This window comes from Mycolicibacterium sp. XJ662 (genome assembly GCF_053484035.1).
On record NZ_JBEFTL010000015.1, the window covers coordinates 1 to 56,824 of the forward strand.

The 56,824-nt window shown below is 66.8% G+C and carries 54 protein-coding genes and 1 pseudogene (1 of these 55 cut by a window edge); 32 read left to right on the forward strand and 23 right to left on the reverse strand.

The features are described 5' to 3' along the window. Nucleotides 1–377: 377 nt before the first annotated feature. From ABQE93_RS25585 to ABQE93_RS25600, 4 genes and pseudogenes are all read left to right on the forward strand, one after another. Complete coding sequence (locus ABQE93_RS25585) at nt 378–1,556, forward strand: AlbA family DNA-binding domain-containing protein (protein ID WP_448411791.1); 1,179 nt, start codon at nt 378–380, stop codon at nt 1,554–1,556. Nucleotides 1,557–1,611: 55 nt separating this feature from the next. Further along, nucleotides 1,612–1,770: pseudogene (locus ABQE93_RS25590) on the forward strand (cytochrome P450); the annotation flags it as partial. Between the two features lie 204 nt (nt 1,771–1,974). After that, nucleotides 1,975–3,795: a M4 family metallopeptidase gene (locus ABQE93_RS25595; protein WP_448411790.1), complete on the forward strand. Its 1,821-nt coding sequence runs from the start codon at nt 1,975–1,977 to the stop codon at nt 3,793–3,795. Nucleotides 3,796–3,860: 65 nt separating this feature from the next. After that, nucleotides 3,861–4,712 (forward strand): peptidoglycan recognition protein family protein, encoded by an 852-nt coding sequence (locus tag ABQE93_RS25600; RefSeq protein WP_448411788.1) that lies wholly within the window; start codon nt 3,861–3,863, stop codon nt 4,710–4,712. Here the strand turns inward: ABQE93_RS25600 and ABQE93_RS25605 are convergent. After that, entirely contained in the window at nt 4,707–6,050 is a 1,344-nt protein-coding gene (locus ABQE93_RS25605) for an alpha/beta hydrolase-fold protein (protein WP_448411786.1), read from the reverse strand. The genes ABQE93_RS25600 and ABQE93_RS25605 overlap by 6 nt on opposite strands. Nucleotides 6,051–6,151: 101 nt before the next feature. Beyond that, complete coding sequence (locus ABQE93_RS25610) at nt 6,152–7,543, reverse strand: HNH endonuclease signature motif containing protein (RefSeq protein ID WP_448411784.1); 1,392 nt, start codon at nt 7,541–7,543, stop codon at nt 6,152–6,154. Between the two features lie 308 nt (nt 7,544–7,851). Here ABQE93_RS25610 and ABQE93_RS25615 point away from each other — a divergent pair, with 308 nt between their 5' ends. Then, complete coding sequence (locus ABQE93_RS25615; RefSeq protein ID WP_448411799.1) at nt 7,852–9,612, forward strand: molybdopterin-dependent oxidoreductase; 1,761 nt, start codon at nt 7,852–7,854, stop codon at nt 9,610–9,612. A gap of 57 nt (nt 9,613–9,669) precedes the next feature. After that, on the forward strand, nt 9,670–9,888 hold the full coding sequence (locus ABQE93_RS25620; protein WP_448411782.1) for a hypothetical protein: 219 nt from the start codon (nt 9,670–9,672) through the stop codon (nt 9,886–9,888). Nucleotides 9,889–9,898: 10 nt separating this feature from the next. Here the strand turns inward: ABQE93_RS25620 and ABQE93_RS25625 are convergent, their stop codons facing one another. Together ABQE93_RS25625 and ABQE93_RS25630 are read right to left on the reverse strand one after the other, a co-directional pair. Continuing rightward, complete coding sequence (locus tag ABQE93_RS25625) at nt 9,899–11,974, reverse strand: PE family protein (RefSeq protein WP_448411781.1); 2,076 nt, start codon at nt 11,972–11,974, stop codon at nt 9,899–9,901. Between the two features lie 159 nt (nt 11,975–12,133). Beyond that, a complete protein-coding gene (locus ABQE93_RS25630; RefSeq protein ID WP_448411779.1) occupies nt 12,134–12,541 on the reverse strand; it encodes a hypothetical protein in 408 nt (135 codons plus the stop codon). 288 nt (nt 12,542–12,829) lie between these two features. Here ABQE93_RS25630 and ABQE93_RS25635 point away from each other — a divergent pair, with 288 nt between their 5' ends. The 4 genes from ABQE93_RS25635 (at nt 12,830) to ABQE93_RS25650 (ending at nt 15,477) form a co-directional block, all read left to right on the forward strand. Further along, nucleotides 12,830–13,138 (forward strand): STAS domain-containing protein, encoded by a 309-nt coding sequence (locus tag ABQE93_RS25635; protein ID WP_448411777.1) that lies wholly within the window; start codon nt 12,830–12,832, stop codon nt 13,136–13,138. A 32-nt stretch (nt 13,139–13,170) separates the two neighbouring features. Continuing rightward, a complete protein-coding gene (locus ABQE93_RS25640) occupies nt 13,171–13,632 on the forward strand; it encodes an ATP-binding protein (protein WP_448411775.1) in 462 nt (153 codons plus the stop codon). Between the two features lie 418 nt (nt 13,633–14,050). Further along, on the forward strand, nt 14,051–15,085 hold the full coding sequence (locus ABQE93_RS25645) for an MmpL3/TtfA transport complex stabilizer (protein ID WP_448411774.1): 1,035 nt from the start codon (nt 14,051–14,053) through the stop codon (nt 15,083–15,085). A 101-nt stretch (nt 15,086–15,186) separates the two neighbouring features. Continuing rightward, nucleotides 15,187–15,477, forward strand: coding sequence for a hypothetical protein (locus ABQE93_RS25650; RefSeq protein WP_448411772.1), 291 nt, complete (start codon nt 15,187–15,189; stop codon nt 15,475–15,477). A gap of 22 nt (nt 15,478–15,499) precedes the next feature. Here the strand turns inward: ABQE93_RS25650 and ABQE93_RS25655 are convergent, their stop codons facing one another. Both ABQE93_RS25655 and ABQE93_RS25660 read right to left on the reverse strand, forming a co-directional pair. Next, nucleotides 15,500–15,814, reverse strand: a complete 315-nt coding sequence (locus ABQE93_RS25655) for a hypothetical protein (protein WP_448411770.1) — start codon at nt 15,812–15,814, stop codon at nt 15,500–15,502. Nucleotides 15,815–15,832: 18 nt separating this feature from the next. Further along, nucleotides 15,833–17,023, reverse strand: a complete 1,191-nt coding sequence (locus ABQE93_RS25660; protein ID WP_448411768.1) for a lipid-transfer protein — start codon at nt 17,021–17,023, stop codon at nt 15,833–15,835. Between the two features lie 159 nt (nt 17,024–17,182). On the opposite strand from ABQE93_RS25660, the gene ABQE93_RS25665 reads away from it, so the two are divergent. Continuing rightward, entirely contained in the window at nt 17,183–18,232 is a 1,050-nt protein-coding gene (locus ABQE93_RS25665) for an NAD(P)H-dependent amine dehydrogenase family protein (RefSeq protein ID WP_448411766.1), read from the forward strand. 5 nt (nt 18,233–18,237) lie between these two features. Here the strand turns inward: ABQE93_RS25665 and ABQE93_RS25670 are convergent, their stop codons facing one another. Continuing rightward, nucleotides 18,238–19,476: an MFS transporter gene (locus ABQE93_RS25670; RefSeq protein ID WP_448411764.1), complete on the reverse strand. Its 1,239-nt coding sequence runs from the start codon at nt 19,474–19,476 to the stop codon at nt 18,238–18,240. Nucleotides 19,477–19,633: 157 nt separating this feature from the next. Here ABQE93_RS25670 and ABQE93_RS25675 point away from each other — a divergent pair, with 157 nt between their 5' ends. Further along, the gene (locus tag ABQE93_RS25675; RefSeq protein WP_448411763.1) at nt 19,634–20,485 is read left to right on the forward strand and encodes a patatin-like phospholipase family protein; all 852 of its coding nucleotides are present in this window, start codon (nt 19,634–19,636) and stop codon (nt 20,483–20,485) included. Between the two features lies 1 nt (nt 20,486). Here the strand turns inward: ABQE93_RS25675 and ABQE93_RS25680 are convergent, their stop codons facing one another. The 3 genes from ABQE93_RS25680 to ABQE93_RS25690 are packed head-to-tail and all read right to left on the reverse strand — an operon-like array spanning nt 20,487 to nt 23,606. Beyond that, on the reverse strand, nt 20,487–21,446 hold the full coding sequence (locus tag ABQE93_RS25680; protein ID WP_448411761.1) for a patatin-like phospholipase family protein: 960 nt from the start codon (nt 21,444–21,446) through the stop codon (nt 20,487–20,489). Nucleotides 21,447–21,473: 27 nt separating this feature from the next. Then, on the reverse strand, nt 21,474–21,899 hold the full coding sequence (gene lpqV, locus ABQE93_RS25685) for a lipoprotein LpqV (RefSeq protein ID WP_448411759.1): 426 nt from the start codon (nt 21,897–21,899) through the stop codon (nt 21,474–21,476). A 21-nt stretch (nt 21,900–21,920) separates the two neighbouring features. Beyond that, complete coding sequence (locus ABQE93_RS25690; RefSeq protein ID WP_448411757.1) at nt 21,921–23,606, reverse strand: PGRS repeat-containing protein; 1,686 nt, start codon at nt 23,604–23,606, stop codon at nt 21,921–21,923. Between the two features lie 624 nt (nt 23,607–24,230). On the opposite strand from ABQE93_RS25690, the gene ABQE93_RS25695 reads away from it, so the two are divergent. Further along, nucleotides 24,231–24,767 carry a cysteine dioxygenase gene (locus ABQE93_RS25695; protein ID WP_448411755.1) on the forward strand — a complete coding sequence of 179 codons (537 nt, stop codon included), beginning with the start codon at nt 24,231–24,233 and terminating at the stop codon, nt 24,765–24,767. Nucleotides 24,768–24,769: 2 nt separating this feature from the next. Next, nucleotides 24,770–25,147 (forward strand): rhodanese-like domain-containing protein, encoded by a 378-nt coding sequence (locus ABQE93_RS25700; protein ID WP_448411753.1) that lies wholly within the window; start codon nt 24,770–24,772, stop codon nt 25,145–25,147. Here ABQE93_RS25700 and ABQE93_RS25705 read toward each other — a convergent pair. From ABQE93_RS25705 to ABQE93_RS25715, 3 genes are read right to left on the reverse strand one after another with little or no spacing between them, the layout of a single operon-like run. Continuing rightward, nucleotides 25,144–26,850 (reverse strand): alpha/beta hydrolase, encoded by a 1,707-nt coding sequence (locus ABQE93_RS25705; RefSeq protein ID WP_448411751.1) that lies wholly within the window; start codon nt 26,848–26,850, stop codon nt 25,144–25,146. The two genes, ABQE93_RS25700 and ABQE93_RS25705, sit on opposite strands and share 4 nt — an antisense overlap. Nucleotides 26,851–26,859: 9 nt before the next feature. Then, nucleotides 26,860–27,636, reverse strand: coding sequence for an enoyl-CoA hydratase (locus ABQE93_RS25710; protein WP_448411749.1), 777 nt, complete (start codon nt 27,634–27,636; stop codon nt 26,860–26,862). After that, nucleotides 27,633–28,682, reverse strand: coding sequence for an enoyl-CoA hydratase/isomerase family protein (locus ABQE93_RS25715; protein WP_448411747.1), 1,050 nt, complete (start codon nt 28,680–28,682; stop codon nt 27,633–27,635). The genes ABQE93_RS25710 and ABQE93_RS25715 overlap by 4 nt, the downstream gene beginning before the upstream one ends. A gap of 153 nt (nt 28,683–28,835) precedes the next feature. Between ABQE93_RS25715 and ABQE93_RS25720 the strand changes: the two genes are divergently transcribed. Then, nucleotides 28,836–29,684 (forward strand): Bax inhibitor-1/YccA family protein, encoded by an 849-nt coding sequence (locus ABQE93_RS25720; protein ID WP_448411745.1) that lies wholly within the window; start codon nt 28,836–28,838, stop codon nt 29,682–29,684. 154 nt (nt 29,685–29,838) lie between these two features. Beyond that, a complete protein-coding gene (locus tag ABQE93_RS25725) occupies nt 29,839–30,708 on the forward strand; it encodes a putative endonuclease domain-containing protein (RefSeq protein ID WP_448411797.1) in 870 nt (289 codons plus the stop codon). A 36-nt stretch (nt 30,709–30,744) separates the two neighbouring features. On the opposite strand, the gene ABQE93_RS25730 is transcribed toward ABQE93_RS25725, so the two are convergent. Together ABQE93_RS25730 and ABQE93_RS25735 are read right to left on the reverse strand one after the other, a co-directional pair. Continuing rightward, complete coding sequence (locus tag ABQE93_RS25730) at nt 30,745–31,962, reverse strand: acetyl-CoA C-acetyltransferase (protein WP_448411743.1); 1,218 nt, start codon at nt 31,960–31,962, stop codon at nt 30,745–30,747. Nucleotides 31,963–31,996: 34 nt separating this feature from the next. Then, nucleotides 31,997–32,965: an SGNH/GDSL hydrolase family protein gene (locus tag ABQE93_RS25735; protein WP_448411741.1), complete on the reverse strand. Its 969-nt coding sequence runs from the start codon at nt 32,963–32,965 to the stop codon at nt 31,997–31,999. A 196-nt stretch (nt 32,966–33,161) separates the two neighbouring features. Between ABQE93_RS25735 and ABQE93_RS25740 the strand changes: the two genes are divergently transcribed. The 4 genes from ABQE93_RS25740 (at nt 33,162) to ABQE93_RS25755 (ending at nt 37,445) form a co-directional block, all read left to right on the forward strand. Continuing rightward, the gene (locus ABQE93_RS25740) at nt 33,162–34,223 is read left to right on the forward strand and encodes an alpha/beta hydrolase (RefSeq protein ID WP_448411739.1); all 1,062 of its coding nucleotides are present in this window, start codon (nt 33,162–33,164) and stop codon (nt 34,221–34,223) included. A 41-nt stretch (nt 34,224–34,264) separates the two neighbouring features. Then, nucleotides 34,265–35,662, forward strand: a complete 1,398-nt coding sequence (locus tag ABQE93_RS25745) for a cystathionine beta-synthase (RefSeq protein WP_448411737.1) — start codon at nt 34,265–34,267, stop codon at nt 35,660–35,662. 265 nt (nt 35,663–35,927) lie between these two features. Beyond that, complete coding sequence (locus tag ABQE93_RS25750; protein ID WP_448411735.1) at nt 35,928–36,416, forward strand: Rv1078 family RDD domain-containing protein; 489 nt, start codon at nt 35,928–35,930, stop codon at nt 36,414–36,416. A 30-nt stretch (nt 36,417–36,446) separates the two neighbouring features. Next, nucleotides 36,447–37,445 carry a DUF2189 domain-containing protein gene (locus tag ABQE93_RS25755; RefSeq protein WP_448411734.1) on the forward strand — a complete coding sequence of 333 codons (999 nt, stop codon included), beginning with the start codon at nt 36,447–36,449 and terminating at the stop codon, nt 37,443–37,445. A gap of 6 nt (nt 37,446–37,451) precedes the next feature. Here ABQE93_RS25755 and ABQE93_RS25760 read toward each other — a convergent pair whose 3' ends face one another. Continuing rightward, entirely contained in the window at nt 37,452–38,609 is a 1,158-nt protein-coding gene (locus tag ABQE93_RS25760) for an acyl-CoA dehydrogenase family protein (RefSeq protein ID WP_448411732.1), read from the reverse strand. Between the two features lie 56 nt (nt 38,610–38,665). Between ABQE93_RS25760 and ABQE93_RS25765 the strand changes: the two genes are divergently transcribed. Then, entirely contained in the window at nt 38,666–39,820 is a 1,155-nt protein-coding gene (locus ABQE93_RS25765) for a cystathionine gamma-synthase (protein ID WP_448411730.1), read from the forward strand. A 16-nt stretch (nt 39,821–39,836) separates the two neighbouring features. Here ABQE93_RS25765 and ABQE93_RS25770 read toward each other — a convergent pair whose 3' ends face one another. From ABQE93_RS25770 to ABQE93_RS25780, 3 genes are all read right to left on the reverse strand, one after another. Then, a complete protein-coding gene (locus tag ABQE93_RS25770; RefSeq protein ID WP_448411728.1) occupies nt 39,837–40,490 on the reverse strand; it encodes a GOLPH3/VPS74 family protein in 654 nt (217 codons plus the stop codon). Between the two features lie 37 nt (nt 40,491–40,527). After that, nucleotides 40,528–41,022: a transcription elongation factor GreA gene (gene greA, locus ABQE93_RS25775; RefSeq protein ID WP_448411726.1), complete on the reverse strand. Its 495-nt coding sequence runs from the start codon at nt 41,020–41,022 to the stop codon at nt 40,528–40,530. A gap of 232 nt (nt 41,023–41,254) precedes the next feature. Next, on the reverse strand, nt 41,255–41,677 hold the full coding sequence (locus ABQE93_RS25780; RefSeq protein WP_448411724.1) for a DUF4307 domain-containing protein: 423 nt from the start codon (nt 41,675–41,677) through the stop codon (nt 41,255–41,257). 130 nt (nt 41,678–41,807) lie between these two features. On the opposite strand from ABQE93_RS25780, the gene mca reads away from it, so the two are divergent. Genes mca through ABQE93_RS25800 form a run of 4 tightly spaced genes read left to right on the forward strand, consistent with a single transcriptional unit; the run spans nt 41,808 to nt 45,367 of the window. Continuing rightward, nucleotides 41,808–42,677, forward strand: a complete 870-nt coding sequence (gene mca / locus ABQE93_RS25785; RefSeq protein ID WP_448411722.1) for a mycothiol conjugate amidase Mca — start codon at nt 41,808–41,810, stop codon at nt 42,675–42,677. Continuing rightward, nucleotides 42,674–42,937, forward strand: a complete 264-nt coding sequence (locus ABQE93_RS25790; protein WP_448411720.1) for a hypothetical protein — start codon at nt 42,674–42,676, stop codon at nt 42,935–42,937. Before mca ends, ABQE93_RS25790 begins: the two co-directional genes overlap by 4 nt. A gap of 44 nt (nt 42,938–42,981) precedes the next feature. After that, on the forward strand, nt 42,982–44,985 hold the full coding sequence (locus tag ABQE93_RS25795; RefSeq protein ID WP_448411718.1) for a thioredoxin domain-containing protein: 2,004 nt from the start codon (nt 42,982–42,984) through the stop codon (nt 44,983–44,985). A 10-nt stretch (nt 44,986–44,995) separates the two neighbouring features. After that, a complete protein-coding gene (locus tag ABQE93_RS25800) occupies nt 44,996–45,367 on the forward strand; it encodes a nuclear transport factor 2 family protein (RefSeq protein WP_448411716.1) in 372 nt (123 codons plus the stop codon). A gap of 55 nt (nt 45,368–45,422) precedes the next feature. Here ABQE93_RS25800 and trhA read toward each other — a convergent pair whose 3' ends face one another. Continuing rightward, nucleotides 45,423–46,172, reverse strand: a complete 750-nt coding sequence (gene trhA, locus ABQE93_RS25805; RefSeq protein WP_448411714.1) for a PAQR family membrane homeostasis protein TrhA — start codon at nt 46,170–46,172, stop codon at nt 45,423–45,425. Between the two features lie 57 nt (nt 46,173–46,229). Here trhA and ABQE93_RS25810 point away from each other — a divergent pair, with 57 nt between their 5' ends. The 3 genes from ABQE93_RS25810 to ABQE93_RS25820 all read left to right on the forward strand — a co-directional run bounded on the left by ABQE93_RS25810 (nt 46,230) and on the right by ABQE93_RS25820 (nt 48,967). Then, on the forward strand, nt 46,230–47,027 hold the full coding sequence (locus ABQE93_RS25810; RefSeq protein ID WP_448411712.1) for a (2Z,6E)-farnesyl diphosphate synthase: 798 nt from the start codon (nt 46,230–46,232) through the stop codon (nt 47,025–47,027). Between the two features lie 14 nt (nt 47,028–47,041). Next, on the forward strand, nt 47,042–48,394 hold the full coding sequence (locus ABQE93_RS25815) for a hypothetical protein (protein ID WP_448411710.1): 1,353 nt from the start codon (nt 47,042–47,044) through the stop codon (nt 48,392–48,394). Nucleotides 48,395–48,556: 162 nt separating this feature from the next. After that, nucleotides 48,557–48,967 carry a hypothetical protein gene (locus ABQE93_RS25820; protein ID WP_448411708.1) on the forward strand — a complete coding sequence of 137 codons (411 nt, stop codon included), beginning with the start codon at nt 48,557–48,559 and terminating at the stop codon, nt 48,965–48,967. A 25-nt stretch (nt 48,968–48,992) separates the two neighbouring features. On the opposite strand, the gene coaA is transcribed toward ABQE93_RS25820, so the two are convergent. Continuing rightward, the gene (coaA, locus tag ABQE93_RS25825; protein ID WP_448411706.1) at nt 48,993–49,931 is read right to left on the reverse strand and encodes a type I pantothenate kinase; all 939 of its coding nucleotides are present in this window, start codon (nt 49,929–49,931) and stop codon (nt 48,993–48,995) included. Nucleotides 49,932–49,961: 30 nt separating this feature from the next. Between coaA and ABQE93_RS25830 the strand changes: the two genes are divergently transcribed. The 4 genes from ABQE93_RS25830 to ABQE93_RS25845 all read left to right on the forward strand — a co-directional run bounded on the left by ABQE93_RS25830 (nt 49,962) and on the right by ABQE93_RS25845 (nt 55,138). Further along, a complete protein-coding gene (locus ABQE93_RS25830; RefSeq protein WP_448411704.1) occupies nt 49,962–51,158 on the forward strand; it encodes a DUF885 domain-containing protein in 1,197 nt (398 codons plus the stop codon). A gap of 104 nt (nt 51,159–51,262) precedes the next feature. Then, nucleotides 51,263–52,738, forward strand: coding sequence for a glycine hydroxymethyltransferase (locus ABQE93_RS25835; RefSeq protein ID WP_448411703.1), 1,476 nt, complete (start codon nt 51,263–51,265; stop codon nt 52,736–52,738). Between the two features lie 67 nt (nt 52,739–52,805). Then, on the forward strand, nt 52,806–53,633 hold the full coding sequence (locus ABQE93_RS25840; RefSeq protein ID WP_448411701.1) for an acyl-ACP desaturase: 828 nt from the start codon (nt 52,806–52,808) through the stop codon (nt 53,631–53,633). A gap of 191 nt (nt 53,634–53,824) precedes the next feature. Then, nucleotides 53,825–55,138 (forward strand): RNA 5'-3' helicase PhoH2, encoded by a 1,314-nt coding sequence (locus ABQE93_RS25845; RefSeq protein WP_448411699.1) that lies wholly within the window; start codon nt 53,825–53,827, stop codon nt 55,136–55,138. Here ABQE93_RS25845 and ABQE93_RS25850 read toward each other — a convergent pair. Both ABQE93_RS25850 and ABQE93_RS25855 read right to left on the reverse strand, forming a co-directional pair. Continuing rightward, nucleotides 55,116–55,307 carry a hypothetical protein gene (locus tag ABQE93_RS25850; protein WP_448411697.1) on the reverse strand — a complete coding sequence of 64 codons (192 nt, stop codon included), beginning with the start codon at nt 55,305–55,307 and terminating at the stop codon, nt 55,116–55,118. The two genes, ABQE93_RS25845 and ABQE93_RS25850, sit on opposite strands and share 23 nt — an antisense overlap. Nucleotides 55,308–55,438: 131 nt before the next feature. Continuing rightward, a protein-coding gene (locus ABQE93_RS25855) for an ATP-binding protein (RefSeq protein WP_448411695.1) crosses the window boundary here: on the reverse strand, nt 55,439–56,824 show its 3' portion. Its footprint extends 1,377 nt past the window's final position; 1,386 of the gene's 2,763 nt are visible here — the last part of the coding sequence; the start codon falls outside the window, past its right edge; it ends in the stop codon at nt 55,439–55,441.

The following is a 56,824-nucleotide window of genomic DNA, read 5'->3' on the forward strand; positions in this document are numbered from 1 at the left end:
GCGGCGATCCACGCGGCGAGCTGCAAACCCTTTGCAGAGGATGCAATGCGCGCAAGCACGCCGTCACCCGCGCCAGGACAGCCCGATGATGACCGGACAACACGAGCCACGCCGCGCCCCACGGGGTGGAGGGTGTCCCCCAGATAGCCGCCCTCCCGGTGACCCTGGCCTAGCGAAATTCTCACCGCCGCGAGTTTGGCGGTTCTTGTGGAGCCGCGAGCGGACGGGCAAGCCAGACGGCCCGCCTCGAGCCCTGGGGGGTGACCCCGCCGGGCGGCCTCAGCCTTGACCCTGGCCAAGAGCCCTCGCAGTCCAGAGACCTAAAATTTATCCAGGAGGGGTTCTTCGCAGTCTGCGCTTCGGCATACTCGGCGACTGTGATCTGGTCACCATCTACAGAGCAAGAGATTCGCGACGCTGCCGCCAACGGAATGTTGGAGGAGACCCATTACCTCGATTTGAAGCGAGAATTGCCGGCGGGGGACGCCGGAAATAGGGGACTTGCGAAAGACATCGCTGCATTCTCTTTGGACGGCGGAACCATCCTGATCGGCGTGGACGAGGAGACCTCTCCGCCAACGATCGCACCTATGGCTCTGGATGGGCTTTCCGAGCGCGTGGAACAAATCGGGGCGATGCGAGTTCAAGAAGGCGTTGCGGTTTCGACGACCCCCATTGAGATCCCGTCCGGAAGCGGCCTTGGGGTGCTAGTGGTCCGCATCCCGGCGTCGCCGCGAGCACCCCATATGGCTGACGGGAAGTATTACGGACGAGGCGATAAGCGGAACAACGTGTTGTCCCACGCCGAAGTCCTGCGCCTACATCAGCAGCAAAGTATGCAACAGCAGGATGTCATCGAAGTCGCCCGAAATGAACATGACAAGTTCCTCACCCGTGCGGCAAGCGACGAGCCGATGCTTGTCGCCGTGGCGGTGCCGCTCAGTCCCAAGCCCGGCATGCTGACGGCATTCTCGGCCATGGTTGGTGATTGGCAGGGGTTGGCCGTGGAGATGCTGGAACAGGCGGGCGTCAGCGAACTGCACCATTACGTTCCAACCTTCAATCAGGCATTCGGATTTAGAAGACGAGCTGGTGGGGTAGCGATCACGACCGGGATGGAGAACGACCGCTTCGACAGCGATCGTGCAGCCGAGCTTCAGATCCGAGAGTCGGGAGTTCTCGTCGTGGGATCTCGCCGAGCGACCATAGCTGCTAGCCGCCGGGATATAGAGCTGCAGTACGTGTTCGAGGAACTGATCGTTGGCCATACCAAACTACTTGTGCGTCTAAGCGGTGTCGTCTCGACGAAGTTCGACTACGCCGGATCTTGGGAGTTCGGGCTCATCGCCGCTGGGATTGGCGGGAAGACTTCTTACGCGGTGCATAGCCACGTTTTCGGGCACTCGGAGCCCTACAGTGACGATGAGTACACGGCAGGGACCTCCGCGTCGCTGGAGGAAATTGAGACCGCCCCACAACGAGTCGTCGACCGACTACTGGGATCTCTCCTGCGTAGCCTCAACAGTCGAGAGAGATTCCCTGAATTGAACGGATAAGTTCACACCGGCCGAGGTTAATCGGATTCCGGGCGCCTTGGCCGTCGAGACATCGATGGATCCCAGTAGCGCCGCTCCCAACGTCCTCGACGCCGGCCTCCCCACATTCGACTACCGGTTCACGGCCACTCCGAACGACATTTTCGACGATGTCCGAACGGCCCAATCACGCGCGCCCATCGCCATCGGGCCCCTCGGCCCGGAAATCCACTCGGGCCGGCGATCCGCTATCCGCGTATGGCGTCCCTGCCGATCCGCGAAGGACATGCATCGCGCTGAAGGTCGGTCAGCGGGTCCGCCATCTGGGAGGCGAAACGCCGCGCAGCGCGCCGCCGCGGTGCTACCGTGTTTGCTGGCAATTGACTGAGGCGGCAATAACGTGGCCGGTCTGCCGGGGAGTGCGGGGCGAGAAGGAACGATGACCACAGGCAACAGCACGAATTGCCTGCGTTATGCCGCGGTCGCAGTCGGGTTCAGCGCAGCGCTGGCCTTCGGTCCAGGCGTTGCCTGGGCAGCGCCGCAGGAGTCGTCCGACACGGTCAGCTCTACGTCGGCCCCCGACGCCCCGACAGTTGATTCAAACTCTTCGGAGGCGTCGGCCGAGAACGCGGCGTCATCCGAACTCGACGTCGAGCTGACCGACCTCGACGCGGAATCTGATGTGCTCGAGGAAGCGGCTGAGGTCGACGCGGAACCTGAACTGCTCGAAGCGGAAGCGGGCCTAGATCCGTCGCTGCTCGAAGCCGACCCCGTCGTCGATCCGGAGGCCGATCCGGTCACCGAAGAGGCTTACGAGGACGTCGCCGCCAAAGCCACCACCGACGGAGATGACGCGGGCGCCACGCGGGGTTCGGAAACCGCAGGAGTACAAGCTGATTCGTTGCTATCGACAGTCGCAGCAGCGGTCGACATCGACGCGTCGCCGACACCGATGGTCGACGAATTGGCCGAATCGATTGCGCTCGACGACACCGCGACGCCGCTCGCAACGGTCGTCGAGAACGCCGTCCCGGCCGACGAGACCCATGTGTTGTTAGTCGATGTCATCACGGTGCGCGAGGTCAAACCCAACCCTGTGCGCAGCGTGGTGCTAGGCGTGTTGGGGCTGCTCGGATTCGACCCGCAAGCCACCGGCCCCGCGCCGAACCCGATCGTGCCGGTACTGGACGCAATCTGGGGGCTGTACCGCCGCATCGAGACCGGTGTCGCCAATGTGCTTGACAGGGTGGGCTTTCCGGCCATAACCGTCACCACGACACATGTGACCACGCTGATCACCATGGAAACCGAACAGGCCGACGATCTGCTGGGCGCCGCGCGGGAGATCGTGGTGGGCTACAGCGAGGAGTTCGACACCTGGTACCTCGTCGACCCGAATCGCGACATATCGATCTACACCGCCGTGACCGCTGCCGGATCCGACGGCCTGCAGTATCCGGTTGATCCACCAGGTGATTACGTGATCCGGGTGGCCGGCGGGCAATGGGATCCGTCGGCGGTGTCGGCGCAAGCCAACATGTTGGTCACCTACACCTACTACGACTCGACGCTCAAGCACACGTCGTACGATGCCGCCGCCGCACCGATCAGGGTCACCGTCGTGTCGCATATCCTGAACAATGCCTACTGGGATCGCAGCGACGACATCTTTGTATTCGGCCATGATTTCGAGGCGGCTCTGGACATCGTCGCTCACGAATACACCCACGCGGTGATCGACACGGTGGTCGTCGGCCAGCACGGCAGGCTGCTGGGGCAGGACATCGAATCCCAGGCGCTCGAGGAGGCGTACGCCGACATTCTGGGCAGCCTGATCGAGGGCAAACAAGATGAGCAACGCTGGCTGATCGCCGAGGACTACGGCTGTTCATCGCCGAAGCCGGGCACCGGATGCGCGATCCGAAACATAGCCGACCCGGCATCGCTGGGCGGGTTCGCGCACTACAGCCAATTCAATTCGACGCTGCGACAACACCGCAACAGCACAATCTTCAGTCACGCCGCCTATCGCATGATGACCGACGGGCGCACCGCCGACGTGTCCGACGAGTTGTGGGCGCAGGTGTTCTACCAGTCGCTGTACGGGTTGTCGCCCGGTGCGTCGTTCCGGCAGGCCCGCTCGGCGGTGCTGAGCGCGGCCCAGGATCTGGGCCTCACCGATCTCGAGCGCCAGGCGATCGTCGACGCCTTCGACAGTGTCGGCATCATCGGGGTGGACAGCGCCGCAATCGCGGTGTAGCGCTGGGCTTTGCCGACCGTCCCCAGTCGCACGCGTAACGTCGATTACGCGGCGAAAGGAGATTTGTGCCCCAGACAAGACCATGGGTCGGCGACCCGGTGTGGCTTGCGGATGCGCTTCGCGCCGAGGGTGTTCGGCTTGTCGAGTTTCCTGGCTGGCGCGACCGCGGCCACGGCGATTTCCGCGATATCCGCGGCGTGATGGTCCACCACACCGGCGCCGACAACGCCAGCGCAGCCTCCATCGCCTACGGAAGACTTGATCTTCCAGGCCCGCTGTCACAACTGCACATCGCCCGCGACGGCACGGTCACCGTCGTCGCGGTGGGTGTCGCATGGCACGCCGGTGTCGGCATGTACCCCTGGCTGCCGACCAACATGGCCAACTGGCACATGATCGGCATCGAGTGCGCGAACTCCGGCACCAGTCCCACCGCACCACACCGCGCCAACTGGCCCGACGCGCAGTACCACGCGCTGGTGCGTAGCTGCGCCGCGATCAACCGCCGCCTGGCACAGAATTCCAGCCGCACGATCGGACACAAGGAGTATGCCGGTCGCGCACAAGGCAAATGGGATCCGGGCGCGATCGACATGGATCTGTTGCGATGGGATATCCAAGCCGTCATCGGCACCGTTCCCGATCCGGCGTCGACGCCGCGGCCGCCGGTGCCCGAGGGCCAGTACGCCGACGTCCTGCTCTTCCGCGGCTCGCAGGGACCGCTGGTCGCCCAGCTTCAGCGCCAACTCAGGGATGAATACCCGGCATACGCAGGCGGTCTGGAGATCGACGGAGTTTTCGGCCCGCTGACCGAGGCGGCAGTCCGGGAGTTTCAGCGACGCACCCGCGGTCTGAAAGTCGACGGCATCGTCGGCCCAGCCACCGCCGCGGCCTTGAACCTGCGGCGGGTGTTATAGCGGCGACGCTGGGCGTAACCGTGCGACGATGCCGTCGAGGTCGACGACGAACATGTCGGGCCGGAAGAAGTGGCCGCCGGGCACCTCATGGGCTTCGTATGGAATGCCTTCTGCGCCAAGGCGGTCACGAAGCTCCCGCTGGCCGGCAAGCACCTGTGTTTCGTTCACGCTGTCGAACCAGTTGAGCGGATCAGGACTGGTGCCTGCGACCAGGAAGATCCGCTTGTTGCGATAGCTGGGGATGCGCTCGACCGGGTTGTCGGCGCTGACCCTGGCCTGATCCCACAAGGGCGCGCCGTAGACGGTGCCGCCGGCCAGGTCCAGCACCGCCGAGGTGATGTTCGCCCAGTGCACGACGAGCCCGTAGTCGCGGCGCAGACTCGCCGGGCCGGAATGGCTGCTCACCGAGGCGAAGTGCCCGTAGTACTTGGCCGCGTACTTCAACGCGCCGAAGCCGCCCATCGAGAACCCGGCGACCGCGCGGCCGTCGTACTCAGCGAACGTCCGGAAGTTCGCCTCGATCCAGGGCAGCAACTGCGCGATGTGGAATGTCTCCCAGTTCCGCGGGCCGACGAACGAGCTGACGGGGTTGCAGTACCAGCCTGCGTGCCCGCCGTCGGGCATCACGATGATGATCGGCTTTCCCGCAGTCAGCTCGCGGATGCCCGCGAAGTCGAAAAAGCGGAAGTCCTGTATGCCGCCGTGGAACAGGTAGAGGACGGGGTAGCTGAGTCCGCTGGTGCGGTAGTCATCGGGGAGCAGGACGTTGACGCCGGGGTTCCAGCCGATCGCGTCGGTCTGAAATCGGTAGTACCACAGACGCGAGTCGTTCTCGTTGCGGTCCACGATCCTCAACCCGAACCCGTCGCCGCGTCCGACGAAGATGATCAGCTCCGCGCCAACGCGGATGACGGCCGGGTCCGCGATGCGGTTGACGTCAGCGATCAACGGATAGAACGACGCGTCGCCATAGAACCGAGATGCCAGCGACGCCAACGTGTCTCCCGGAGTGACGCGGTATCTCGTGATGTCCGGCACGATCAGCTCTTGACCCGGGCTCACGGCGTCGGACTCGGTGACCCCGCTGGAGCCGGCGATCAAGCGGGACAGGTCCGGATCCCCATAGAACCTTTGCGCCAACGCGGGCAGCGTGTCTCCGGCGACCACGCGGTAGCGGGTGAAGTCGGGGAAGATGAGTTGCTGTCCCACGGCGATTACGTCGGGGTCGGCGACCCCGCTGGCGGTGGCGACCAGCCGATACAGCTTCGCGTCGCCATAGAAGCGCAACGCCAACGCCGCCAACGTTTCCCCGGCCACCACGGTATGCGCTCTGATCATGACTACCCTCCTACGGCGGTGACTGCTCTGGCTCCGATTATCCGCCTCTCGGCGCCCGGTTTGCGGGGCTAAAAGGCTATGGACATGCGTGAGCCCCACCGCTACGGGACGTCCTCGTCATCGTCGTCGGGCAACAGGTATCGCTCCGGAAAGTGATAGTTGTTGACGCGGGTTTGGCCTGTGTCGAGATGCGGTGGCGGGAGCCACTCGGTGCGACCGTCTGCGCGTTTGCGGGTGGTCCAGCCGCCTTTTTCGACAAGCCGGTTGTCGGGGCCGCAGGCGAACGTGAGGTTGTTGATGTCAGTGGTTCCGCCATCGGCCCAGCCGTCCACATGGTGAACTTGGCTCCAGTAACCGGGGACCGTACATCCCGGTCGCGAACATCCGCGTTCCCTGGAGTGCAACAGAATTCGCTGTCCCGGCGACGCGAAGCGTTTGGTGCGACCGAGGTAGAGCGCTTCTTCGGTGTGCTTGTCGAAAACCGCAAGGTAGTGATACGCGTGGCTGGCCAGCCGGATCAAATCCCTCATCGGCAGCAGCGATCCGCCCCCGGTGACCGCGTGGCCGGCCCCGTATTGCAGCTCTTGCAGTGTCGTGGACACGATGACGGTGGCCGGTAAGCCGTTGTGCTGCCCCAATTGCCCCGATGCCAGCATCGCGCGGCCGATCGCCTTGAGTGCATCGTGCCTGCGTTGGCTCGCCGTGCGAAAGTCGGCCGCCTTCGCGTCGGCATCGGGTTCCCCGTCCACACGCGGGTTCTCGTCATCGGGGTTGCACATACCTGGAGCGGCGAGCTTGGCGAAGCCTGCCTCGAGATACGCGCGCGCTTCGGGGTCCAAACAGCCGCTGACTCTGCTCATCCCGTCGGGGCCCGGCTCGTGAATGTCGAACCCGCGTTTGCGCGCCTGCTCGTGGTCGCTGGGCGGCGCACCGTCCTGGTCGGCCAGGTGAGCCAACTTATCGGCGGACTTGCGCAGCTGCTCCGGCCCGAGCCCGCTGGCCAGATCCGCGAGATGCGCCTCCAATGCGTCGCACAGGTCAGCCGGGACATAGGAGGGCAGGTTGTCGAAGAATTTGGTGATGATCCGCAGATGTTCCTCGCCGACGTCGCCGCGTTGCTGAGCGGCCGCGACGTTTGGGAACTTCGGCTCGAGCGGCTCTCCGGTCAAGGTATGTCGCGGACCGAGCCGGCCGGCGTCTTTGATGCGCTGGTTTGCGGCCTTCGGCGTGATGCGCAGCGCGGTCGCCAACACGTTGCCTAATGATGTGCCACCCAATGCGCGCGGATCGGCTTCGTCCGCCAGTGCGCTGACCAACCGGTGCTGGACGGCCGGCGCGCGGCGCAGGTTGCGTTCCAGCCTGACGATCAGCGCCAGTTTCTCGGAGTCCGTCATCACGTCGAACGGCAGGTCGAGCACCGCGTCGAAAGCAGAGTCGAGCTGATCGAAGGCCGCCACGATGGCCTCCCGATTCGACACCACACCCGAACTCATGAATCGAACACTAGTTCGAAGCACCGACAGAATTGCCCGGGTTGGGACTGGAGGAACCACTGTGACGCAAGGGTTTACGACGGGAGGCGGCGCGCAGCCGCCGAGACCGTATGCGGTGGCGACGACTCCCGTGTGCAACATCACATCGGCCATAGGTGCAGTTCAGGCTGCCGTTGAAGCCGTTACCAACAGAGGTACAGCCAGTACACAGCCACGGTCCAGCCCGCGGGTGTTTGACGGAAGTGTGCGGCGTACTGCCGCCAACCTGGAGGTGGAGCGTGACAAGAGTCCAACGTCCCGCATCGGCCATGCCGCCGCGGACCCTGCTGGATCACCATGAACCCGAAGGGGTTTTCCGACAGCGCGTCGACGTCACCGAGTTCGCCGGCGGTATTGGCCAGGTGCCAGCCCAGGCGCCGGCGGTGCGGATCGGGCGCAGGTGGGTCAACGTCCTGTGGCTTGTTCTTCTCGCGGTCGTCGGGCTCGTCATCGTCATCGCAATCGCGCAGCAGCTGCGAACATTCGGTTGGGTGCAGAGCTTCATCGCGCGGTACCCCGGCACCTCGCCGAGCTACGCCACACCGGTCGACACGGGGTTTCCCGCGTGGCTGCGCTGGCAGCACTTCTTCAACATCGTCTTCATGATGTTCATCATCCGGTCGGGGGTGCAGATTCTTGCCGATCATCCACGGCTGTACCTGAACTCGGGTTGTCGTCCGGGATCGGAATGGTTCCGGATGAGCCATCCGGTGCCAGCCGACCGTACGGACAAGAGCGACCCGCGGCGGGTGTGGACATCAAAGGACGACGCGGTGTCGCTGCCCAAGCAACTGGGCATCCCGGGGTTTCGCCACTCGATCGGCTTGGCTCGGTGGTGGCACTTCAGCTTCGACCTACTGTGGCTGATCAACGGCGCGATCTTCTACGTGCTGCTCTTCAGCACCGACCAGTGGCAGCGGCTGGTGCCGCAGTGGACCGTGTTTCCCAACGCCCTGTCGACAGCCATTCAATATGCGTCGCTGAACTTTCCGGCCAACGAGGGGTTCGCCGAGTACAACGGCCTGCAGGTCCTCGCGTACTTCATCACCGTGTTCATCGCCGCGCCATTGGCGCTGGCCACCGGGTTGCTCCAGGCTCCGGCCGTCGCGGCGCGATTCGGGACGGGACGTGGTCCGTTGAACCGACAAGTCGCGCGGACCATCCACTTCATCGTGCTGATCTGGATGCTGGTCTTCATCGCCAGCCACGTCGCGATGGTGTTCCTCACCGGCGCCGTCGCAAACCTCAACCACATGACGCTGGGCACGGACACGCAGTCCTATTGGGGCCTCGTTATTTTCGCGCTGGCCGCGCTGGTGGTGACCGTGCTCTGGCTGATCGCCACCCCCGTGACGCTTCGCTATCCGAGAGCCGTGCAGCTCACCGGACGATTCATCGTCGGCTGGGCCAAGGCATGGATGGAACGCACGCATCCCAAGGCCACTTATCGCGAGAAGGACATCACGCCGTACTTCTGGGCTAACGGCCGGCTACCGGACTCCGAGCACTGGCGCCAGCTACGGGCCGACGGGTGGTCGGACTTCACCCTCCGCATCACCGGCTTGGTCGAGAACCCGGTGGATTTGTCCTATCGCCAACTCCTGGCGCTGCCCAAACATGAACAGATAACCCAGCATTACTGCATCCAGGGCTGGTCGGGAGTGGCGAAATGGGCCGGGGTCCGCATGCGCGACATCATCGACATCGTCCGGCCGCTCCCGACGGCGCGTTGGGTGGTGTTCTACTCGTTCGCCAACGGAGCTGAACCGGGCACTGGCCGGTACTACGACTGCCACCGCATCGAGCACATGCGCGAACCGATGGCCCTGCTCGCCTACGAAATGAACGGTGAACCGCTAACCGATCTGCACGGCGCACCGCTGCGCCTGCGCAACGAACTCGAACTCGGCTTCAAACAGGTCAAGTGGATCGAGGCCGTCGAGTTCGTCGAGAGTTTCAAAGATGTCGGATGGGGTCACGGCGGCTACAACGAAGACCACGAGTACTTCGGATACCGGATGCCGATCTAGTTGTGCCATAACAAATCAGGAGGTATGGAGATGATACTCAAATCAATCGTAGGGCTGGTGATCGCAGCGGTAGCGATCGCTCTGGCGCCGGTCGCACAAGCCGCTGAGCCGGCGGTACAACCCGTCGCCGATCAACAGATCGAGCCGGCACCGATGAAATGCACGTCGACGCGCGCCGGTAGCGTCTGCGTTTCACCGGGCAACGCACAGATCAACGACGCCCCGCCGTTCGTCAACAACTACCCGATGTACGGGTTGTACCCCTGGATATTGTGACCTCGTCGGGTCAGCCGTCGGCGCCGTCGCTTCCGCCCGGACTTCCCCCCTCGCCGCCGGCGCCGCCGGGGGAGCCGCCGTCGCCGCCGTCGCCACCCCCGCCGATGCCGCCGTTGCCACCGTCCCCGCCGTCGCCGCCAGAGCGGGCCGGTGCGGTGCCGATCGCTGAGCCGCCATCACCGCCCGCACCTCCCGACGACAGGACGCCGCCGTTTCCGCCGTCGCCGCCGGTGCCTCCGTCGGCGGTGCTGACCGCACCGTTGGCGGTTGCGGTGCCCGCTGGGCCTCCCGCACCTCCGTTTCCGTTGAGCGCGCCGCCGTTTCCGCCGCCGCCTCCGTCGCCGCCGACGGTGTTGGCGAACCCGGCAGCGGAGCCCCCCGTGCCGCCGTCGCCGCCCGAACCGCTGACTGCGGTGCTGCCACCAGATCCGCCGTCACCGCCCTGAGTGCTGCTGCTGTGCAGGTCCAACGCCGACGCGCCGCCACCGTCGCCGCCGTCACCGGAGTCGCCGACACCGAGAACACTGCCGCCGGTGCCGCCCGCACCCCCGATCGCGTCGCTGCCGTCGCCGGTTGTCTTGGCCGCACCGCCTGCGCCGCCGTCACCCGCGTTGCCGTTGATCCCGGTGCCGCCGCCGTGCCCGCCGGCGCCACCCGTGACGGCCCGAAGGCCCTCTGCGGCACCGCCGTTGCCCCCGACCGCCCCACTGCCGAATAACAGACCGCCGTTGCCGCCGTCACCGCCGGATCCGCCTGCGGCGTCGCTGCCGGTTACTCCCAGCGCCGTACCGCCGTCACCGCCTGCGCCGCCGCTTCCGATCAGCTTGGCGCTGCCGCCGCTGCCGCCGCCGCCTGCGGTGGCTTGCTCTATGAATTGCGAATCCGCGTCCCCGCCAACGCCGCCCGCACCGGCGTCGCCCACAAGTCCGGCTTGACCGCCACCGCCGCCGTCACCACCCGTGGCGGCGCCGCGACCGCTCGACGCGTCACCGCCCGCCCCGCCGCTGCCGCCTGCACCGATGAACGCACCGCCATCGCCGCCTTGGCCGCCAGCACCGGCGACGGTGTCCGCGAACCCATCGGCGATTCCGCCCGCCCCGCCGTTTCCGCCGGGTCCCATGAACCCGACGGTGCCGCCGTCGCCCCCAGCGCCCGCGGTGGTGCCGACTGAGTGCAGGTCGAGGGAGTCCGCGTTGCCGCCGTCGCCTCCGGTGCCCGCGGCGCCGATGCCGAGCACGCTTCCGCCGTCGCCGCCCGCTCCGCCGAGCGCGATGCCGTTGTCGTCGGATGTCGTCGCGGCTCCTCCGGCGCCGCCGTTCCCGGCGCGGCCGAACAATCCGGCGTTGCCTCCGGCGCCACCCGCGCCACCGGTCGCGTTCGCGCCGCCTTCCGCGTCACCTCCACTGCCACCCGATCCGCCGTTTCCGAACAGCAGACCACCACGACCGCCGTCGCCGCCGGATCCGCCAGATGCGTTGCCTGTCAACTGGATATCGTCAACACCGTTACCGCCGTCGCCGCCGTTGCCGATGAGACCAGCGTCTCCGCCTCGGCCGCCTGGACCACCGTTTCCGCCGTTGCCGAACAGCAGGCCACCGCGCCCGCCCGCTTGGCCAGGTGCCACACCGTCGGCGCCGTTGCCGATGAGCAACCCGGCATTCTCACCCGGCTCATCACCATCGCTGATGAAGAACGCGATGAAGTCGGTCGCGAAGTTCGGTGTCGACGGGACGAGCAAGGTGGTGGCGTTAGTGCCGCCCAGCGACGAAGGCGACACACCGCCGGTCGGCCGACGAACGGGGAGCGCGAACACACTCCGACGCGGTGTATTGACCCGTGCGACGTCGTCTTCGAGATCGACGTCCGGCAAAACGGCGCTAAAGGTCCACGGCACCAGCACATTCGGAGATCGGCTGACCCGTAACGATCCACTGACGAGCGGGTGAGGTGTCGGCGGCGCGACAACTGCCGGAGGTGCGATGGCCGCAGTCGAACTGAGCGGCTTCACCGGATGCGCCGCGGCCGGGTTGCCGAGTGCGTCGCCGGATGACCCCGTGCTGGGCACGGCCAGAACTCCGGCTGCCATCACAACAGTCGCCATGGATTTGTGCGGCGCAAAGGTCATCGCCGGACCTCCCAGCGTCAGCCGCGAAACCGGCTAACGCAAAAAGTGTCCCACCGCCGCATCGGCAGCGAGGCGTGACTTGCAAAATCCCGCCGAAAAATCCGTCCCCGCGAAGCGGCGTCAGTATCCCGGTGTGACGACCTCGGCGAGTTCCTGTTCGGGTTCCTGCGGGGGAACCGGCGCGGGCAACTCCGGCTGCGGCGAACTCGCCTGGCCTCCGGTCGAGCCGCCGCACTCGGAGCCGCTGACTCCGGGCGGGCACATGCTCGGGCTCTCACCCGTCGTGGCGGCATCGGCGGGTGCTGACGCAGGGGCGGAAGCCGGAGCCGAATCCGGCGAGTTCGGTACCAGATGGGGTACGCACTGGCTGGTGAAATTGTCTGGCTCTTCTCCGGCCGGGCAGTCGGCGAGATACGAAGGCGGGTTGGCCGGTGCGGCCAGTGTCACCCCGACCACCGGCGCCGCTGCTGCGATCGCGAACCCGCCGACGATGATCACTCGTCGCGCGAGCAGAGAGATGGAACCCATTGATCACCCTTCGTTCGGGGGCTTTGCGGTACGCCGACACTAACGCGTGGGCGGTACCAACGCGCGTTTTACGACCAGGACAGAGCTGCGGACCTGCCGATATGTCAAAGAACCTGCTCCGCGACCGGCGCAATTCGGTGCTGTCGATGCACCGAGTTGACGAAGTCGATACTCTAGCGGCGGGTTCAGACTGCAGCCTCGTGATGTTGAATGAGGTTGCTTTAGGGGCCCCCAAGCAAGAGGTGAGGTTTGGACGGACAGCTTTGTACCGAGAACTGGGTCGGACGTGTGGCGGTGGTCGCCGCGTCCGGTGACCTCGACATGCTCACCGCTCCCCAGCTGAAAGGCGCCGTTGAGGCGGCTTTGGCCAAGGATCCTGCGGGCCTGATCGTCGACCTCACCCAAGTGGATTTTCTCGGGTCGGCGGGGATGCAGGTGTTGATGGAGGCCCACAATCAGGTCGAGGGCACCGAGATGCGGTTTGCTGTCGTCGCTGACGGGCCGGCGACCAGCCGGCCGCTCAAGATCACCGGTATCGCGGATTTGATCGCCATGTATTCCACGGTTGAAGCTGCTCTCGAGAACTTTGCCGCATGACTTCAGCCGCGACGGGGTAGTCAGTTTGCACGATGTCCGAATCGAATTGCTCCGCGGGCGAGATGGACGCGAGCCTCATCCGAAACGACACTGCCGACGCCCATAACGTCGCGCAGTTTCGTTCTGAGCTGTCCGGATGGCTGCGCAGGCACGTCACGCTTGACCCGGTCCGGTTCAACGACGTGGTGCTGGCCGTCAACGAGGCGCTCACCAACGCGGCGGAATTCGCTTACCGCGGGGGCACCGGCCCGATGACGATGCACGCCCGTCACCACGCGGCTGACCGTCAGCTAGAGGTTGTGGTCTCCGATCACGGCAGCTGGCGCCATGTCGACGGCGAGGGACAACCGAATACGCGGGGCCGCGGCATTCCGCTGATGCGTGCGCTGGCCGACCGCACGACGATCTCCAAGCAGTCGACCGGCACCGAGGTGCGGTTGCAGTTCGACGATTGCGAGCTGGTTACCCCGAACGCCTACAGCGCGTCGGTGTGACCCGTTGTGGTCCGCGCCGTCATCGACGGTTGAAGTGACGTCAATCACTGTCACACGGGATGCGATTGGCGTTGCACGCGAATCCAATCCGGCATGTCGCTTGTGATTTGTCGCTCACTTTTCGATCTCAAACCTGAGAGCGTCTTTTCGCCGTCGATATCGGGATCCGTTCAGCCAACGGTAAAGCCGCACGTTACCGGCACATTACAGATAGCCGCCGAAGGGTAACGAACGGATAACGAAGAGTTTCTTAAGCGGTGTCTGAGAGCTTTTGACGCACCGACGCCGTTTGACGGTTGCGACGAGCAAACGCGTCGGTGTTCGTCGCTAGACTCTTGGGTAATCAGCGCCAAAGGCGTAGGAAGACTTGGAATCTAGGGCCGGTGAACGCCATACCGGCGGAGGTACACCGATGGAAATGGCTAAGTTTGTGGCGCCCATGAGGCAGATGAAAACTTCTGATTCAGATGAGACGAAGGTCAGCTTGGCGGGCGCCGTCCAGGCACGGCGAGGGCCGATCGGCGACATCGCGGCCGCCGACGGTGTGATCGTGGCCGCCAACTACGGCGACGACAGTATTTCGGTGCTCGACCCGACCACACTGGCCGTGGAAAGCATCATCGCGGTGCCGGGCGAACCAGTCGCGGTGGCGGTCGCAGACGACCGTGCGTACGTCGGCACCTCGTCGTGGACCCATGACGAGGTCTCGGTGGTCGATCTCACCGCCAAGAGCGTCATCGCAACCTACGACCTGGCGTTGAGCGTCACGGCGCTGACCGTCAGCCCCGACGGCAAGCGGGTGTTCGCCGCGCGGACCGGCGACGGCTACGCCGACGTCGCGGTGATCGACGTGCCCGCAGAGCAGATGGGCACCATCGACATCGCCACCGGCGCCGGGATCGGCATCGACGCCGTCGCGGTCGACGCCAGCGGTAAGCGCCTTTACGTGGGCACCACCGACGCCCGCGGCAGCGCGCTCGTCACCGTCAACGTGGAGACCACGCGCGTCGAGCGCGCTGTGCAGATCGGCGCACCGATCCGCGACATCACCGTCGCCGACGGCACCGCCTACGTGCTGACGTCCGACCGCGCCCGCGGTGGCGTCGTGCACGTGATCGCGCTGGCGACCGGCCGCATCACCGGAACGGTCCAACTCGGCGGCGCGCCGACGCAGCTGGTCATGGGCGCGGACAAGAACCGCGCATACGTCGTCGACTACGACGGTGTCGCGGTGCTGTGTCCGCTGACCCGCAAGGTGGTTCACACGATCACCACCGACGCTCGGCCGTCGAGCGTCGCGGTCGACGGTGACCATCTGCACGTCGCCGACTACGCCGGGCTTGTCACCGTCTTCGACGTCGAGTCGGCCACACCGCTGACGTACTCCGATTTCGTGGCGACCGATCCCATCGCGGTGCCCGATGTTCCCGAGCTGGAGCCGGCCACCGTCTAGCGCGAAAAATCTTTTCCGCGCCGTTGAACCCCTTTCGCGGTTGTCCCGTTGAACCGCAGTGAAGGCCATAAGGGCTTTCGCAGAGGGAAAGGGGCGCGGCCATGCGCGCAACGCTGTTGGTACTGACCGGGATCGCCGCGGCAGCCTTCGGGGCGATCGCGGTACCGGCAGTCGCGTCGGCCGAGTCGGCTGACCTGACGATCGCCACGCTCGAGGCGCAGGGCTTCGAGGTGAAGGTCAACAAGATCGGAAGCGCGTCGCTCGACGAATGCGTGATCACCGATATCCGAAAGCCTAAGGAGCGAACGCAATTCGTGCGTCGCGGCGACGATCTGATCCAGGTGGTCACCGAACGTTCCATCACCGTGACGGCTGACTGCTCCCGGCGCTGAATATCCCGGCGCTGAATATCCCTTAGTGGCGGCGGCAGTCCAGCGACACCGAGATCGGTTGGCTGATCGTCACCGGAAAGAGCACGCCGTCGTTTCTGCCGCCGAGCAGAGGCATCAACTGGGTGAACTGCTGCGGGTTGCGGACGCTGGTGACCACACATTCCGACATCGGTGCCGTACCAATCTTGTCGATCGTGACGTTGTAGCCCCTGTCCTGCAGCTTGTTGATCACGTCCTGCGCTGACTCGCCGTCCTGGGCTGCCGCGATACCGGCGGGCGCGGCCATCGTTGCGTACGCGACGGCCGCGGCCCCGGCGAGGATCCATGTGGTGCGCATGCGTTCAATGATCCCCTATCAGCGCTCGGCGCGCTGATAAGCGGTGACGACAGCGGCCCCGCCGAGGCCGATATTGTGCTGCAGCGCGGCGGTGACGCCGTCGACCTGCCGTTTGTCGGCCGTTCCGCGCAGCTGCCATGTCAGCTCGGCGCATTGCGCAAGGCCCGTCGCGCCGAGCGGGTGGCCCTTGGAGATCAGCCCGCCGGACGGGTTGACGACCCAGCGTCCGCCGTAGGTGGTGTCGTTGTTGTCGATCAGCTTCGGCGCCTCGCCTTCCGCGCACAGGCCCAACGCCTCATAGAGCAGCAGCTCGTTGGCCGAGAAGCAGTCGTGCAGCTCGATCACCTGGAAATCGGAGGGGCCGAGGCCGGACTGCTCGTAAACCTGCTGGGCGGCTTGCACGTTCATGTCATAGCCGATGAGGTTCTTGGCGCTGCCGTCGAACGACGACTGGAAATCGGTGGTCATCGACTGGCCGACGATCTCCACGGCCTGCCCGGCCAGGTTGTGCTTGTCGACGAACGCCTCGCTGGCCACGATCGCCGCACCGGAACCATCGGAGGTCGGGGAGCACTGCAGTTTGGTCAGCGGATCGGAGATCATCTTCGCCGCCAGAATGTCGTCGAGGGTGTACTCGTCTTGGAACTGCGCATACTGGTTGTTCACCGAATGCTTGTGGTTCTTGAACCCGATCTTCGCGAAATGCTCAGCGGTGCTGCCATGTTGACGCATGTGTTCACGGCCTGCCGCGCCGAACATCCACGGGGCCACCGGAAACGCGAACTCGTCGATCTCGGCCATCGCCTTGACGTGTTTGCCCATCGGTGACTCGCGGTCCTCGAAGCCACCCTTCAGCGAACCCGGCTGCATCTTCTCGAAGCCGAGCGCGATCACGCAGTCGGCGAGCCCGCCGCGGATCGTCTGCGCGGCGAGGAACAGCGCGGTGGAACCCGTTGAGCAGTTGTTGTTCACGTTGGCGATCGGGATGCCGGTCATACCGAGCTCGTAGAGCGCGCGGTTGCCCGACGTCGAGTCGCCCGAGCAGTAGCCGACGAAACCCTGTTGCACTTCGGAGTAGTCGATGCCGGCGTCTTCGAGAGCCTTGGTGCCCGACTCCTTGGCCATCTGCGGATAGTCCCAGCCTTCGCGTCGGCCGGGCTTCTCGAACTTCGTCATCCCCACACCGACGACGTAAACCTTGTTGGGCATCTCGTGTTCCTTTCGCTGCTGCCAAGTCCGGCGTCAACACTAATCCCACCAGCACACGCTGGGTCATCCATCCACGGCACCAAAAGTATGAGTTTGCGCCTGCTCGGCACGGCGGCGGGGTACAAAGAGTAGAACGTGTTCTAGTTTCTTGGAGGCGATATGGGGTTGCGGGTCGTGCAGTGGGCCACCGGAGGGGTCGGCGTCGCGGCCATCAAGGGTGTTCTCGAGCACCCCGACCTCGAACTCGTCGGCTGCTGGGTGCACTCATCGGAGAAAGCGGGCAGGGACGTCGGCGAGATCATCGGCGCCGAACCGCTGGGCGTCGCCGCCACCAACAGCATCGACGACATCCTCGCGCTGGAGGCCGACGCGGTGGTCTACGCCCCGCTGCTGCCCAATCCGGACGAGGTGGCCGCGCTGTTGCGGTCGGGTAAGAACGTCGTGACCCCCGTCGGCTGGGTGTACCCGAGCGAGCGCCAGGCCACGCCGCTTCAGGCCGCCGCGCTGGAGGGTAACGCGACGCTGCATGGCACCGGTATCGCGCCCGGCGGTATCAGCGAGAAGTTTCCGTTGATGTTTTCGATCATGTCGACCGGAGTGAGTTTCGTTCGCGCCGAGGAGTTTTCGGATCTGCGTACCTACGAGGCGCCCGATGTGGTGCGGCATGTGATGGGTTTCGGCGAGGTGCCGGAGAAGGCGCTCAGCGGCCCGATGCAGAAGCTGCTCGACGGCGGCTTCATCCAGGCCGTCCGGATGTGCGTGGACAAGATCGGCTTCCGCGCCGAACCCAAAATCCGCTCGTCACAGGAGATCGCCGTTGCGACGGCACCCATTCCGTCGCCGATCGGGGAGATCGAGCCCGGGCAGGTCGCGGGGCGCAAGTTCCACTGGGAGGCGCTCGTTGACGGTGAACCGGTCGTGCGGATCACGGTGAACTGGCTGATGGGTGAGGACAACCTCGATCCCGCGTGGACGTTCGGGCCCGAGGGGCAGCGCTATGAGATCGAGGTGCGCGGAAATCCCGATATCACCGTGTCAATCAAGGGCTTTCAGTCCGCGATCGGCGGCGAAGGACCGGAGTACGGCATTGTCGGCACCGCGGCGCACTGCGTGAACTCCATCCCGGCGGTGTGTGCGGCCCCGCCCGGCATTGCGACCTATCTCGACCTGCCGTTGATCAGCGGTAAGGCCGCCCCGCACCTGGGCTGACCGAGTTACGCCCGCATCGGCGCGTGCAGCGCGGCGGGCAACGCCGCCACGTTCATCAGCAGCAGGACCACGACCGGCCAGATCGCCGACGAATTGTGGGCGATTCCGCCCAGGACGACGCCGAGGCCGGCGGTGGCGACGGCGACAAGGACCGCGGAGAACCCCAACAGGGTCGCGCGCTGGTGTTCGGTCGCGAAGATGTTGATCCACGTCGTCGCGGCGGCGACGATGGCCTGGTTGGCCACCGTCGCCATCAGGATCACGACGCCGTGTACCCACGGGTCGGACCAGGACTCGATTGCTTCGCCCACGATGCAGAGCACCGCTGCGCTCGAACTGACCAGGGCGCTGGCGACCAGCATGCCGCGCGACGCGAACCTGGTGCGGTGCACAAAGCCCCACAGGCCCGCGCCGACGATCAGGCCAGCGCTGGTGGCGATCACCAAGATGTGCAGGGTCCCACTGTCGTCGGCATGATCTTCGGCCGTATACAGGCTGTAGAACGTCGTGCTCAGGGCGATCGGCACGAACAGCAGTTGGACAACGACGTAGCGACGAAACCAATGGTGGCTACGCGCAATAGCGAGGCCTTCCTGATAAACGTCGCGTAAACGCCGCACCGCCCGCGCCGAATGCGAATGGATGGGCCCGATGAAGAACCCGGCGACCGCGGCGGCCACCAACCCTGCGGTGCCCAACCACAGCAGGTCGACATGGCCCGCGAGTGGATCCTTGCTTTCCAGAATCGGTAACACCAAAACCGCGGCCACAATGGCTACCACCGCCCCGGCGGCGCTCTGGTTCAGTATGAGATCGCCCCGACGAATTTCGTTTAATTTGCTGGACAGCACATCAGAGAATGCGATCCTCGCCAGCCCGCTGGCAACGCCGAGCGCCACCGACGTGGTCAGAAATACCGGAGCGATTCCCAACCCCGTCACGGCCGCCGACCCGTTGACCACCAACAATGCCGCCATGGCCAGGGACGTTCCCGCCAGAACGAGATGTCTCTGGTGCCGTGAGCGTTCAAGTACAAACGGCGACATTGAGTTCCCGAGAATCGCGCCGATGCAGTAGGCAGGGAACACCAACGCCGCCGCCCACAAATTTCCGTACTCGGCACAGATAAACGGCAGCACAACTGCAATATTCGCCAGCTGCATACCGGTCGTGTAAAACGTTCCCTGCGTGAGCAGAACACCGTAACGATCCGTGTGCGCGTCTAAGTCACCATCAGCAGACATCGGGAATCTGCGCAAAATGTACTATCGGTTCGTTCTCTGCGAAGCGAAATAGGAAATTGCGCTGACGCAAACGGTTCGAATTACTCCTGTTATTTGTAAGCACGCAAACTATCCATTGTTAGCTTTATCGGTGCCGAATCTGGCACACTCGCCGTCTGTGACGAAATACGCGTTGGTGCTCGCCGGCGGCGGGCTGGCCGGTATCGCTTGGGAGACCGGGGTGCTGGCGGGTATCGCCGATGAATCACCCGAGACCGCGAAGGCCCTGATGGACGCCGACGTATTGGTCGGCACCTCGGCGGGGTCGGCCGTCGCCGCGCAGCTGTCCAGCGGGCTGAGCCTGGAGGATCTGTACGAACGGCAAACCGCGCCGGCGTCGGCAGAGCTCACCCCGAGCGTCGGCATCGACGACATCACCGGGCTGTTTATGGCCGCGGTGACCCAGCCCGGCACCAAAGCCGAGAAGCTGCAACGCATCGGTGCGGTTGCGGTGTCGACGCCGACGGTCGCCGAACCCGTGCGCCGTGAGGTGATCGCGCACCGGTTGCCCCACAAGCATTGGCCGCAGCGTCAACTGCGGATCAGCGCAATCGATGTCGCCACGGGCGAGCTCGTTGCGTTCGATCTGACCTCCGGTGTCGAGCTGGTCGACGCGGTCGCCGCGAGTTGTGCTGTGCCCGGGGTGTGGCCTCCGGTGACCATCGGCGATCGGCGCTACATGGACGGCGGTGTCGGCAGCACGGTGAACATGGCCCTGGCCGCGGACTGTGATACCGCGGTCGTGCTTGTGCCGCAGGGCAAGTCGTCGCCCGCGCCGTTCGGTGTCAGTACCTCCGAGGAGATCGACGCGTTCGACGGCGCGACGTTCGCGGTGTTTGCCGACGACGACTCCTTGTCTGCCTTCGGCAAGGATCCGCTCGATCCGCAGTGCCGGATACCGTCCGCGGCGGCGGGCCGACGGCAGGGCAGGCGGGTGGCCGCCGAGCTCGCCACGTTTCTCGGGCGCTGAATCAACCCTCAGTCGAAGGAGTTTCGAGCTCGTCGAGCGCGACCGCCGCCAGCGCGCGGCCGACCTCGATGACCTCTGCGGCGCGGTGGAAATCCAGGCTGCGGCACGCGCTGCGGGGCACCTCGATCAACAGGTCGGGCGGATAGTTGGCCAGCTGGTGGCGTGCCAGCGCCGCCTGGGCGATGTCGATGGTGCGGTTCATCACCTCGAAGCTGCCGAGTTTGGGCACCGTCGCTTCGTTGGTGGCGTCGACCAGTTCGGTGTCGCTGTCGCCCTCGTCGCCGCTACCGGGTCCGGAACGGCTCCGCACCGCGCTGGAATCGAACAGCGCCGTGGTGCTGCGCCACACCCGGGTCAGCCACTCGGTCGTCCTCGGGCCGGCGTCGGAAACGGCCTCGGCGCCACCGGATTCGCTGCCGGCCAACGACACCGCGATCGTGAGATCGGCGTTGACGGCCGCGATCGGCGCCATCGGCAGCGGGTCGAGAATGCCGCCGTCGGCCAGCAGCCTGCCGTCGAGCACATGAGGGGTGATGACGCCGGGTATCGCGATCGAGGCGCGAATCGCCGCATCGACAGGGCCGCGCTGCAGCCACACCGACTTACCGGCGATCAGGTCCGTCGCCACCGCGGTGTAGGGGATCGCGAGGTCCTCGATGCGGACATCACCGAGTATGTCGCGCACGGCATCCAGAATCTTCGATGCGCGCAGCACACCCGCGGCGGTGATCGAGGGATCCAGCAGTCGCAGCACTGCGGCCTGGGTCAGCGCCCGTGCCCAGTCGGCGAACTGACCGAGTTTGTCTGCCGCCTGTAGCCCACCGACGAGCGCACCCATCGACGAACCGGCGATCCCGACGATGTCGTAGCCGCGGGCGCGCAGTTCGTCGATGACGCCGATGTGGGCGTAACCCCGTGCGCCTCCGCTGCCGAGTGTCAGCGCGACACGCTTGTCAGCCATCCCGCCATTGTCTCGCGCCGAGGGCAGTCAGCCGCAGAGTGCGTCGGCGGCGGCGCGGACCGCCACGATGACGGCGGCCTGGCGCGGCGGATCCAACTGCGACCACGGGGTGCCGTAGGTCGCCGGTCCCGCCGAATCCGTCGACTGCAGCATGCCCAGATACGGCTCGATCTGCTCGTGCGGGTCGCCGCCCTGCTGGGCCATCCACTCCCGCGCGGTGGTGCAGGCGCGGTAGTACTCGTCCTCGGTGGAGTCGGCGGGTGCGCCGACGGCGGTGGTCACACCGCCGGGGGAGACCGCGACGGACCCGGGTGCGGCCGTCGGGGTCTCGGCCCTGGTCGACGTCGGCGACGACGTCGGCTCGGTCTCGGTGCCCGACGAACACGCCGTGGCGATACCGAGGCCGGTGATCATCAACGTCGCCGCAAAGGCATACCGAAGGTGCGAGCGCATGCCCGCCAATCTATGCAATCGCTATCCGTCGGCCCCGTCGGAGCCATCGGAGCCGCCGTCAGAACCGGAACCGGTGCCGCCCGAACCGCCCGGGCCGTCCGCGGCGCCCAGGCCGTCACGCCCGCCGGTGCCGCCATCGCCGCCGTTGCCGACACCGTCGGTCGCGGTGCCGTTGCCGCCGTTGCCGCCCTTGCCGCCGCGGTAGCCGTTGGCCCAGCTGGTCCAGCCGCCGGTGCCGCCGTTTCCACCGTTGGCCGTGCCGGTGTCCGCGGTGGCGTCGCCGCCGTCGCCGCCGTCGCCGCCGTTCTGCATCAACCCGCTGCCGCCGCCGCGGCCGCCGTTGCCGCCGGTGGCTTCGCCCTCGTCGACGTCCGCGTCGCCGCCGGCGCCGCCGTTACCGCCCTGGCCGTCGAACCCGCCGGAGCCCGCGGACCCGCCGTCACCGCCGGTGGCCGTGCCGGTTCCGGCGTCCGCGGCCCCGCCGTCGCCGCCGTCGCCCGCGGTGCCGTTGAAGAACGAGCCTCCGCCGGTTCCGCCGTTGCCGCCGGTCGCATCGCCCTCGTCGGTTTGGGCCGCGCCGCCGGTTCCGCCGTCGCCGCCGTCGCCTTCGATGCCGATGTTGCCGCCGTCGCCGCCGTCACCGCCGGTGGCCGTGTTGGTGGTGCTGGTGGCCGCGCCGCCGTCGCCGCCGCCGCCCGCCCAGCCGAACAGCCATCCGGCATTGCCGCCGTCGCCGCCCGCTCCGCCGGTGGCGGTGCCGGTGTCGCTGGTGGCGCTGCCGCCCGCTCCGCCGAACCCGGCGCTGCCCAGCCACGTGTTGGCGCCGCCGTGACCGCCTTGGCCGCCCTGTGCATCGCCGGACCCGCTGACGGCGTCGCCGCCCGCGCCGCCGATGCCTGCATTGCCGTGGAACCACCCCGCGTTGCCGCCGTTGCCGCCGTCGCCGGCGACGACGTCACCGTCCTGGTCGGTGATGCTGGCGCCCGCACCGCCGGCGCCGCCGTTGCCCCACAGGCCGGCGCTGCCGCCGTTGCCGCCCTTCCCGTTGTTGACGCCTGCGACGCCTGCGCCGCCGTTTCCGCCGCTGCCGAAGAGCAATCCGCCGCGGCCGCCGTTCTGTCCGGGACCGCCGTCGGCGCCGTTGCCGATCAGCAGGCCGCCGTTCTCGCCGGGTTCGGTGCCGTTGTGAAACAGCGTCTTGAAGCCGGTCTGGAATGCCGAGTTCACCGCGAGCGCCGCGTTCTGGAACGCGGCGTTGGCGCCCAGCAGTGCTGACGTCGCGGGGTTGCCGTTACCGTTGCCGCTTGGCGCGGATATGCCCCAGCCGAGCGACGGTGGCTTGGGGATCAGCTCCGTCCAGTCGAACAGGGGAGTGTTGGCGTTGCCCGACGGCGCCACCGGTGACGGCGGCAGGTATTTGGTCCAGCCGAACATCACCCTGTTGTCCGGGTTGTCGTACAGGTCAGGCGAATACGGGGTGCCGCTTTGCGGTGTCAGCCCGAGCAGCGACGGCAGGAACGCGCCGACGCCGAAAAGCGAGTCGCTGAGCGCCGGCGCCGAGGGCGACGATGGGGTCTCCGCCATCGCAGATGCCGAGGTGGCGATCGCGCCGCCACCAGCTGCGGCCAGCACGCCGCTGGTCAATGCTGCCGCCGTGACCAGCGATTTCCTGTTATTGAACTGTCGGGCGCGGGTGTGCTTGGCCATCGGCAACGTCGATCCCTTCGGCTGGTGAGAGGGTCCTGTCCTGGCTAATCAACACCGAACAGTGAGCAACATATGATTAGCACAATTTATGCAAGAATTCCCAGGAAATCTAGCCGTTCGAAGAAATCGACGGCCGCGTCGTTTCCGGTTTATTGACCGAGCGTGCAGCGCCGCGCTGTGCCTCTTAGTCAGCAAACATCTAGGTCCAGATAGCCAAGGAGTTCAAACCAGGACGCAAACCCGGATGCCATATGCCACAGTTATCAGGCATTGTCATCGGTAGTTGCCAGCGGGCCAACGACAGGTGAACGATTTTCGCATATTATTGACGCTCGCACTGAATAAATCATGGCTGTCAGCAACGCTGATGAGCATCGTGCGCAAAGCTAGCAGCCGCTTAGTCCTACGGCGACCCGGGTTCTGCTCACCGTGAGTCTGAGTCGGCGAGTCGCCTACGAGCGCGCTGAGCAGCGTGTTTACCGTGGACGCGGCACCGCCCGGGAGGTGGGGCCGTCGCGGCGTGCCCGCCCGGCTGCCACACTGGCGGACATGACGACCGGATCGCAGTGGTGTTGTGCGGCTTAGCGCCGCCACCCCCGATCCTTCGTCATCTCTGGAGTTTTCATGTCTACCTCTGCAGTGTTGCCATGGGCAGCGCCGGCCGTCTCCGCGCCCACCCGGCTGCGGCTTCCCGATCTATTGCAGGCCACCGACCGCGTCGCCGACGAGATGCTCAGCGGCCACCACGACCGGCTGCTACCGGTGGGCGGCCCGCCGCGCGACCAACGCTGGTTCACGCGACTACACGGCGACGACGAGCTGGATATCTGGTTGATCAGCTGGGTGCCGGACCGGTCGACCGAACTGCACGACCATGGCGGGTCGCTGGGCGCGCTGACCGTGGTGTCCGGCTCGTTGCGCGAAACCCGTTGGGATGGCGCGGTGTTGCGGCACCGACGGTTATCTGCGGGCGATCAGGCCGCGTTCCCCCTCGGCTGGGTGCACGACGTGGTGTGGGCGCCCGATCGCGACGCGTCGGCCCATACGCTCAGCGTGCATGCCTATTCGCCGCCGCTGACCGCGATGTCGTACTACGACGTGACCCACCGGAACTCGTTGCGCCGCAGGCGTACCGAGCTCACCGACGCCCCGGAGGGTTGACAATGACAGCAAGCCGTATCGACCGGATGCTCGCCGACGCCCGCGCACGCCTACACCGGCTGCCCGCGGGGGAAGTGCCTGCCGCGCTCGCGCGTGGCGCGGTGCTGGTGGACATCCGCCCGCAGGCCCAGCGCGTTGTGGAGGGTGACGTCGCGGCCGCGTTGGTGATCGAACGCAACGTGCTGGAGTGGCGGTGCGATCCGACCAGCGACGCGCGGCTGCCCCAGGCCGTCGACGCCGACGTGGAGTGGGTGGTGTTGTGCTCGCAGGGCTACACCTCGAGCCTGGCCGCCGCGGCGCTACAGGATCTCGGGCTGCACTGCGCCACCGACGTGATCGGGGGATATCAGGCGCTGAAAGCCAACGAAGTCCCGGTCTAGGCGCTTTCGTCGCTGCTCAACAACGGACGCAGTTTCTCGGTCTTCTCCGCCGTCCATCCCGGCGGTTCCAAGATGGCCGCCCACGCGTTCGCGACATCCTTGACGTAGACGTGGCCGTGTCCGTCGGGCACATCGACGGCGACCGCCATATCCGCCGACACCTGAAGGAACGTCACGATCGGGATCCACTGCATGCGCCCCGATACGTCGTAGCCTTTGGGCTCGCGCAGCCAGTCCGGTTCGGCGAACAGCAGATCCGGATTCCACCACGCGATCGGGTCGGAGGCGTGCTGGAGGTACACGACCCGCGGCGGATCCCACGGGGCATCGGGCCTGCCGAGGTTTTCGGCGCGGGCGGCGAACCGCACGTTCTCGCCGTCGTCGTAGATCGGCAGCCACATCGGTGACCCGGCGTCACGCTCGCGGGTGAGCTGGGTCCAGATGGTGTTGTTGAACGTCGGACCGGAAAACAGTGCGCCGTCGGTGCGGGCGATGAGGTTGTTGAGCGCAAGGAACGGCGCCTCCCCACCGAACGAGCCGAGGCTCTCGCCGAAGACCACCAACTTGGGGCGCTGCGCTTCGGGCATCTCGCGGATCATCGCGTCGACGGCCTCGAACAGGGCCTGCCCGGCCTGGCGGGCGTTTTCCTTGTCCACCAGAAACGACAGCCAACTGGGCAGGAACGAGTACTGCATCGACACGATCGCGGTGTCGCCGTTGTACAGGTACTCCAGCGCGGAGGCTTCGGCGTCGTTGATCCAGCCGGTGCCCGTGGTGGTGGCGACGGCAACCACAGCGCGGTCCAGTCCGCCTGTGCGCCTTAACTCTTCGGCTGCCAGCGTGGCGGTGGCCTTGATGCCGTCCGCAGAGTGCAAGCCGGCGTAGGCGCGGATCGGTTCGATCGCCGGCGCGCCGTTGAACTCGGTGAGCTGCTCGACCGTCGGCCCGCTCGATACGAATATCCGGCCTTGATGGCCCAGGGACTCCCAACTCGCCAGCGACTGGGGCCCGCCGGAACGCAACGGAGATGTCGGCGCGGCGAAGTCCGGGTCGGTTTCGTCGTTGACCGAGGAGAAGGTGTTGTTGATGGTGCTCATGGCGTAGCGGACCACCACGCCGTTGAGCAGCGCGATGCTCAACGCCAGCAGCAGGATCACCACCACGACCGCCGACACCCGCGGCGGTGCGAAGCGACCGAGTTGGCGAACCAGGAAGCGCACCAATCTTCCGATGAGCTGGCCGATTTCGACGAGTACGAACAGCACGACGATCGACAGCACAGCGGTCAGCACATGGTCCCAGATCCCCATCCGCGGTACCCCGACGAGATCGCGGACCTCGTCCTGCCACACGTGGAAGTAGATGATCATCAGGACCTGGCCGACGATTCCGACGATCACCAGCCCGATCCATGCCAGCCGCGGCGCGGATGGGCTGTAGCCCTTGGACAGCATGTAGCGGGTCAGCCAGACCGCGAACACGCCGATCCCGTATCCGGTGGCTCCGGCCCCGCCGCTGACAAGCGCTTGAAACAGCGGACCCCTCGGCAACAGCGACGGCGTCAACGAGAACCAGATGAACACCAGGCCCATCGCGGTTCCGGTGAACGTGTAGTGGCGCACCCACCACGGCGTGCGGGACGGTTCCTGCTGCGGTGGCTCCTCCTGGAAGACGGCTACGGTGTCGTCGCGGGTCTCGGTCACCAGGGCAGATTAGCGATGGGTGAAGTTCGGGGGGCGCTTCTCGGTGAACGCGTTCATACCTTCGGTCTGGTCGTCGGTGGCGAACGCCGAGTGGAACAACCGGCGTTCGTAGAGCAGACCCTCGGCCAGCGTGCTCTCGAACGCGCGGTTGACCGCCTCCTTGGCCATCCGCGACGCCGACAGCGACATTCCGGCGATGGTCTTGGCCACCGCGTTCGCCTCGTCGAGCAGGTTGTCGGCGGGCACCACGCGTGACACCAGCCCGGCGCGCTCGGCCTCCTCGGCGTCCATGTTGCGGCCGGTCAGGATCAGGTCCATGGCCTTGGCCTTGCCGATCGCGCGCGTCAGTCGCTGCGAACCACCCATACCCGGCAGCACGCCGAGCTTGATCTCGGGCTGACCGAACTTCGCCGAGTCGGCGGCGATCAGCACGTCGCACATCATCGCCAGCTCACACCCGCCGCCGAGCGCGTAACCCGCCACCGCGGCGATGGTCGGGGTGCGCGTCGAGGCGAATTTGCCCCAGGCGGCGAAGAAGTCGCTGGCGAACACGTCGGCAAACGTCAGGCTCGTCATCTCCTTGATGTCGGCGCCCGCGGCGAAGGCCTTCTCGTTGCCGGTGAGAACGATCGCGCCGACGCCGGGATCGCTGTCGAATTCCGCTGCGGCAGCGGTGACTTCGTGCATCACCTGGCTGTTGAGCGCGTTGAGCGCCTTCGGCCGGTTCAGCGTGATGGTGGCGACGCGGTCATCACGAGTGACCAATATGGTTTCGTAGCTCGTCATGAGAACTCCAGTTCGCGATCGGCCGGCGCGAAGTACGCTTCGACGTCGGCGGGGGTGACGGCCGCCAGCGAGGCCGGCGACCATTTCGGGTTGCGGTCCTTGTCGATGACCTGGGCGCGGATGCCCTCGACGAGATCGTGGCTGCGCAGCGACGCGCACGAGGTCCGGTATTCCTGGCGCAGCACGGCTTCCAGTGTTTCGAGTTTGGCGGCCCTGCGCACCGCTTCCAACGCCACCGACACCGAAATCGGTGAGCGGCTTTCAATCAGGTCGGCGGCCTCGCCGGCCAGATCTGCGTCGTGGCTGCGCAACGCGGCGACGATGTCGGTGGCGGTCTGCCCGGCGTAGCATTCGTCGATCCAGTCACGTTGTGCGACAAGCTCACTCGCCGGCGGTTCGGAAGCGTGGGCGGATACGGCGGCGTCGATACCATCGCGCAGCAGGGTGTCCGTGAAGGACTGCAGTCGGTCGTGGGTGACGTAGTGGTCGGCGAAGCCCATCGCGATCGCGTCGGCGCCGTTGAACGTGACGCCGGTAAGCGCGGCGTGCAAGCCCAGTTGACCGGGGGCGCGCGACAGGATCAGGGTGCCGCCGACGTCGGGTATGAACCCGATGCCGACTTCTGGCATCGCCATCTTCGTGGTGTCGGTGGCGATCCGCACGCGCCCGTGGGCGCTGATGCCCACGCCGCCGCCCATCACGATGCCGTCCATGAGCGCGACGTATGGCTTGGGGTAGCGGCCGATGTGGGCGTTGAGTAGGTATTCGTCGTACCAGAAGTTGCGCGCTTCGGTGCCCTTCTCGGGGCCGTCGGCGATGGCGCTGTGGTAGATCGCCACGATGTCACCGCCTGCGCACAGGCCGCGCTCACCGGCACCGTCGACCAGGACGGTGCGCACGGCGTCGTCGCTTTCCCATTCGGTCAGGACCTGCGACATCGTGGTGACCATGGCGTGGTTGAGCGAGTTGATGGCCTTGGGCCGGTTCAGCGTGATCAGGCCGACGCCACGGTCAACAGTTACTAGGACATCCTCGTTTTCGCCCACAAATGCAATCTAGATCGTTACGCGGGCTGATGGGGCGCCGGGTAAGGTTTTTCTGGGAATGGCCCGGCAACTCGGGAACCGACGTCTGGCCGTGATCGTTATCTGTGTGTTCGCCAACTCTGTCGAACCCACTTCACAGGAGAGGAACCGACGGTGCGGGAATCCAGCAACCCGGTATTTCGTTCGCTGCCCAAGACGCAGGGGGGATATGCGCAATTCGGTACCGGAGCCGCCGGCTACGGTGCGGCGGCGGTACAAGCGGACCCCTATACGACCCAATACCCACCACAGCAGCAGGCCGGTGTCGCCCGCCCGCTGACCATCGACGACGTCGTCACCCGGACCGGCATCACGCTGGCCCTGCTGACCGCCGTCGGTGTCGTTTCGTACTACCTCGTGTCCCAGAACCTGGGCCTGGCCATGCCGTTCGCCCTGGTGGGCGGCCTCGGCGGGTTGGCGCTGGTGCTCGTCGCGACGTTCGGGCGCAAGCAGGACAACCCGGCGATCGTGTTGACCTACGCCGCGCTTGAGGGCGTGTTCCTCGGCGCGATCTCGTTCATCATCGCCAACGTCATCTCGTTCGGCGGTGTCGGCATGATCGCGCAGGCGATCGTCGGCACGCTCGGGGTGTTCTTCGGCATGTTGGTCGTCTACAAGACCGGCGCCATCCGCGTGACGCCGAAGTTCACCCGGATGATCGTCGCCGGCCTGTTCGGTGTGCTGGCGTTGATGCTGCTCAACCTCGTCCTCGCGGTGTTCGGCGTGGGCGGTGGCACCGGTCTGGGCCTGCGCGACGGCGGCATGCTCGCCATCGGCTTCTCGCTGCTGTGCATCGGCCTGGCGGCGTTCTCGTTCCTGATCGACTTCGACGCCGCTGACCAGATGGTGCGCGCCGGTGCGCCGGAGAAGGCCGCGTGGGGTATCGCGTTGGGCCTGACGGTGACGTTGGTCTGGCTGTACATCGAGATCCTGCGTCTGCTCAGCTACTTCAACAGCGAGTAGTCGCTCCAACGAGAAAGCCCGGCACTACGGTGTCGGGCTTTTTCGTGCGTCGGTGGCGCCGAAACTGTGCACAGATCGCGATTCATCCACAGATTCGTGGACTGGGCGCAGTTTCGAGGGGGCTGGGCCACTAACGAGCGGTAAGTGTCAGACGATGACGACATCCGACTGGCCATTCGTCGGCAGTGAGGCCATTGCCAACGGTCGACTGAAAAAGCATGAACTGCGGGCGAACTTTCGCCCGTTCTTTCCCGACGTCTACGTGCCGAAAGATGCGGTGCCGACGTTGCGTCAACGCGCGGTCGCAGGATGGCTGTGGTCCCATCGCGAGGGTGTGATCGCGGGCCTGACTGCATCAGCGTTGCACGGCGCGAAATGGGTCGACGCCTCCGACCCGGTCGAGTTGATCTGGTCAAATGCCCGCCGCCCCGCTGGGATACGGACGTTCGATATGCGGCTTTGCGCAGAGGAATTCAACTGGAACGACCGGTTCCGCCTGACGACGCCGGCGCGCACCGCCTTCGACCTCGGCCGTCGCGGAACTTTGAACCAGGCGGTTGCGCGGCTGGACGCGCTGGGCAATGCCACCGGTTTGGCTGTCGACGATGTGCTCACCGTCGCGGCCGCCCACCGGGGCGCTCGCGGTCTGCGCCAGCTCGAAAAGGCGTTGGATCTCTACGATCCCGGCGCTGCATCACCACGGGAAACCTGGTTACGACTGTTGGCCATCCGTGCCGGCTTCCCGCGACCGACCACACAGATACCGGTGTTGAGCCCCGACGGGCGTCGGCGTTATTACCTCGACATGGGTTGGGAAAACATCATGCTTGCCTTGGAGTACGACGGTGAGCAGCACCGCACAGATCCCGTCCAATACGCTTACGACATCCAGCGCTCGGAGGACATCGCCGAGCTCGGCTGGTCACGGGTGAGGGCCGTCAAGGCGAACAGCGCGGCGGATATCTTGTATCGGCTCGACCGTGCCTGGCATTCGAAACTGCGTACAGATCGCAAAATTGGGTGAAATCGCGATCTGGCAGCAGGCTCGGCGACGAGGGGGCTACGACAGCCGCTCGATCACCATCGCCATGCCCTGACCGCCGCCGACACACATCGTCTCGAGGCCGAACGTCTTGTCGTAGGTCGTCAGGTTGTTCAGCAGCGTGGCGGTGATACGCGCGCCGGTCATGCCGAACGGATGGCCCAGCGCGATCGCACCGCCGGAGACGTTGAGCTTGTCCTCGTCCATCCCGAGCTCACGCGCCGAACCCAGCACCTGCACCGCGAACGCCTCGTTGATCTCGTAGAGGTCGATATCGCCGATCGACATGCCCGCATTGGCCAGCGCCTTCTTCGTCGCCTCGATCGGGCCGAGGCCCATGATCTCCGGCGACAAGCCGCTGACACCGGTGGACACGATGCGCGCCAGCGGGGTGAGCCCCAGCTCGCGAGCCTTGGTGTCGCTCATGACCACCAACGCCGCGGCGCCGTCGTTCAACGGGCACGCATTGCCGGCCGTCACGGTGCCGTTGGGCCGGAACACCGGCTTGAGCTGGCTGATCTTCTCGTAGGTGGTGCCCGCGCGCGGACCGTCGTCCTTGCTGACCGTCGTCCCGTCGGGCAGCGTCACCGGCACGATCTCACGCTCGAAGAAGCCGCTGTTGATGGCCTCCTCGGCGCGGTTCTGGCTGCGCACACCCCAGTGGTCCTGGTCTTCGCGGCTGATGCCGGTGAACAGCGCGACGTTCTCCGCGGTCTGGCCCATCGCGATGTACACGTCGGGCAGCAGGCCGTCCTCGCGGGGGTCGCGCCACTCGTCGGCGCCGGCGGCGGCCTGCTCGGAGCGGCTCATCGCGTCGGCGAACACCGGGTTCTTGCTGTCCGGCCAACCGTCGGCAGTGCCCTTCGGGAACCGCGAAACCGTTTCCACGCCAGCGGAAATGAACGCATGGCCCTCGCCGGCCTTGATGGCATGGAATGCCATTCGGGTGGTCTGCAGCGACGACGAACAGTACCGGTTGACCGTGGTGCCGGGCAGGAAGTCGTAGCCCAGTTGGACGGCGACGGCGCGGCCGACGTTGAACCCGGCCTCGCCGGCCGGTTGTCCACAGCCCATGATCAGGTCGTCGATCTCCCGCGGATCCAGTGCAGGCACCTTGTCCAGCACGGCGCGCACCATCTGCGCGGCCAAATCGTCGGGGCGCATATCGACCAGCGAACCCTTCGCGGCGCGGCCGATCGGCGACCGCGCGGTCGCGACAATGACGGCTTCAGGCATGGTGTCTCCTCGCATTGACGGCTATCAGGAGAACCTAGCTCGCGCGCGCCACGATGGGCGCGGGCACCCCAGTCGAACGCCGCCACAGCCTGCTCAAGCTGCCGACCCGCGCCACGAGCGTCGCGCCCTCGGACGGGCGGGACTGCCACGGCAGCTCGGGCACCGCGCCACCAAGCCAGTCGCCCAACGCATTACACAAGGCCGGGAACAACTGTTTGGCCGCCAGCGCATAACCGGCCGCCGACGGATGGAACATGTCGTGGGAGAACAGCACCTCGGGCATCTTGCGGAAATCGGGCGCCAGCAGGTCGGAGAAGGGCACCGGCACACCACCCGCCGAGCGCACGGCTGCGGCCTGCACGCGTGCCAGGCGCAAGCCGCGGCTGCGGGCCACCATGCGCAGCGGCTGGGGGATGGCGCTGATCACGCCGAAATCGGGGCAGGTGCCCACGACGACGACGGCTCCGCTGGCCCGTAGCCGCTGCACCGCCCGCGCCAGACGCCGCGCCGACGCGCCGATTCCGTTCAGCGCGGTGACGTCGTTGGCCCCGATCATGATCACCGCGGCGTCCGGCGGCGGACCCGCGACGAACATGGCGTCGATCTGGCCGGCCAACCCCTTTGACGTCGCCCCGACAATGGCCTTGGTGCTCAACCGAATTCGCTTACCCGACATTTCGGCAAGCTCGCGGGCCAGCAGCACTCCCGGCACCTGGTCGGCGTCGATGCAGCCGTATCCGGTCGCGGTGGAGTCACCGAAGATCATCAGATGCAGATCGAACGGCACGTCGCGCTGCCAGCGCTCGACCGGTCCACCGCCCGGGGTGTACACGCCGTCAGCGCGTGGCGGGATGTCCCACGATTTGGGAATGACTTGGCGGGTTCGGGCGGCCTGTTCGCTGAGCAGGTTGCGCGCTCCGATATATGCCGAACCCGTCGAGGCCAGCGCCGCCGCGGCCGCCAGGGCGACGGTTTTAGTCCGGTGCGGTGCGTGAGTGCCCACACGCCGAGTTTAAGTGGGATTTTCTGGGATATCCGCGTGGCGGCAGGCAATCTCGTGTCACATTGCGGTATCAACTCCGGTATCGAATATGACTCGTCGATTGTTGTTCAACTTATAGAGTGTCAAGCTAAGGTACGGGCCACGCTCAGTAAAGAGGCGGCACCCGGAACTACAGCGGCGTAGGGAAGGGGTGGCGATGACGGCACCCAGCAAGGTTGCCAGGGCGCACAGCGCTGGTATACCGCCTGCTAAGGGGCGAAAACCCCGCAAATTTCCGGTCAGCGACGGCGCGCCCGTCGAGGTTGTCGAAGACGGTCCAAGCCTCGCGGGACGGGTCACCGCGCTGGCGGCTCTGCTAACTATTCGGCCGACTCTAGCTATCGGAAGCTACGCTCCGAAGCTGCCGTGGCCTTGGGGTTTGGTGGACTTCGTCTCGCGGGTGATGCGCCCCCAGCCCGGCACGGTCCGTGCGACGATCTCTTTGCCGAAGTGCACCGCGCAACTCGTGCGGGCGCCGGGCGTGCTGCCGGCAGACGGTAAGCGCGCCGTCATCCTCTACATGCACGGCGGGGCGTTCCTGACCTGCGGCGCCAACTCGCACGGCCGCTTGGTCAGCGGGCTGTCGCGGTTTGCTGACTGCCCGGTGCTCATCGTCAACTACCGGATGATCCCCAAGCACTCAGTGGGCATGGCGGTCGACGACTGCTACGACGCCTACAAGTGGCTGCGCCAGAAGGGCTACGAAGCCGACCAGATCGTGCTGGCCGGCGACTCCGCGGGCGGGTATCTGGCGCTCGCGCTGGCCGAGCGGCTGCAGGAGGAGGGTCCGCACGGTGAGGTGCCCGCGGCGATGGTGACGATGTCACCGCTGTTCGAAGTCGACAACGAAACCCGCGCGAACCACCCGAATATCCGCACCGACGCCATGTTCCCGCCCCGCGCGTTCTACGCACTCGTCGACCTGGTCGAAGAGGCCGCGCGGCGCCATAGCAAGGACGGCAGACCCGAAGAGGTCTACGAACCGCTGGACCACATCGAGCCGGGCCTGCCCCGCACACTGATCCACGTTTCGGGCTCCGAGGTGCTGGTCAGCGACGCCCGCAAGGCCGCGCGCAGGCTGGCAGCTGCCGGCGTGCCGGTCGAGGTGCGTATTTGGCCCGGTCAGATGCATGTTTTCCAGCTCGCCGCGCCGATGGTGCCCGAGGCGACGAGGTCGCTGCGCCAGATCGGCGACTACATTCGCGAGGCCACCTGGTAAGCCGCCTGGCGACCCGGGAAGCCGCCTGACACGATGGAGTCATGCGGATCGCCAGGCACATCAGTGAGCTCATCGGCAATACCCCTCTGGTACAGCTGAACTCCGTGGTGCCGCCCGGCGCCGGCATGGTCGCCGCCAAGGTGGAGTACCTCAGCCCGGGCGGCAGCTCCAAGGACCGCATCGCGATCAAGATGATCGACGCCGCCGAGGCCAGCGGAGAACTCAAGCCCGGCGGCACGATCGTCGAACCGACGTCGGGTAACACCGGTGTCGGGTTGGCGCTGGTCGCCCAGCGGCGCGGCTACAAATGCATTTTCGTGTGCCCTGACAAGGTCAGCGAGGACAAGCGCGATGTTCTTCGCGCATACGGCGCCGACGTCGTCGTATGTCCGACTGCGGTGCCCCCGGACCATCCCGACAGCTACTACAGCGTCTCCGACCGACTGGTCGGGGAGATCGACGGCGCCTGGAAGCCCGACCAGTACTCCAACCAGATGGGCCCGGCCAGCCATTACGAATCAACCGGACCGGAGATCTGGGCGGACACCGACGGCAAGGTCACCCATTTCGTCGCGGGCGTCGGCACCGGCGGCACCATCACCGGAGCGGGCCGCTACCTCAAGGAGGTGTCCGACGGAAAAGTGCGCGTCGTCGGCGTCGACCCTGAAGGTTCGGTCTACTCGGGCGGCACCGGCAGGCCGTATCTGGTCGAAGGCGTCGGCGAGGACTTCTGGCCCGCGGCCTACGATCCCGCCGTACCGGACGAGATCATCGCGGTCTCCGACGCCGACTCGTTCGAGATGACCCGACGGTTGGCGCGCGAGGAGGCGATGCTGGTCGGCGGGTCGTGCGGGATGGCGGTCGTCGCCGCGAACAAGGTGGCCGAGGAGGCCGGACCGGACTCGTTGGTCGTCGTTCTGCTGCCCGATGGTGGAAGAGGTTACCTCTCAAAGATTTTCAACGACGAATGGATGTCGTCCTACGGTTTTCTGCGCAGTCGGCTCGACGGCTCGGTCGAGGAACCGACGTTGGTGGGAGACGTGCTGCGGGGCAAGTCGGGTGCGCTGCCCGACCTCGTGCACACCCATCCCTCCGAGACCGTGCGCGACGCGATCAACATCCTGCGTGAGTACGGGGTGTCGCAGATGCCGGTGGTCGGCGCCGAACCACCGGTCATGGCCGGCGAAGTGGCGGGCAGTGTCTCCGAGCGTGAACTGCTCTCGGCGGTGTTCGAAGGACGTGCCAAACTGGCCGACGCCGTCGCCAAGCACATGAGCCCGCCGCTGCCGCTGGTCGGCTCCGGCGAGCTCGTCACCGACGCGGCCAAGACACTGCGCGAATGCGATGCGGTGATGGTGGTCGAGGAAGGCAAACCCGTCGGCGTGCTGACCCGACACGATCTTCTCGGGTTCCTGTCTGACGGCGACGGCCGGCGTTAGGCCTGCGCAGCAGGATTGAAAAGCCGGGCAAACTCACGGTTCGGGCACGACCCCGGGTTCCGGTCGGAAATCGCTGCTGTCGACGCCTTCTCAGGTACTGTAAGCAGGCTTGTCACCACCTAGAGCAGCCCTGGGGAGGTCATCTGTGACCGATCAACCGCCGACGCCAGGGGACTATCCACCACCTCCCCCGCCGGGGGGCGAACACCAGGCCGGTGGATATCCGCCGCCCGCGCCCGGCGCGTTTCCGCCGGCGGTCCCGGTATTGCCGAAAGAGGCCTATACCCCGTGGTTTACCCGCGTGCTCGCGTGGATCATCGACTACATCCCGTTCACGATCATCTTGGGCATCGGATTCGCGATGCTGGCGGCAACCCGCGAAACCGCGTGCATCACAGATGTTTCCGAGTACGAAGTGGTCGATTTCTGCACCACCGGAGCGTCCGCGCTGGGACAGGCATCGGTGGTGATCGCGCCGATCGCCGCGCTGGCGTATCTGGTGTGGAACCTCGGCTACCGCCAGGGTCGGACCGGGTCGAGCATCGGCAAATCGATCGTCAAATTCAAGGTGGTCTCTGAAAAGACCGGTCAGCCAATGGGTTTTGGGTTATCGGTCCTGCGCGAGTTCATCTACCTGGTCGCGTATCTGGCCTGCGGCCTGCTCTGGGTCATCGCGGTCTTGTTCCCGCTATGGGATGCGAAGAGGCAGACGTTGGTCGACAAGATCGTCAGTACTATCTGTTTACCGCTCTAATCGTTGACGAACCGACACTGGAAGGCAGCTATGAGCGATCAACCACCTCCCGGCAACTACCCGCCACCACCGCCACCAGGCGGCGGAGATTACCCACCGCCACCTCCCGGCGGGGGCGGCTACCCCCCACCCCCAGGTGGATATCCGCCGCCACCACCCCCTGGTGGTTACCCGCCGCCACCGCCCCCGGGTGGTTACCCGCCGCCCCCGCACGGCGGCGCGCCGGGCTATCCACCGCCGCCGCAGCAGGGCGGCTACCCGCCTCCCGGCTATCCGCCCCCCGGCGGACCGGGTTTCGGCGGTGCGCCGGCCTACAGCATCGGCGACGCGTTCTCGTGGGCGTGGAACCGGTTCACCAACAACGCGGTCCCGTTCCTCGTCGCGACGCTGGTGTGGGGTCTGGTCGTCGTCGTGCTGCAGTGGATCATCAACGCGCTCGGGGGAGCGTTCAACGACGGTGACACCACCAGTTACGCCACCGACGACGGCGGCTTCGCGCTCTCCTACAGCCTCAACAGTCCCGGCGCGGTCATCGTGTCGATCATCGGCTGGATCGTGCTGTTGATCGTCGGCGCGACTGTCCAGTCGGCCTACGTCGGGGGTGTGCTCGACATCGCCAACGGGCAGCCGGTTTCGATCGGATCGTTCTTTCGACCGCGAAACATCGGCAACGTTGTGATCGCGGGTCTGATCGTCGGAATCCTGACCTCGATCGGGCTGTTCCTGTGCGTCATCCCGGGCCTGATCGTGGCCATCTTCACGATGTTCACGATCGTCGCTCTGCTGGACCGCGACCTCGCGCCGATCGACGCGATCAAGACCAGCTTCAACGTCGTCAAGGAGAACTTCGGTGCGGCGCTGCTGACCTGGCTGGTGATGTTGGTCATCGCGATCGTCGGCGCATTGCTGTGCGGCGTCGGGCTTCTCGTCGCGATTCCGTTGGTGATCCTGATCGAGGTCTACGCCTTCCGCAAGCTCAGCGGCGGTCAGGTCGCCGAGCACAACCCGCAGCCGCTGGCACCGCAGTAACGAGGCTCATCGGAAGGCGCTGACCCCGGTCAGCGCCTCTCCGATGACCAACTGGTGCACCTCAGAGGTGCCTTCGTAGGTCAGCACCGACTCGAGGTTGTTGGCGTGCCGCAGCACCGGGTATTCCAGCGTGATTCCGTTGGCGCCCAGCAATGTTCGGCACTCCCGGGCGATCCGCAGCGCTTCGCGGACGTTGTTGAGCTTGCCGACGCTGATCTGCTCGGGACGGATCCGGCCCTCGTCCTTGAGCCGGCCCAGATGCAGCGCCAGCAGCTGCGCCTTGTTCAGTTCGACGGCCATGTCGGCGATCTTGGCCTGCGTCAGCTGATAGGCCGACAGCGGTTTGTCGAACACGGTGCGGGCGCCGACGTAGTCCAGTGTGGTCTGCAGGCAGTCCCGCGCGGCCCCGACGCTGCCGAACACGATGCCGAACCGGGCTTCCGACAGACAGCTCAGCGGGCCCGACAGCCCGCGGGCCTCGGGCAATTTGGCGTCGGCCGGCAGCCGCACGTCGTCCAGATGCAGTTCGGAGGTCACCGACGCCCGCAGCGACATCTTGCGCGTCATGTCGCCGGCCGAGAAACCCGGCGTTTCCGCGGGCACCACGAAGCCGACGATGCCCTCCTCGGCGCGGGCCCACACGATCGCCACGTCGGCCACCGATCCGTTGGTGATCCACATCTTCGAGCCGTTGAGGATCCAGGTCGATCCGTCCCGCTTGGCGGTGGTGCGCATACCGGCCGGGTTGGACCCGAAGTCGGGTTCGGTCAACCCGAAGCAGCCGATGGCCTCGCCGCCGGCCATCGCGGGCAGCCACTGGGTGCGCTGGTCCTCGCTGCCCCACCGGTGGATCGCGAACATCGCCAACGACCCCTGCACCGACACCAGGCTGCGCAGCCCGCTGTCGACGGCCTCGAGTTCCTGACACACCAGCCCGTAGGCGGTGGCCGACGAGCCGCCGCAGCCGTAGCCCGTCAGGTGCATGCCCAGCAGGCCGAGCTTGCCCAGGTCGACCGCCAGTTCACGGACCGGTACCTCACCGGTTTCGAACCACTCGGCGATGTGGGGGCGCACACGCTGGTCGCCGAACTTGCGCACGGTCTGGCGGAGCTCGATGTCTTCGGGGGTCAGCAGCGAGTCGAGGTCGAGGAGGTCAGCGCTCATCGTTCTTGTCTACACCGCTCTGACCGGCGTCCGCGTTCTCGCTAGGGTGAGACGTAATGACTGAACAGCACAAATATCAGGGCCTGTCGACCAAGGCCATCCACGCGGGTTTTCGGCCCGACCCGGCGACCGGAGCCGTCAACCCCCCGATCTACGCCAGTTCGACCTTCGCCCAGGACGGCGTCGGCGGATTGCGCGGCGGCTTCGAGTACGGGCGCACCGGTAACCCGACGCGCTCGGCGCTGGAGGCGGCGCTGGCGGCGGTCGAGGAAGCCGCCTACGGCCGGGCGTTCGGCTCGGGGATGGCCGCCACCGACTGTGCGCTGCGCGCGGTGCTGCGGCCGGGCGATCATGTCGTCATCCCCGACGACGCCTACGGCGGCACCTTCCGGCTGATCGACAAGGTGTTCACCCACTGGGGGATCAGCCATACCGCGGCCTCGCTGGCCGATCTCGACGCGGTCAAGGCGGCGATCACCGATAAAACCCGGATGGTCGTGGTCGAGACGCCGACCAACCCGCTGCTGACCATCGCCGACATCGGTGCGATCGCGGAGCTGACCGCCACCGCGAATGCCAAACTGCTGGTGGACAATACCTTTGCCTCGCCGGCGCTGCAGCAACCGTTGACGTTGGGCGCCGACATCGTGCTGCACTCCACCACCAAGTACATCGGCGGGCACTCCGACGTCGTGGGCGGCGCGCTGCTGACCAACGACGAGGAACTCGACACCGCGTTCGCATTCCTGCAGAACGGCGCCGGGGCGGTGCCGGGCCCGTTCGACGCGTACCTGACGCTGCGCGGGCTCAAAACCCTCGTCGTGCGCATGCAGCGGCACAGCGAAAACGCCGCCGTCATCGCCGAGTTCCTCACCGGCCATCCCGCGATCGAGACGGTGCTCTACCCCGGCCTGCCCGGCCACCCCGGCCACGACATCGCCGCCAAGCAGATGAGCGGCTTCGGCGGCATGGTGTCGGTGCGGCTGCGTGGGGGAGCGCAGGCGGCGCGCGAATTGTGTTCGCGCACCGAAATTTTCATTCTCGCCGAATCGCTCGGCGGCGTCGAGTCGCTGATCGAGCACCCGGGCGCGATGACGCACGCGTCGGCCGCGGGCTCGCAACTGGAGGTGCCCGACGACCTGGTGCGGCTGTCAGTGGGTATCGAGGACGTCGCCGACCTCCTCGCCGACCTGGAGCAGGCGCTGAGCTGAGCCTCCGCGAGCAGGCTCACTCCAGCGCGCGCCGGACCGCCGACGCGGTGACCGCCAAGTTCACTTCCGGCAGCGCCGCAGGGTACTCGTCAACCCAACCGCCGCTGGCGATTTCGGCTGCCCGGGCATGCACCCAGCGCCAGCCGCGATCGTTGAGGCTCAACAGCGCGCCGAGCCCGTCGACGGCGTGCAACAGCGAAATGATCGCCGCGGTCGTCGGCGCCGGCGGTTTGCGGTCGAACAACGCCGCCAGCAGCGCTGACCGGGCGTGACCCACCCGCTCGCGGTTCACCAGCGGCCACGCGGACTCCTTGGCCCCCAAGCGGATCCGCCGGATCTGCCCGGTGTACTCGAGGTAGCCGCTCACGTCGTCCTCGATGTGCCGCGACAAGCGCTTCAGCGCTGTCGCGGGGCGCAGCGGCCGTCGTCGCAGCAGCTCAAACACCGGCTCGGCGACGGGATCCGGCGCACCGGGCGTCGTCGCCAGCGCCATCAGCCGGCCCGGTTCGACCGGGTCGCCGAACACCGCCGGACGGATCCGGCAGGCGTAGGCCAAATCCAGCAGCACCGCCGCCGACAGCACCCGCGCGCGGCGGTGGCGTTCGAGGTTGGGCTGGGCGGATGCGTTGTCGAGCAGCAGCAGAAACAGGTCCTCGGCGATCTGCGCCATGTGCGGACTCTAACCGCGGCGCTGCGCCGAGCGCGCGTCAGGACTGGTACGGCTCGGCGCTGACCAGGGTGACCTTGACGGTGTTTCCGTTCGGCACCGTGTAGGTGCGGCTCTCGCCGACCTTCGCGTCGATGAGCGCCTCACCCAGCGGCGACTTGGGCGAATACACCTCGAGCTTGCCGTCGCTGACGCCTTCCTGGCGGGTGGCGATCAAAAACGTCTCGGTGTCGCTCTTGTCGTCGTCGTAGTAGACCGTGACCACCGAACCGGGCAGGGCGACGCCGGACTGGGTGGGCGCCTCGCCGACCTTGGCGGTGTTCAGCAGCTCCTGCAGTTGCCGGATCCGGGCTTCCTGCTGGCCCTGCTCCTCGCGGGCGGCGTGGTAGCCGCCGTTCTCGCGCAGGTCACCTTCCTCGCGGCGGTCGTTGATTTCGGCGGCGATGACGGGCCGATTGGCGATCAGCTGATCGAGTTCCACCTTCAACCGGTCGTATGCTTCCTGGGTCAGCCAGGTGACCTGCGTGTCGGTCATGTCGTCGCGCTCCTGTCGTTGTTGCTCTCGCGCTGTTTCTCGGTGAGTCGTTCGTGTCACGGCGCCGGGGATCGGTTGTATGTATTGCCGCGTTCGCCGTCGTTATGCGCGCGCTAAAAGCAGCAATACACGGTCCCAGCAGGAACCGTGTATCCGACCATGATAGCACCGCGAACCCGGCTGCCTTTTGACTTTCGTCGTTCGCTGTTCAGCTTGCGGACACCTGGTCGGGCTAGGGCGTGACCAGGTAGGACGGCACGTCGGTGCCGCACCCGTACACGTCGCCGACGACGGGTGGTTGGCTGGTCTTGACGGTTGTGGTGACCTGCACGGTGGGCTGGGTCGAGGGCGCTACCAGCACTTCTCGGCGGCCGGTCTCGCTGCCGTCGTACGAGCGGGCCCGCACGATGCACACCGCGGGTTGCGTTGGATCCTTGCGCGTGACGGAGAAGGTGACCGAGACGCTCGAGTCGTCGGTCACCTCGAAGCCGCCCATCTCGCCCTTGACGTCTTCGCTGGCAAACCGTTGATAGGCGATCACGGCGAGCACCACCCCGGCGATCAGCGTCGCCACGGTCAGGCCCACGGCGATCCACCGACGCTGGCGGCGCGAGAGCCGCTGGCGCCCGTAGCGCGCGGCGGGACGTTCGATCATCTGGATTTACATGCCCGTCGGTCGGATGGATCTACAGAACTGGAACTATAGGGCGTGTCGAATGGTTGAAATGTCTCGACAAGGGCCGACGCAGGTCGGCCGGACAGACGTTAGGTAAAGGCAGATCAGGTTGAGCGAACTGCGGTTGATGGCCGTGCACGCCCATCCGGACGATGAGTCCAGCAAGGGCGCCGCGACGATGGCCCGCTACGTCGACGAGGGCGTGCGGGTGCTCGTGGTGACCCTCACCGGCGGTGAGCGCGGCGACATCCTCAACCCGGCCATGGACCTACCCGAGGTGCACGGCCGGATGGCCGAGATCCGCCGCGACGAGATGGCCAAGGCCGCGGAGATCCTCGGCGTCGAACACCATTGGCTCGGCTTCGTCGACTCCGGGTTACCGGAGGGCGACCCACCGCCGCCGCTGCCGGACGAGTGCCTGGGCGCCATACCGCTCGAGCAGCCGACCGAGGCGTTGGTGCGCGTCGTGCGCGAGTTCCGTCCGCACGTGATGACCACCTACGACGAGAACGGCGGCTACCCACACCCCGACCACATCCGCTGCCACCAGGTGTCGGTGGCCGCCTACGAAGCCGCCGCCGACTACCGGCTCTACCCCGACGCCGGCGAACCGTGGGAGGTCAAAAAGCTGTACTACACCCACGGCTTCCTGCGGCAACGCATGCAGCTGCTGCAGGACGAGTTCGCCAAGCACGGCCAGCAGGGCCCGTTCGAGAAGTGGCTCAAACACTGGGACCCCGACCGCGACATCTTCGCCAAACGGGTGACCACCCAGGTGGAGTGCGCCAAGTACTTCGCCCAGCGTGACGACGCGTTGCGCGCCCACGCCACGCAGATCGACCCCAACGGGGACTTCTTCCGGGCGCCCATCGAATGGCAGCAGCGGCTGTGGCCGACTGAGGAGTTCGAGCTGGCCCGGTCGCGGGTGCCGGTCTCGCTTCCCGAAACCGATCTGTTCGCCGGAATAGAGGACCGATGAACGACGCCGTCACGTTCGGCATGGAGCTGATCACCGCCGTGCTGGCCCAGCAGGAGCCCAACCAGCCCGGGCCCGAATTCGGCAAGGCCAGCCCGTTCGGAATGCTGGTCATCGCGTTGCTGCTGGTCGGCACATTCCTGCTGGTCTGGTCGATGAACCGGCATCTGCGCAAGCTGCCCAAGTCGTTCGACACCGAAGAACCCGACCCGACCGGTGAGGACGGCGCCGCGGAACCTCCCTTCACCGGCGACGAGCGATAGTTCGCGGCGCTGCGTGATCACGCCCCGGGACTACCGTCGAAAGGGTGACGAACCAACTCGCTTCGGCCACCAGCCCATATCTGCGTCAGCACGCCGACAACCCGGTGCATTGGCGGCAGTGGACGCCTGAGGCGTTGGCCGAGGCCGCCGCGCGCGATGTGCCGATCCTGCTGTCGATCGGCTACGCCGCGTGCCACTGGTGTCACGTGATGGCCCACGAGTCGTTCGAGGATGAACAGGTGGCCGCCGCGATGAACGACGGCTTCGTGTGCATCAAGGTCGACCGCGAGGAACGACCCGACCTGGACGCGGTCTACATGAACGCCACCGTCGCGCTGACCGGGCAGGGCGGCTGGCCGATGACGTGCTTCCTCACCCCCGACGGCCGGCCGTTCTTCTGCGGCACCTACTACCCCAAACCCAGCTTCCTGCAACTGCTGCACGCGGTTTCGGAGACATGGCGCAGCCGGCGCGGCGAAGTCGAGCAGGCCTCCGACCGGATCACCGACGAACTGCGGTCGATGACGGCGGGTTTGCCCGACGGCGGGCCGCCGGTACAGCCCGCACTGTGCGACCACGCGGTGGCCGCCGCGCTGCGCGACGAGGACATCGAGCGCGGCGGCTTCGTTACCAATCAGGCTGCCGCGCCGAAATTTCCGCCGTCCGCACTGCTGGAGGCCCTGCTGCGCAACCACGACCGCACCGGTGACATCCTGCCGATGGAGGCCGTGGAGCGCACCTGCGCGGCGATGGCGCGCGGCGGCATCTACGACCAGCTGGCGGGCGGCTTCGCGCGTTACAGCGTCGACGCGTCCTGGGTGGTGCCGCACTTCGAGAAGATGCTCTACGACAACGCCCAGCTGCTGCGGGTTTACGCGCACTGGGCGCGTCGCACGTCGAACCCGTTGGCGCGCAGGGTAGCCCATGAAACCGCCCGGTTCATCGTCGACGACCTGGGCGTCGACGGCATGTTTGTGTCGTCGTTGGACGCCGACGCCGACGGTGTGGAGGGCTTGACCTACGTGTGGACGCCCGACCAGCTGCGCGAGATACTCGGCGACGACGACGGCCGTTGGGCGGCAGAGACTTTCGAGGTGACCGAGCCGGGCACGTTCGAGGCAGGCAGTTCGGTGTTGCAGCTGCTGCGTGATCCAGACGACGTCGACCGCTTCACGCGGGTGCGCACCGCGCTGCTCGCCGCCCGGCTCACCCGGCCGCAACCCGAACGCGACGACAAGGTTGTCACGGCGTGGAACGGGCTGGCGATCACAGCACTGGCCGAGGCGGCCGTCGCGCTTGACCGTCCCGAATTGCTGGACGCCGCAATGCGGTGCGCCCGGGCCGTCGTCGAGCTGCACCTTGTCGACGGCCGGTTGCGGCGCGCCAGCCTCGGCGGCCGGGTCGGTGAGCCCGCAGCGGTTCTGGAGGACTACGCCGCGTTGGCCACCGCGCTGTTGACGCTGTACCAGATGACCGGCGAGGCGTCCTGGCTGCAGACGGCCACCACGCTGATCGACGTCGCGCTGCAACATTTCGCCGACCCCGGACGTGCCGGCCGGTGGTTCGACACCGCCGACGACGCCGAGACGCTGATGGTTCGACCTGCCGACCCGCTCGACGGCGCGACCCCGTCGGGGGCCTCGCTGATGGCCGAAGCTCTGCTGCTGGCAACACATCTCGTCGGTGTGGACCGCGCCGAGGCCTATGCGGCGGCAGCGGATGCGACGCTGGCGTCGGGCACACCGATCCTGGCGCGCGCACCGCGCTCGGGCGGGCACTGGCTGGCCGTCGCGGAAGCCGCCGTGCGTGGACCGCTGCAGATCGCGGTGGCCTGTGACCCCGGCCGCTCCGCGTTGCTGGCCGCGGCGCGCAGGTTGGCGCCGGGCGGGGCCGTCGTCGTGGGCGGGTCGGTGAACTCCACCGAGTTGCTGGCCGAGCGTGACCGCGTCGACGGCGCCGACGCGGCCTATGTGTGCCGCGGGCGGGTGTGCGACCTGCCCGTCACCACCGCGGAGGAACTCGCTGCCGCGCTGAATGTCGCCGTGTAGCGTTCGGCGCATGTCGACCCCCGAAGACAACGCCAAGACCGTTCACCGCTATCTGGAGCTGGTCGCCCAGGGCAAGGCCGACGACATCGTCGAGCTCTACGCCGACGACGCGACCGTCGAAGATCCGGTGGGCGGGGAGGTGCACATCGGCCGCACGGCGATCCGGGGTTTCTACGAGAGCCTGAACAACATGAACGCCGAATGCGACGTGGTCACGTTGCGCGCGCTCGGCCACGAGGCGGCGTTCTACTGGTCGTTGACCATCGACCTCGGCGAGAACCGAATGCGCATCGAGATCATCAGCGTCATGACGTTCAACGAGGCGGGCCAGATCGCGTCGATGAAGGCCTACTGGACCCCCGAGAACGTCACCCAGCTTTAGTGGTGATTTCGGCGCGCTGATGCACCCCGACGGGGCATTTGCGCGCCGAAATCGCTCAGAAGACGGCGAACCACATCGCGATGTAGTGGCAGATGGCGGCCACGGCCGTGCAGGCGTGGAAGAACTCGTGATGCCCGAACGTCGTCGGCCACGGGTCGGGCCAGCGCAGCGCGTAGAGCACGCCGCCGACGCTGTACAACGCGCCGCCCACGATCAGCAGCACCACCGCCGCCACGCCGGCCCCGTGCATGATCGGGCCGATGAACCATGCCGCCACCCAGCCCAGCAGGATGTAGAGCGGCACCCCGAGCCACCGCGGCGCCGACGGCCAGAACATCTTCAGCAGCACCCCGGCGATCGCGCCGCCCCACACGATCCAGAACAAGACCATGCCGTCGGTCGACGGCAGCGCGAGCAGCGCGAACGGCGTGTAGCTACCGGCGATGAAGATGAAGATCATCGAGTGGTCCAGGCGCTTCATCCACTTGCGCGCGGTCGCGAATTTCCAGTTCACCCGGTGATAGGCGCCGCTGACCGCGAACATCGCCACGATCGTCAGCGTGTAGATCAGCGTCGCGACGCCGGCCCTGGTGGATTGCACCGACCACGACACCGCGACCAGCGTCGCACCGCAGATCGCGGCCACCACGGCTCCGTAGACATGAATCCAACCCCGGGCGCGCGGCCTGCCGATGAAATTGGCGACACCGTCGACGAAGGCCTCAGGCAGGTCTTCTGCCGGCGCCTGCTGCTCGCGTAGCGCGGCGGCGGTGTCGTCGCCTGAGCGATGCAGGGGGGCCGTCATACGTCACCTCCGCTATCGGCGTGGGCGTTTCCGAGCATCACAGTAGTCTGGATCTTCGTGGACCTCATTCCTCCGCGGCTCAAAGAACCGGCATACCGGCTCTATGAGTTGCGGCTGCGCCAGGAGCTTGCGCGGTCCAAATCCCAACTGCCCCGGCATATCGCGGTGCTGTGCGACGGTAACCGCAGATGGGCACGTGATGCTGGTCACGATGACGTCAGCTACGGCTACCGGATGGGTGCCCGCAAGATCGCCGACATGCTGCGCTGGTGCCAGGAAGCCGGGATCGAGATGACCACCGTGTACCTGCTGTCCACCGAGAACCTGCAGCGCGATCCCGGGGAGTTGTCGTCGCTGATCGAGATCATCACCGACGTGGTCGAGGAGATCTGCGCCGCGGACAACCGCTGGACCGTGCGCACCGTCGGTGATCTCGAGCTGATCGGCGAGGAGCCGGCCCGACGGCTGCGTGAGGCCGTGGAGTCCACGCAAGTGGAAGCAACTGCCGGTTCTTTTCATGTCAACCTCGCCGTCGGCTACGGCGGGCGCCAGGAGATCGTCGACGCCGTGCGTCAACTGCTCGGCAAGGCGCTGGTGAACGGCGCCACCGGTGAGCAGCTGCTCGAGTCGGTCACCATCGACGCGATCTCGGAGAACCTGTACACCTCTGGGCAACCCGATCCGGACCTCGTCATCCGCACATCTGGGGAGCAGCGGTTGTCGGGGTTCCTGCTGTGGCAGAGCGCCTACTCGGAAATGTGGTTCACCGAGGCGTATTGGCCGGCGTTTCGGCGGGTGGACTTCCTTCGGGCGCTGCGTGATTACTCCGTGCGCCACCGCCGCTACGGCATGTGATGGAAACTTGGACCATGGCTGCGCTGTCGGCGGTGGTCTTCGCGCTCAGCTGGTGGTTGGGGCTGTATCTGCTCGCGCGTGATCCGCGTAAACCCGTCCTGGTGCTGTCCGCGATCGGCCTGACCAGTTTCGGGATGGTGGTGGCGCTGGACGCGGTGCGGGTGGTCAGCGGTTCGGACGCGCTGAGCCGCGTCGAGATCTATCTCGTGGCGGTGCCGGGTATCGCCTGGTTCGCGGTGCTGCTCGAGCTGTCGCGGCCCCGCGACAGTTGGCGCAGCCGCGCAGGTGAGATCGCGCTCGTGGCCGGGGTGGCCGCGATGGCGTTCGTCGGCGCGGCGATGGCCGGCAGCGTCGACGGCCCGTTGCGCACCGGGCACTGGGTGATGTTCGGTGCCATCTCGGTGTCCTCGCTGGGCGCGATGGTCAACGCGGTGCTGCGGCGGTCTCAGCCCGGGCCGGTGGTGGGTTTCGTAGTCATCGCGACGCTGTTCTTCGCGCTGGGCAACGCGATCCTGATCATCCCGCTGGGCCTGGTGCCGAGCTGGCTGGCGTTGGCAGGCACCGGGTTTGACGTGGCGGTGCTCGGCATCGCGGTCGCGATCAGTGACGCGTTCGACGAGGGCCAGGCACTGCGGGCCGATATGTTGCGCTCGTTCGCGGCGACGACGGTGGTGGCGGTGCTGTTCGGCGGGCAGGCGCTGATCGGGTTGGCGGTCACCGGCCACGACACCGCGCTGACCGTGCTGCTGTTCACCAGCGTGGGCATCGCGATCGCGATCAACGTGCTGGCGGACCCGCTGGCCGGCCTGCTGGACCGCGTGGCGTTCTCCCGCTCACCGGCGCTGCGCGCCGACCGCGCCGCGCTGCGCGACGCCGAGGCCGCACTGCCGCGCCGGTCCACCAACCCGCTCGACGACGTCGACGACGAAACCTTCGTGCGGCTCACCCGTCGCGCGCTCGGCCACTACGGCGATTTGTCCAAGCTGGTGGCCAGCCCGCTGACCGCGCTGCCGGTCATCGACGAACGCCTCGCCGCCCGCGGCGCACCCGATCAGCCGCTGGAGCGGGCCAACGAACTCAAGGCGCTGCTGGCTGAGCGCATCGCGCGCCTCAAACCCCGCGACGGCGGCGACTTCGGCACCACCGAAGAGTGGCGCCACTACAACTCGCTGTACTTCCCGTACGTCGTGGGTGTGCGGGCCTACGCGCAGAACGCCACCGCCTCCGGGCTGGACCCGGTCGCGCGTCGGGCCTGGCAGTGGTTCGTCACCGAGGTGCCGCAGCGCTCACTGCACAACTGGCAGAACGCCGCCGCGCGGCTGATCGCCGCCGATCTGCGGGGCAGCCTGGTCGGCGTCCAAGACTGACGTTGTGCCGCTGACCTGCGGTTGGCAGTAGTTGGCAGCGTCTGGTGTCGATCTGGCAGTGGCGTCGCAGCAGCATCTCACATGACTGGTCCGGAGCCGCCGTCGTCAGAGGTTGCGGCGTCGGCTCCGGAACGGTCCCTCACCCGAGAAAGGAACCCTCCGATGGCTGCCATCACCACACCCAGGCTCAACCAATCCACCGACTCGCTGCTGCGCCTTGCCATGCGCGCCGACGGCATCCTCACCGGCCTCGCCGGCGTCGCGGCCATCCCGCTGGCCGGCTGGCTGGCCGACATCTCCGGGACCACAACCGCATTCGAGTACGCGATGGGCGCCTTCTTCATCGGCTACGGTGCCGTGGTGCTCGCGCTGGCGGCGTTGCCGTCGGTGCGTCGCGCCGGGATGGCGGTGATCGTGGCCAACGTCGTGTACACGGTCGCCGCGGTCGGGCTTGTGCTCGTCGACGTGTTCCCGTTGACGACGGTCGGGGTGGTGCTGACGCTGGCGACCGGCGCCTACACGCTGGTGTTCGCCGAACTGCAGTACCAGGGCTGGCGGCGCATCAAACCCTGATGGGTCCGCTCGCGCTTCGGGTGGCTCACAGCTTGCGCAGCCGCAGCCGGTTGATCGAGTGGTCGGCGTCCTTGCGCAATACCAGCGTGGCCCGCGGCCGCGTCGGCAGGATGTTCTCGATCAGGTTGGGCCGGTTGATGGAATGCCAGATGTCACGGGCGGCGAATACCGCCTGATCGTCGGTCAACGTCGCGTAGTGGTGGAAGTGCGAGGCCGGATCGGCGAACGCCGTCGAGCGCAAGCCGAGAAACCTTGTGATGTACCACTGTTCGATGTCCTCGATGCGGGCATCGACGTACACCGAGAAATCGAAAAGGTCCGACACCATCAACGTCGGGCCGGTCTGCAAGACGTTGAGGCCCTCGAGGATCAGGATGTCGGGATGGCGCACGATCTGCTTCTCACCCGGGACGATGTCGTAGAGCAGGTGTGAGTAGACCGGCGCACAGACTTCGTCGGCGCCCGACTTCACCGAGGTGACGAACCGCATCAACGCGCGGCGGTCATAGCTTTCCGGAAAGCCCTTGCGACCCATGAGGTTACGACGGACAAGCTCGGAGTTCGGATAGAGGAAACCGTCGGTGGTGACCAGGTCGACGCGCGGATGGTGTTCCCAGCGCGCCAGAAGTGCCTGCAGCACACGGGCGGTGGTCGACTTGCCGACGGCGACGCTGCCTGCCACGCCGATGACGAACGGCACCGGCCGGTCCGGGTTCTGCTGCGGCTCACCGAGGAACTCCGCGGTGGCCTCGAACAACCGCTGCCGCGCGGCGACCTGCAGGTGGATCAACCGCGCCAGCGGTAGGTAGACCTCTTGGACCTCGATCAGGTCGAGTTTCTCGCCGAGGCCCCGCAACCTCAGCAGTTCGTCCTCGCTGAGCTTCAGGGGCGTCGACATGCGCAGTGCCCGCCACTGACTTCTATCGAACTCCACGTAGGGGCTGGGTTCGCTCAGCCGCGCCATGCGCTCAGTGTGGCATTTAACGTTGAGGCCATGGACTCCAGCACCGTGATACGGGAGTACTTGCTGCTCGGTTTGCGCTTCGACCGGGTCGAAGCCGGGTACGTCGACGCCTTCACCGGCGACCAGGAGCTGCGCCGCGCGGTGGCCGCCGAACCCCCGCCCGACCCCGCTGAGCTGGCCCGTCAGGCCGAGCGACTGCAGGCCGAGCTGCCTGCGGGGCTGGATCCGGCGCGCGCCGATTTCGTCGCCGCCCACCTGCGCGCGCTGGCCTGTGCCGGGCGCAAGTTCGCAGGCCACGACGTCGGGTTCGTCGACGAGGTCGAGGCCTACTTCGACGTGCGCATCGCCAAGGGCGACGAGGATCGGTACCGCCAGGCGCACCGCGGGCTCGACGAGGCGCTGGGCGGTGACGGGCCGCTGGCCGAGCGGATGGCGGCCTACCGCGCCGGTGAGGAGATCGCGCCGGAGCGCCTCGAGGAGTGCATCCACGCGTTTTCCAGCGCGCTGCGCGACCGGGTGCGCGCCGAATATCCGCTGCCCGAGACCGAAACCATCACCTACGAGGTGGTGACCGACAAACCGTGGGCGGGGTTCAACTACTACCTCGGCGACTACCGCTCCACCGTCGCCGTCAACGCCGACCTCAAACAGCAGATGGCCAACTTGCCGCGACTGGTGGCCCACGAGTCCTATCCCGGCCACCACACCGAGCACTGCCGCAAGGAGGCCGGCCTCGTCGAGGGCAAGGGCCAGCAGGAGCAGACGATCTTTCTGGTCAACACCCCGCAGTGCCTGATGGCCGAGGGCCTCGCCGATCTCGCGCTCTACGCCGCGATCGGACCGAACTGGGGGAGTTGGGCCGCCGAGATCTACGCCGATTTGGGCCTGCGGTTCGACGGGGAACGCGCGCAGGCGGTGTCCGACGCTGCGCATCTGCTAGCTGATGTGCGCCAGGACGCGGCGCTGATGCTGCACGACGAGCGCCGCGACGTCGACGACGTCGTCGCCTTCCTCAAGCGGTGGCTGCTGATCAACGACGAGCGGGCGCGCCAGATGCTGCGGTTTCTGTCGTCGCCGCTGTGGCGCGCCTACACCAGCACCTATGTGGAGGGTTACCGGCTGCTACGCGGCTGGTTGGACGACCGCCCGGCCGGCGTCGGGCTGACCGAGCGGTTCGGCAGGCTGCTCGACGAACCGCTGATCCCCTCGGCTTTACGAGCCGCTTAGCCGCCCCTTGGTGCCGAACGTGGGTTACCCGCACGCCGGGGGCGTCGAAGACGTGCGTTAATCCCACACTCGGCGCCCAGCGCACGGGCACTACGCTGAACCCCATGACTGCAGACCCCGTGACCACCCACGCTGCTGCTCCAGGTGCGGAGTACGCCGAGACCGCCAGCCAGGCCTACCGGGCAGCGCTGCAGGTCATCGAGTCCGTCGAGCCCCGCATCGCCGCCGCGACACGCAAAGAGCTTGCCGACCAACGAGATTCGCTGAAGCTGATCGCCAGCGAAAACTATGCCTCACCGGCGGTGCTGTTGACGATGGGCAGTTGGCTGTCCGACAAGTACGCCGAGGGCACCATCGGGCACCGGTTCTACGCGGGCTGTCAGAACGTCGACACCGTCGAAAGCGTTGCCGCCGAGCACGCCCGAGAGCTGTTCGGCGCGCCGTACGCCTACGTCCAGCCGCACTCGGGGATCGACGCCAACCTGGTCGCGTTCTGGGCGATCCTGGCCACCCGGGTCGAGGCCCCGGCGCTGGCCGAGTTCGGCGTCAAGCACGTCAACGACCTGTCGGAGGCGGACTGGGAGGGGCTGCGCAACAAGCTCGGTAACCAGCGTCTGCTCGGCATGTCGCTGGACGCCGGCGGCCATCTCACGCACGGATTCCGGCCCAACATCTCCGGCAAGATGTTTCACCAGCGCAGCTACGGCACCGACCCCGAGACCGGGCTGCTGGACTACGACGCGCTGGCGGCCGCCGCGCGGGAGTTCAAACCGCTGATCCTGGTGGGCGGGTACTCGGCGTACCCGCGGCGGGTCAACTTCGCCAAGCTGCGCGAGATCGCCGACGAGGTCGGCGCGACGCTGATGGTCGACATGGCGCACTTCGCCGGCCTCGTGGCGGGCAAGGTGTTCACCGGCGACGAGGACCCCGTGCCGCACGCGCACGTCACCACCACGACGACGCACAAGTCGCTGCGCGGACCGCGCGGCGGGATGGTGCTCGCGCAACCGGAGTACTCCGATGCCGTCGACAAGGGATGCCCGATGGTGTTGGGCGGCCCGCTTTCTCACGTGATGGCCGCCAAGGCCGTCGCGCTGGCCGAGGCGCGCCAACCCGCGTTCCAGACCTACGCCCAGCGCGTCGCCGACAACGCCAAGGCGCTGGCCGACGGGTTCCTCAAGCGCGGGGCCCGGCTGGTCACCGGCGGGACCGACAACCACATCGTGCTGCTCGACGTGACGTCGTTCGGGCTGACCGGACGCCAGGCCGAGTCCGCGCTGCTGGATTCCGGTGTGGTCACCAACCGCAACTCGATTCCGGCCGACCCCAACGGCGCGTGGTACACCAGCGGCATCCGGTTCGGCACCCCGGCGCTGACGACGCGCGGGTTCGGTGCGGCCGAATTCGATCGCGTCGCCGAACTCGTCGTCGACGTGCTGACCAACACCGAGCCCGCCGCCGCCTCGTCGGGTCCCTCAAAAGCCAAGTACAAGCTGGCCGACGGCACCGCCGAGCGGGTGCACTCCGCCGCTGCCGAGTTGCTGGAGGCCAACCCGCTGTATCCGGGCCTGACGCTGTAGCTGGCGGGGCGCCCCTTTCGGCGGGTTGGTTTTTCGGAATGTGTGAACTCGGGTTACAGTTACTTTCATGGCACAGAAACCTGTACCAAACGCGCTGATCACCGAGCTCGAACCGGTCGTGCAGCAGGAGCTGCGCCGCCACATCGACTCCGAGGACCTCTGGTACGCGCATGACTATGTGCCGTTCGAGCAGGGCGAGAACTTCGCCTTCCTCGGTGGCCGGGACTGGGACCCGTCGCAGGTGACGCTGCCCAAGAACGTCACCGATGCGCTGGAGATCCTGCTGATCACCAAGGACAACCTGGCCAGCTTCCACCGCGAGTTCGTCTTCAGCTTCATCCTCGAGGAGAAGTGGGGCCGCTGGATCGGCCGCTGGACCGCCGAGGAGCACCTGCACGCGATCGCGCTGCGCAACTACCTCGTCGTCACCCGCGAGATCGACCCGGCCGCCAACGAAGACGTGCGCGTCGAGCACGTGATGAAGGGCTACCGCGCCGACACCTACAGCCAGGTCGAGCGGCTGGTGTTCATGGCGTTCTTCGAACGCGCGCACGCGGTGTTCTGCCGCCACCTCGAAGCGCAGATCTCCGAGCCGGTGCTCAAGAACCTGATCGGGCGGATCGCCAGGGACGAGGAGCGCCACGAGGAGTTCTTCGCCAACCTCGTCTCCCACCTGCTGACCACGCACCGCGACGAGACCGTCGAGGCGATCGCCAACCGCGCCGCCGACCTCGACGTCGTCGGCGGGGACATCGACGCCTACGCCGACAAAGTCGCGCATGTCGCCGAGGCAGGCATCTTCGGGCCCGACGACCTGCGCCAGGTCGTCACCGACCGCATCGCCGCGTGGGGGCTGGCCGACGAACCGCGCCTTGCGCAGTTCGCCACCGCGTAACCCGCAGCTACGGCGCGCCTGCGCGGCGGGAATGTCGCGACCGGAGTAGCGTCGGCTTCGATGGCTAGCGACGTGCTCTGCTATCCGGGCGGTACCGATCGTTACAACGACGAGAGGACCGGCCCCGGTCCTCGTACCGCAGCGTCCGCCGACGTGTTCGTGTGGGGCCGCGCGAGCTCGAGGAGCGCTACGTGACTGATTCGGTCATCCGGAGCTATGTGCTCGACACCTCTGTGCTGCTGTCCGATCCGTGGGCGGCAACCCGGTTCGCCGAACACGAGGTCGTTGTTCCGCTGGTGGTCATCAGCGAACTGGAAGCCAAGCGTCATCATCACGAGCTGGGCTGGTTCGCCCGCCAGGCACTGCGGATGTTCGACGATCTGCGCCTCGAACACGGACGGCTCGATCAGCCGATTCCCGTTGGCACACAAGGCGGTACGCTGCACGTCGAGCTCAACCACAGCGATCCCTCGGTGCTGCCCGCCGGGTTCCGCACCGACAGCAACGACGCGCGGATCCTGACCGTGGCCGCCAACCTCGCGGCCGAAGGTAAAGCGGTGACCCTGGTCAGCAAGGACATTCCGTTGCGGGTCAAGGCCGGTGCCGTCGGATTGTCCGCCGACGAGTACCACGCCCAGGACGTCATCACTTCGGGCTGGACGGGCATGGACGAACTCGACGTCGCGCCCGAGGACATCGACATGCTGTTCGCCGACGGCGAGGTCGACCTCGAGGACGCCCGTAATCTGCCGTGCCACACCGGTGTTCGGTTGCTCGGTGGCACCTCGCACGCGCTGGGCCGGGTCAACGCCGAAAAGCGGGTGCAGTTGGTGCGCGGCGATCGCGAGGCGTTCGGGTTGCGCGGGCGCTCCGCCGAACAGCGGGTGGCGCTGGACCTGTTGCTCGACGAGTCGGTCGGCATCGTCTCGCTGGGCGGTAAGGCCGGCACCGGCAAATCCGCGCTGGCGCTGTGCGCCGGGCTGGAGGCGGTGCTGGAACGTCGCACCCAACGCAAGGTCGTGGTGTTCCGGCCGTTGTATGCCGTGGGCGGGCAGAACCTCGGCTACCTGCCGGGCAGCGAGAGCGACAAGATGGGCCCGTGGGCGCAGGCCGTGTTCGACACCCTCGAGGGCCTGGCCAGTCCCGCGGTGCTGGAGGAGGTACTGGCCCGCGGCATGCTCGAGGTGCTGCCGCTGACCCACATCCGGGGACGTTCGCTGCACGACTCGTTCGTCATTGTCGACGAGGCCCAGTCGTTGGAGCGCAACGTGCTTCTCACCGTGCTGTCGCGGCTCGGAACCGGGTCGCGGGTGGTGCTCACCCACGATGTGGCCCAACGCGACAACTTGCGGGTCGGCCGCCACGACGGGGTGGCCGCGGTGATCGAAAAGCTCAAGGGTCACCCGTTGTTCGCCCACATCACGCTGTTGCGCAGCGAGCGTTCACCGATCGCGGCATTGGTTACCGAGATGCTCGAGGAGATCAGCCCCGGCGCCCTGCCCTGATGCGGTTGGTGGAGCCGTAGCCGCGTACCAGGTACCAGCCCGCGGCCGCCGCGCCGCCGAGGGCCATCACCCGATCGACCGGGTCGGCGCGCGACAGGTCGAGCAGCGCCGCCAGGCCCAGCGCCGCGAACCCGGTACCCAGCGCGGGCTGCCAAGTACCCGTGGTCACCAGGGCACAGGGATAAGCGGGTGAGGCGGCGGAGGCGTGATCAACGAGCACCGGATACTCCTGAAAGTCAATCGATCGGTCCAGCGCTCGACGCTAATTGGTGCTGGCGCGCTGGGAAATAGGGGGTTTCCCTACGCCTCGGTGCGCCCGACGTGGCGGCCCAGCTCGGCGCGTGATTTGATGCCCAGCTTGCGGTAGACGCGGGCCAGGTTCGCTTCGACGGTCTTGGGGCTGATGAACAGCGCGGCGGCCACGTCGCGGTTCTTCATTCCGGAGGCGGCCAGCTCGGCGACCCGCTGTTCGGACGGGGTGAGCTGACCGCTCTGGCGGGGGCCGACGCTGGCCCGCACCAACTCCGAGCGCGCCCGGTCGGCCCACAGCGGAACGTGCAGCCGCTCGAAGATATCGAAGGCTTCCTGCAGACGCGTCGACGCCGCCTCCTTCCTGCGTTGCCTGCGTTCGATCTGGCCCAGCAGAAGCAGGGTGCGGGCGCGTTCGAACGGCATCGGCAACCGCTCGTGTGCGGTCATCGCGCGCAGCGCCGCCGCGTGCGCGCCGTCGAGATCTCCGTACGCCGCGAGCAGCATGCCCCGCGAGCGCGCGCCGACGGCAAGCATCCAGGGCCGGTCCAGCCGCTGCCCGTTGCGTTCGAGGGCATCGATCAACGGTTCGGCCTTCTCCGGACGGCCCGTCTGCACCAGCGCCTCGATCGCGTCGGGCAGGTACGCCGCGTTGGGCAGCTCCGTCGACGTCGAAGCCGGATCGAAGGTCGCCAGCAACGGCGCCACCGCCGCCAGCGCCGCGTCATGGTTGGCCAGCGACAGCTCCAGGAACGCCAGCGCGCCCAGCACCCGCTCCGATAGCCGGGAAGTCCCTGAGCTCCGGGCACTTTCGAGTGCATCGGCGATCGCCCGGCGGGCCTCGGTCTCGTGTCCTGCGTATGCCGCCAGTTGCGCGCGCAGGCTCTGCGCCAGGAAGCGCGGTGTGTTTCCGCCGAGCTGACGGGCGATCTCCAGGGTGTCCTCGGCGACCAGGTTGGCGTTGACCAAGTCGCCACGCCACAGCGAGTTCATCACCGCGTGCTGAGCGATGAAGACGTGTTCGCCCTCCTCGCCTTTCTCCAGGCAACGAGACCGGATCGCCTCGAGCTTCTGATCGGCGAGGTCGAACTGGTTGGTCCAGTGCAACAGCAGGGCGTGCTGGACGCTGGGCCGAAACACCAGCGGCGTCAACGCTTCGGTGTCCTCGAGTTCCAACGCCCTGCGGATGGATTGCTCGTCGAGTCCGCGGCCCGCGGTGAACAAGAGGATCGAACGCATCCCCAGCGCGATGCTCAGCAGGTGCGGTTGACCCAGCCGCTCTCCGAGAGCCACCGCCTCGTCGGCGGTGTGCACACCCTCTTCGACGTGGTTGTTGTGAAACAGGCAGTACGCCAAGGTAACCAGCAGCTGCACCCGCAGGGGGCTGTCTTCGACGGCATGGTCGAGCGCCTCCCGCAGCAACGGGGCCGCAACGAT

Coding starts and splice junctions, on each gene's coding strand:
- ABQE93_RS25595 (WP_448411790.1), top strand. CDS start 1,975: ATGACCACAGGCAACAGCACGAATTGCCTGCGTTATGCCGCGGTCGCA.
- ABQE93_RS25605 (WP_448411786.1), bottom strand. CDS start 6,050: ATGATCAGAGCGCATACCGTGGTGGCCGGGGAAACGTTGGCGGCGTTG.
- ABQE93_RS25610 (WP_448411784.1), bottom strand. CDS start 7,543: ATGAGTTCGGGTGTGGTGTCGAATCGGGAGGCCATCGTGGCGGCCTTC.
- ABQE93_RS25615 (WP_448411799.1), top strand. CDS start 7,852: ATGCCGCCGCGGACCCTGCTGGATCACCATGAACCCGAAGGGGTTTTC.
- ABQE93_RS25625 (WP_448411781.1), bottom strand. CDS start 11,974: ATGGCAGCCGGAGTTCTGGCCGTGCCCAGCACGGGGTCATCCGGCGAC.
- ABQE93_RS25630 (WP_448411779.1), bottom strand. CDS start 12,541: ATGGGTTCCATCTCTCTGCTCGCGCGACGAGTGATCATCGTCGGCGGG.
- ABQE93_RS25640 (WP_448411775.1), top strand. CDS start 13,171: ATGTCCGAATCGAATTGCTCCGCGGGCGAGATGGACGCGAGCCTCATC.
- ABQE93_RS25645 (WP_448411774.1), top strand. CDS start 14,051: ATGGCTAAGTTTGTGGCGCCCATGAGGCAGATGAAAACTTCTGATTCA.
- ABQE93_RS25650 (WP_448411772.1), top strand. CDS start 15,187: ATGCGCGCAACGCTGTTGGTACTGACCGGGATCGCCGCGGCAGCCTTC.
- ABQE93_RS25655 (WP_448411770.1), bottom strand. CDS start 15,814: ATGCGCACCACATGGATCCTCGCCGGGGCCGCGGCCGTCGCGTACGCA.
- ABQE93_RS25660 (WP_448411768.1), bottom strand. CDS start 17,023: ATGCCCAACAAGGTTTACGTCGTCGGTGTGGGGATGACGAAGTTCGAG.
- ABQE93_RS25665 (WP_448411766.1), top strand. CDS start 17,183: ATGGGGTTGCGGGTCGTGCAGTGGGCCACCGGAGGGGTCGGCGTCGCG.
- ABQE93_RS25670 (WP_448411764.1), bottom strand. CDS start 19,476: ATGTCTGCTGATGGTGACTTAGACGCGCACACGGATCGTTACGGTGTT.
- ABQE93_RS25680 (WP_448411761.1), bottom strand. CDS start 21,446: ATGGCTGACAAGCGTGTCGCGCTGACACTCGGCAGCGGAGGCGCACGG.
- lpqV (WP_448411759.1), bottom strand. CDS start 21,899: ATGCGCTCGCACCTTCGGTATGCCTTTGCGGCGACGTTGATGATCACC.
- ABQE93_RS25690 (WP_448411757.1), bottom strand. CDS start 23,606: ATGGCCAAGCACACCCGCGCCCGACAGTTCAATAACAGGAAATCGCTG.
- ABQE93_RS25695 (WP_448411755.1), top strand. CDS start 24,231: ATGTCTACCTCTGCAGTGTTGCCATGGGCAGCGCCGGCCGTCTCCGCG.
- ABQE93_RS25700 (WP_448411753.1), top strand. CDS start 24,770: ATGACAGCAAGCCGTATCGACCGGATGCTCGCCGACGCCCGCGCACGC.
- ABQE93_RS25710 (WP_448411749.1), bottom strand. CDS start 27,636: ATGACGAGCTACGAAACCATATTGGTCACTCGTGATGACCGCGTCGCC.
- ABQE93_RS25725 (WP_448411797.1), top strand. CDS start 29,839: ATGACGACATCCGACTGGCCATTCGTCGGCAGTGAGGCCATTGCCAAC.
- ABQE93_RS25730 (WP_448411743.1), bottom strand. CDS start 31,962: ATGCCTGAAGCCGTCATTGTCGCGACCGCGCGGTCGCCGATCGGCCGC.
- ABQE93_RS25740 (WP_448411739.1), top strand. CDS start 33,162: ATGACGGCACCCAGCAAGGTTGCCAGGGCGCACAGCGCTGGTATACCG.
- ABQE93_RS25745 (WP_448411737.1), top strand. CDS start 34,265: ATGCGGATCGCCAGGCACATCAGTGAGCTCATCGGCAATACCCCTCTG.
- ABQE93_RS25755 (WP_448411734.1), top strand. CDS start 36,447: ATGAGCGATCAACCACCTCCCGGCAACTACCCGCCACCACCGCCACCA.
- ABQE93_RS25760 (WP_448411732.1), bottom strand. CDS start 38,609: ATGAGCGCTGACCTCCTCGACCTCGACTCGCTGCTGACCCCCGAAGAC.
- ABQE93_RS25765 (WP_448411730.1), top strand. CDS start 38,666: ATGACTGAACAGCACAAATATCAGGGCCTGTCGACCAAGGCCATCCAC.
- ABQE93_RS25770 (WP_448411728.1), bottom strand. CDS start 40,490: ATGGCGCAGATCGCCGAGGACCTGTTTCTGCTGCTGCTCGACAACGCA.
- greA (WP_448411726.1), bottom strand. CDS start 41,022: ATGACCGACACGCAGGTCACCTGGCTGACCCAGGAAGCATACGACCGG.
- ABQE93_RS25780 (WP_448411724.1), bottom strand. CDS start 41,677: ATGATCGAACGTCCCGCCGCGCGCTACGGGCGCCAGCGGCTCTCGCGC.
- ABQE93_RS25790 (WP_448411720.1), top strand. CDS start 42,674: ATGAACGACGCCGTCACGTTCGGCATGGAGCTGATCACCGCCGTGCTG.
- ABQE93_RS25800 (WP_448411716.1), top strand. CDS start 44,996: ATGTCGACCCCCGAAGACAACGCCAAGACCGTTCACCGCTATCTGGAG.
- trhA (WP_448411714.1), bottom strand. CDS start 46,172: ATGACGGCCCCCCTGCATCGCTCAGGCGACGACACCGCCGCCGCGCTA.
- ABQE93_RS25815 (WP_448411710.1), top strand. CDS start 47,042: ATGGCTGCGCTGTCGGCGGTGGTCTTCGCGCTCAGCTGGTGGTTGGGG.
- ABQE93_RS25820 (WP_448411708.1), top strand. CDS start 48,557: ATGGCTGCCATCACCACACCCAGGCTCAACCAATCCACCGACTCGCTG.
- coaA (WP_448411706.1), bottom strand. CDS start 49,931: ATGGCGCGGCTGAGCGAACCCAGCCCCTACGTGGAGTTCGATAGAAGT.
- ABQE93_RS25830 (WP_448411704.1), top strand. CDS start 49,962: ATGGACTCCAGCACCGTGATACGGGAGTACTTGCTGCTCGGTTTGCGC.
- ABQE93_RS25835 (WP_448411703.1), top strand. CDS start 51,263: ATGACTGCAGACCCCGTGACCACCCACGCTGCTGCTCCAGGTGCGGAG.
- ABQE93_RS25840 (WP_448411701.1), top strand. CDS start 52,806: ATGGCACAGAAACCTGTACCAAACGCGCTGATCACCGAGCTCGAACCG.